This window comes from Streptomyces sp. NPDC057307 (assembly GCF_042667665.1).
Classification (GTDB): domain Bacteria; phylum Actinomycetota; class Actinomycetes; order Streptomycetales; family Streptomycetaceae; genus Streptomyces.
In genome coordinates, this window is record NZ_JBHUZM010000025.1 from 1 (window position 1) to 57,352 (window position 57,352).

The window sequence follows — 57,352 nt, forward strand, 5'->3', positions numbered from 1 at the left end:
CCTTGGTACGGACGGCCGGGGCAGCGCCGTGGCGTGCGATGGATCAGTTCTGGGAGGTGTCGGTCTCACCGCGGGGGAAGGAGATCTCCACGCGACGGTTCTTCTTACGGCCCTCTTCGTTGCTGTTCTCCGCGATCGGGTACTGCTCGCCGTAGCCCCGGATCTCGAATGTGATGTCGGTGGCTGTCAGTTCCTTCTCCAGCACGCCGTGCACAGCGTCGGCGCGCTGCTTGGAGAGCACGTCTCCGTGCGCGGAGGAGCCGAGGTTGTCGGTGAAGCCGAAAACCCGGACCTTCTTGGCGCCGTGCTTCTCGATCTCCGCCGCCACAGCGGCGATACGGGAGGTCGCGGCGCTGGACAACTTCGCGCTGTCCTTGCCGAAGAGGACCTCGGCCTGAAGCGCGAACTTCAGGGTTTCGCTCGTCTCCTCGCGACGCTCTTCTCCGCCCTCCGACTCGACGACCGAGATGATGGGCAGCACCTTCGCGGGGGCGAGCGTGGCACCGTCGCGGATCTTGAGGCCGGAGGCGTTGCCGTCCACCTCCGGTGGCGGTGCTGTCGACTCCGTGCCCGGTGGCGTGCTGGGGGCCTCGTCCGCGGACGCGTTCCCCGACATGGTGAACTGCACGCTGGTGAACAGGACGGCCGCGGCGATCGCCGTCGCCGCCGGCCGTGCGGCGGGCCCGCGCGTGCGCGACATGAATCCACGCATCAGGAGATCTCAATCGTCGCGGTGGGCATCAGCGGAATCTGGAAGTCGACCTGGGAAGTGCCGTCCGGCGGAGCCGGGAACTGGGCGAAGAAGTTCTCGGTGGCGCCGTCGTCCATACCGCTGATTCCCATGGTGGTCAGCGGATTGCCTTCCGTGTCACGCAACACGTAGTAGCGCTTCTTCTCCGCCTTGTCCACGAGCGTGACCCCGGCCAACGACTTACCGGTTCGCCTGACCTGACTCTCCCGACCGCTCCAGGCACTCGGGGTCGACTGCCTGTCCCCACTGGTGTTCTTGATAGTGCCGGTCACCGTCAGAAAACCGCCCTCGTCACGGGCGGCGGTGTGGATGGTGAACTGGAATCCGTTGCTGCCGTTGATCGTCGCCAGCGTCTGGCTGGTGTCCGGCACCGTGTTCCCGCCGTCGTCCTTCGCCCCGTCCTTGGCCGGGGTGGAGGACGAGGCGTTGTCGGCGTCGTCCTTCCCGCCGTCGTCACTGCCGCCACAGGCCGTCAAGGACACGGTCAGCGCCACGGCCGCGAGGACGCACCCCGCTGCCCTACGGGCTTTCGTTCCATGCCGCATATTCATCAGTGTTGATCCTTTGCGTTCACTCGCGGTCAGTCCTCGGCCAGTCGGACGGAGAACAGGACAGACATGTCCGGCAGCACCAGATTCTTCGGGTTCAGATCCAGACCCCTGCCATTGCAGACGAGTTCACCGGGCAGGGAAGGCTCTTCCTCGCCCTCTTCCTCGTCCCCGTCGCCGGGCTCGGGATCCTCTTCGGGGTTCTCGTCTTCCTCCGCCGGCTTGAACTCACAACGAGGGACGATGACCGCCGTGGCCGTGGCCTCGGCCTTCTTGTCCTCAGTGCCGGGCAGGATGTTGTCGCCCATGGGCTTCTGGGTTCTGACATCGACCTTGACACCCCAGGCGCCGTTGGCCGGGGTGGTGCACCCATTCGGCTTCACATCGACGCCGTTCTTGTCGGCGAGGTCATCAGCCGCCGCACAACCGAAGAAGGGGCCGACCGAATTGCCGTTGAAGACGCCGCCCAGATAGCCGGGGGTGAAGAAATTCGCCAGGAGCTCCTCCGCGAAACGGTCGCGGGATTCCTGTGCCGCCGCCAGAGCCGCGGCGTCGGCCCCGGACTGGGCACCGTTACGTGTGGCGCCCGCCTGGCCCACCGCGAAGAACGCGAGCGCGAGAAAGAGCAGGCCCGCCACCATCGTGATGTAGATGGGAGCGGCCTGCCCCGTCTCGCGGGAGTCGGCTACTCGCCGCCACCACCGCCGAGGATCTCGCCGACCGTGCTGGTGAGACCGTCGGCGATCGTGTCGTCCACGTCCGAGCCCACGATCGCCGCGATGATCAGCGCCACCAGCACGATCACACCCACATACTCGACCGCGCCCTGACCCTTGTCGCTCCGACGCCTCATCGCCGCGACAGCCGTGTTCACCCAGGTCCCGACGGAGAGTCTGGCGTTGGTGGCGGCTCTCAGCGTGACGTTCGACATGAGCTTCCCCTTTGATGTCGGCCGACCGGCAACCGGCCGACTCGTACAAGTCTCGGACACCACCCGCGCTTCCGGCTTCCTCCTGGCCGGTCCCGCTGGCGACATGAGAAATATACGACGGCACGACACCCTCTGGTATGGGCTTCAAGACCCAACGCCCGGTCCGGCCAACAGACCGGTCCCTCCCGGCGAATTCACGGGCCGTCCGGCCCTCGGCGCGCTCAGTCACGACCGGCCGACCCCCCTCGTGCGACACCGTGCCAGAAGGCGATCGCCTCGCCGCGGCTACCGGCATTCAGTTTGGCAAAGATGCGGTTGATGTGGTTCTTCACGGTCTTCTGGCTGATGAAGCAGGCGGCGGCGATCTGCTGATTGGTCATCCCTGACGCGATCAGGTCCATGATCTCCACCTCCCGCTGGCTCAGCTCGGAGTAGAGCCCCTCCGAGGTTCCCGACGCCCGAGGCATCCCCGGGGCTGTCTGCCCATGGGGTGAGTGTGCCATATTCGATTGCGAAAGCGAAGATGGCTGTGCAAAACGTTGCGGGTTCAACTCACGTTCACCTGGTGTCGCTTGACGACCAGCAGGTGGGACGTACGGAGGATGCCCATGACCGGCATGTGCGTTTGCAGACGAATGGCTCGGCTGGGCCGGCTGGTAGCCGGGACCGGTGAACGCCGTACCCAGCCCCTCGGGGAGCGCTCCGGCGCCCGGATCCGCCCCGCCGCCGCCCCGCACGCTCGCCAGCAGCGCGCTGGAGGCGGAGTGGGTGAAGTGGGCCCTGCCCTGCTTGATGTCCCGCACGGCGGCCACCAGTTGGTCGGCCGTGAACTCACCGTGGACGAGATAGCCGCCCGCGCCCAGCCGCAACGCCTCATGGACGATCTCGCTCTCGCGGCTGTACGTCATCATCAGGACCGGGGCGAGCCGCACCAGGTGCGGCAGGGCGGAGATCCCGTCGACTCCCGGCATCCGGACGTCCAACAGGACGACGTCCGGGTGGTGTTGCACGGTCTGTTCGTACGCCTGGCGGCCGTCGGCGGCCTCCGCGGCGACCTCGATGTCGTCACGGCCGGACAGCAGGACGGTCAGTCCCGCCCGTACGACCGGATTGTCGTCGGCGATCACGACGCGCAGCGCCGGCGCCGCGGGCATCGGCCCAGGCAGGTCGGGGAATCCTCCGGATGCCGCGGGCGGTGCTGACGTGGGGACTCCGGCGGTGTGCTCCGAGCTGAGCGGTGTGGCGTGCGAGGACGAGTGCTGCGATACGTGCGACTGCTGCGTCCAGTGCTGCCCGGAACTCCGGGAGATGTCGTCCGGCATGGCTGCGGCCTCCTCTCATGGGTGGGGACGGTGGGCGGGTTGCTGTTCCGGGACGGACGTTCTGGGACGGAGGTTCTGGGGTGGAGCTTCTGGGGTGGAGCTTCTGGGGTCGGGTTCAGTTCAGAAGTGGTGCCGGGTGCTGTTGCGGAGGACGGCCCTGGGGCAGTCCCAGGGCCGTGAGTGAGAGTTCCAGCCGTACCTCTGTGCCCTTCGCCGCCCGGCCTCTGCCGATACGGATACGGGCCCCGATCGACGCCGCGCGCTCCACCATGCCGACGAGACCGAAGTGGCCCGCCCGCCTGAGGTCTTCGAGCGAGGTGCCCTCCGGCAGGCCCCGGCCGTCGTCGTACACGCTGATGCGCAGCACGTCGCGGACCACGCCCGCCGATACATCGACGTACGTCGGGTGTGCGTGCCGTTTCGCGTTCTCCATGGCCTCGGTGGCGATGGTCAGGGCGTGCCTGGCGACAGCGTGCGGTATGGGCGGCATCGCCGTCTCGCCGAGCTGCCGGAAGGCCGCCTGGACACCGTGGCGCCGGGTGAAGTCCTCCGTGCGTGAGCGGAGTTCGGCGACGACGTCGACCCCGCCGTCGAGGCCGGACTCCCGGCGCAGGTCGGAGAGGAGTTCGCGGGACTCTGCGGCGGCGCGGCGGGCCGAGCGCGCGACGAGTTCCGCCTGATGCTTGACGGTGAGCGGGTCCATGCGGTCGGCCGTGCTGGCGAGTCCGTCGGCGGCCATCGCCAGACCGTGCAGGGTCTTGGCCACCGAGTCGTGCATCTCTCGGGCGAGCCGGGCCCGTTCCTCCTCGACCGCGCCGGTGACGGCGAGCCGGGCGCGGGCCTCGGTGAGCGCCTGGCTGGCGGTGCCGAAGCCGAGGATGAGGTTGCGCAGGGTGCTGCCGACGGCGCCGGCGATGACGCACAGACCGGGAAGCAGCAGGGCCGAGAACGCCGCGTCGACCTCGGAGTTCACCACGTACGCCGCGCCGATGATCAGCGATTGGAGCACCGCGAAGAACGTGGCTCCACGCCAGCCGTAGACGAGTCCCGCCAGCAGCGGCGTGCAGATGGTGACGTAGGCGAGCGTGGAGTCCGGGGAGGCCGTGACCAGGAGGAGCGACCCGAACAGGGTGTCCGCGGCGAGGAGTACGGGGTGCCGCAGCAGCACGGGCCCGAAGCGCTCCCAGTCACGGAACAGCAGGTACGACACCATGAACGTGACGATGACCGCGGAGGCGACGAGCCAGGTGGCGAGGCCGGCCGCGGTGCGTTCCAGTGCGAAGGGAGACGCGAGCGCGATCATCGCCAGCCGGAAACCGAAGACCTGCCGGCACAGCGCCTGGAGAGCGTTGACCTGAATCGGCAGTGACGGCACATGATCAGGCGCGGTGGTGGTTGAACCGGGTGGTTCGCTGCTGATACCGCCCGTGAGTACTGCGAATCTCGGGGTCATGGGGACTCACCTCCCGCTCGGATGTCGTTGGGCTGCTGCGCTTCGGCCGGCCATCGTCCGATCAGCCGAGAATGTTTCCGAAGTCGACTCCGGAACCGTAGTAGAAGCTGAGGACAATGAGAATCATGGTCGCCGGGAGCATGACCATCGTGACCACGAGAGTCGTCTTGGGCACGGCCTTCGCCGCGTTGCGACGCGCGTTCTGCGAGTCGGTCCGCCGCATGTCGTTGGCGATCTGGATCAGCGTGTCGACGATGGGCGCGCCCAGTTCCTCACCTTGCTGAAGGGCGGTGACGAACATCGAGACCTGGTCGGAGTCGTTGCGCTTGCGCAGATGCTCGAACGCGTCCCGACGGCTCACACCCATGTCCATCTGGCGCAGTGTGATGCGCAGTTCGTCGGACCAGGGTCCCTTGTACTTCTCCGCGACACGGTCCAGGGCCTGCCGGAACCCGAGGCCGGCCGAGACGACGACAGCCAGGACGTCCAGGAAGTCCGGCAGCGTACGTTCGATGTCGTCACGGCGCTTGCGTATGGCGGCGCGGATGATGACGTCGGTCCAGAAGAAGCCGTAGACCAGGGCGAAGATCCCGAGGGGCACCTGACCACGGATCACCAGGGCGAAGCAGGCGAAGCCGCCGAGGAATCCGTAGACCGCGCGCCGGGCCGCGTACCGGTCGACGGTCATACCGCCGGGGTTGCCCGCCATGTCGAGGCGGCGGCGCAGCGCGTCGACGCGCTTGGGTCCCATCATCCGCAGCACGGACGGGGCGTAGCGGATGCCCAGCCGGTCGATGCCGGAGCCCACGGCGGTGGTACGGCTGGCGCCGATCTCCAGGGCCACGGCCAGGTCGCCGGGGAGCTTGGCGTCGGCGCGGTACAGCCGAACGCCTTGGAAGGCGCCGTACACGGCGAGGCCGATGACGGCGGCGAGTAGAAGTCCCATGTCTCGTCTCCCCCTCTCAGACCTGGATCCGGGACATTCGCCGGATGGCGAGATATCCGACCGCGTACAGAGCGAACGCGACGATCGTGCCGACCTGGCCGATCGTGGCCCCGGTCATCTTGTCCAGCGCTCCGGGAGTCATGTTGTTGATGAGCAGCAGGAAGCCGAGACCGATCATGGGCACCGCGAGCGCGGTGACCTGAATCTGCGAGAGCACGGTCTTCACCTCTCGCCGTGTCTCCTTGCGCTCCTCCAGCGTCTCGGTGAGATTTCGCAACGAGGTCACGACCTGTCCACCGGCCCGGCTCGAAAGCACCAGCGTGGTCACGAGCACGACCAGTTCGCGGGAGGGCAGACGGTCCGCGAGTTCGCCGAGCGCGTCGTCCAGTGTGTGGCCGACCGCCAGTTGGTCGGCGACCCTGCGCAGTTCCTCACCCGCGGGGTCGTCCAGTTCCTCGGACGCCATCACCAGGGCGGTACGCATGGCGAGCCCGGCCTGTGTGGCGTTGGCGAGCACACGCGTCAGCTCGGGCAGCTGGTTGATGAAGGCTTCGGTCCGCTTGACCCGCTGCCAGTTCAGGAACGCGTTGCCGCCCCACAGGCCGGCCAGTGCCGCCAGCACCCCGAAGAACGAGGCGAAGATGGCCCCGATGATGAAGTAGAGGCCGAGCAGACCGGCCACCACGTACACGAAGTACTCGCCCGGTGTGAGATCGAGGCCGGTCACCGCGATCTTGCGCTCGATCCGTTTGCCGATGCCGGTCTGGCGCAGGCGACGGTCGAGCCCTCTGAACCGGCGGTTTCGACCGACTGTCGTTATCTGTCCCGTGTGGGACATTCGCTCGACGAGCGCCTCGCGTTGGGCCTTGCCCGACGAGTAGACGTGCACGCCGATGACGGCGAGCACACACGTCAGCAGTGTGATGCCAACCGTCAGGAGCGGAAGATTATCCATGTCGTGCGGGGACCTTCTGGGTGGGCGGCGGGCAGGGACGGGCGTCGGGGGCGGACATCAGGCCGCTGTCTTACGGAGGGCGAGTTCTTCCTCGGACTGTGCGACGCCGAAGGCCGGGGGAATGGGTTCGCTCTTCATGTAGAGCCGCTCGGCGATCCGGCGGGGAATCGGGTAGTACTCGAAGTGGCCCGGGATCCGGCCGTCGGCGGCCATGGGCTGGGCGAGATAGCGGCAGACCGACACGATCCGGTACTCCTCGCGGCCGTGCGAGTCGACGATGGCGATCTCGGTGACGCGTCGGGAGCCGTCGGCGTGCCTGGTCAGCTGGACGATCACATCGACGGCGCTGTTGATCTGGTCCTTGATCGCCACGAAGGGGATCTCGACCTCCGACATGGAGGCCAGGGTCTGCAGTCGCATCAGCGCGTCCTCGGCGCTGTTGGCGTGGACGGTCGCGAGCGAGCCGTCGTGACCGGTGGACATCGCCTGGAGCATGTCGAGCGTCTCACCGCCACGGACCTCACCGACGATGATGCGGTCGGGGCGCATACGCAGGGAGTTGCGGACGAGGTCACGAATGGTGACCTGGCCCTTGCCCTCCACGTTCGAGGGGCGGGTCTCCAGCGTGATCACATGCTTCTGCTGGAGCTGGAGTTCGGCGGAGTCCTCGATGGTGACGATGCGCTCGCCGTCCGGGATCAGCCCGGACAGGGCGTTCAGGAGTGTGGTCTTGCCGGTACCGGTGGCGCCGGAGACGATCACATTGAACTTCGCCCTGACCAGACCGGACAGGAGCATCATCATCTGCTCGTCGAGCGAGCCCAGTCCGATCATCTCCGGCAGGGTGAACGCGCGCGGGAAGCGACGGATGGTGAGGATGGGGCCGCTCAGGGAGAGCGGCGGGATGATGACGTTGACACGCTCGCCGGACGGGAGTCGCGCGTCCACCATCGGATTCGCCTCGTCCACGCGGCGGTTGACGGTGGAGACGATGCGCTCGATGGTCTGCATCAGCTGCTCGTTGGAGGCGAACCGCATCGGCAGCATCTCCAGCCGGCCGCCTCGTTCCACGAAGACCTGCTCGTGGCCGTTCACCATGATTTCGCTGATGGAGGCGTCTTCGAGCAGGGGTTCCAGGATGCCGAGGCCGAGGGCTTCGTCCACGACGCGGCGGATGAGCTGGGAGCGTTCGCCGGAGGAGAGCACGGGGCCCTCGCGGCTGATGATGTGGCCCAGCACCCGTTCGAGCCGTGCCCGGCGCTCGGCGGCGGCGAGGGCGGACATCTCCGCGAGGTCGATCTCTTCGAGGAGCTTGGCCCGGTAGACGCCGACGAGCAGGCTCTCTTCGCTGCGTCCGTTGGTCGGCTCGGGGCTGCTGATGCGCGCCCTCAGGCTCATGTCCTCAACTCCCAGGTGCTGCTGGTGTGGTGCTTGGGTGGTGCGTGCTGTCTCCGCTGTCTCCGCGGATCCGGGTAAGGGACCGGCCGGTCGTGCGTCAGTCCATGGGCATGGTGGTGTCCCTCTTGGCGGTGCCGAGGTCGAACAGTGCCGGGAAGATCGACGGGATCTGCACCTCGGCGGTGACCTTGACGTCGTCGAAGCCCGGGTCACGGTCGAACGTCGTGTCGTTGGCCAGCCAGTCGCTCATCGAGGACTCTCCGACCTGCTCCCAGCCCCCGTCGTACTGCGAGGCCGCGCGGGCCGCCGCACGGGACGCCGTACCTGCCTGCTGGACCGAGTAGGCGGCCAGGCCCAGTTGTATCGCCGCCAGGCCGGCGATGAGCAGGAGGAAGAGGACACCTGCGAACTCGATCGAGGCTTGGCCCTTGTCACGGCTGTCACCGTGCCCGTCGCCAAGCCGTTCGCTGTGCCCGCCGCCAAGCCGTTCGCCCTGCTTGTCGCCAAGCCGTTCGCCAAGCCGTTCGCCGTGCCTGTCGCCGGGTGCGGAGCGCCTGTCACGGAGCATTAGGTTCACCATGTTTCAGCTCTCCCTCACCGCGACGGCGTCACCGGTGACTTCGACGTCGACGTTGAAGCCCGGGAAGAGGACCGGAATCTCGAGCTGGACCTCTGCCTTGACCACGTCGTCGTCCGCCCAGCAGTGGATCTCCCCTATGTCCCACGCCTCCGGAAGGTCCTCGTTCACGGCGGCCGTGCACTCGGCCAGTCGGGTGCCGGGAAGCGCCACGGTCGCCGCGCGTACCGCCTCGTCCGCCGCGTTGCCCGCGAGGGAGAAGGTGTAGCCGACGAGCGCGGCCTGCCAGAGCAGGATCGCCGTGGCCAGGATGATCGGGACCAGGCCGGTGAACTCGACGGCGGTCTGGCCGCGGTCGTCGCGCATCCCTGTCCGGCGCGGGCTCTCGCGGTGCCGCGACACGTCACCGTATGTCCCGGTCACCGCTCCGCCCTCGCTCAGTGCGTCTGTTGCTGGATTGCTCATGGTTCAACGCGCCCCCTGGTCTCGTTGGCCCTGCCGTCCTGCGGTCATCACTTCGATCGTCCGCGTCGCACTCCGACCGAGCCCCGGTCTCCCTTGAACTTCCCCTGTTTCTCCGCGCCTTCGGGAGTTTTCACCAGTCCCAGCTCGCCGGCGAGCCCCCAGAGCGCCTGTTTCACCGTCGACTTGGAGTCCAGGTCCTGCATCCGGCCCGCGTCGACCACCGCGTGCAGCTCCTTGAAGTTCGCCGGGATGACGATCCGCGACACCTTGGTGCTGGTGATCTTCTCGATGAGGGGCGGCTGGATCTCGGTGTTCCGCATGTAGCGGTTCACCACGATCGTCGTCTCCTCGGCCTTGCGGATCTGCAGCCGGTCCCAGAGCTTGACCATGCGCTTGGCCGCCCGCACCGCCACCACGTCGGGCGTGGTCAGCAGCAGGGTGGTGTCGGCCATCTCGATCGCCGCCGCGTTCGCGCTCGTCGTCTGTGTGCCGCAGTCGACGATCACGACCTCGTAGCGGTTGCGCAGGGCGCTGACGATCTGGCGTACGGACCGGTCGTTTATCTCCTCGCCCCGCTCCCCGTCCCCCGGCGCGAGCAGCAGCCCGATGCCGGTGTGGTGGGTGAACACCGCGTCCTGGAGCACGCGGGGCGAGATGTCCTGGATGGTCGCGAGGTCCACGATCGAGCGGCGGAACTGCACGTCCAGGTAGGAGGCGACGTCGCCGGCCTGGAGGTCCAGGTCGGCGAGCGCCACCGTCATGCCCGACGCCTTGGCGGCGAGGGCGAGCTGGACGGCGGCCACCGTCGTACCGACACCGCCCTTCGCCCCGCTCACCGTGACGACGGTGCCGCCGGGGCCGGTGAACACGTCGCCGCCGTGGCCGAGGTGGCGCCGTACGCCCACGGACCAGCCGGCCGCGGCCTGGACGCGCTGGGCGAGTTCCTCGTACGAGAGGGGAAGACCGACCAGTCCACGCGCGCCCGAGTCCATGGCGGCCGAGAAGAGGCCGGGGCTCGCGTCGGCGGTGACCAGAATGACCCCGACCGCGGGGAAGCGGAGGGCTACCTCCCGGATCAGCTCGAGAGCTGGGACGGGACCGATCCGCTCATGGACCAGAACGACTTCCGGCAGTTCGTCGATCGACTCCGCGGCCAGCCTGGCCAGGGTGTCGATCAGCGAGGTCGAGTCACCGACCGGCCCGGCCGGCTCCGCGTCCGGGAGCTGGCTGAGCAGGGTGGTGATGGATCTTGCGGCGTCGGCATCGCCGACGACCGGAAGGATTCTGGTCGTCATTCGTCCCTCACTTGTCCCCTTCGAGGGTGTAGGTGCTCTCCCCGGGGCGCAGCGTGGTGGGGCTGTCGTCGGGAAGCAGGGCGAGGCGTACGTGCTGTGCGAAGGACTCGGCGTAGGCGACCCGCTGGGCGTCCTTGGTCTTCAGGGCGAAGGTGATCGGCACGGCCGAACGGGGACCGGTGCTGCTGCCCCGGTCGTCCTCCTTGGGCTCCAGCGGCGTCAGCGAACCGACGTCGATGACCTTGGCGTTGGGCACGATGATCCGGGACTGTGCGTTGTCGCCCTCGCTCTCGGCGGAGAAGGTGGCGAAGATGTTGACGAGGTCACCCGCGTTGATCTTGCCCGCGACGCCGGTCGCGGCATCGATCATGATCGCGATCTCCTGCTCGTCGTTGGCGAGGGCGGGCCGCTTGACGATCATGTCGTCCTGGAGCAGCGACCCCTTCTTGAGCTGGGTGACCGCGATCTTGCCGTTGACGACGGCGAGGTCGGTGACCGCGTTGTCGGACAGCCAGCGCTTGGGCATCTCTATCTTCTCGAACTGCCCCTCTTCGAGCGCCGTGTACGGAGCGACGTCCGCCTTCAGCCGGTACGCGGGCACCTCGGGTCCGACCTTCGAATTCACGTCGCTGATCACCGAGAGCACGCCGGCGAAGGCGCCGAAGGCGCAGAGGACGGAGAGGAGAAGGAGAATGATGCCGCGGCGTTGCCGTGAATTCATGAGCGGGACAACCTCGTTCGAAGACGTGGGACGAAGACGTGGGACGGGGGCGTAGGACGGGGAGTGACGGGGTGGCTACGGAGACGGGGAGAGCGGTTGTCGTACGGCGGCGCCCGCCGCCCCCGGCCCGTACGAACCGCCTGGCAGGCGGGTTACGACCCGTGGCGGGTGGCCGTTCCCTGGTTCAGGACACCTGAACCGTGCGTTTGGTTCTCGGTCGGGGAGAGCGGTGCGGAACAGAATCCGCAACGATCACCGATGAGTTCGAGACCGCACCAGGAACACACCTCTCGCCGTACGGATGAAACCAGCTGGTAAAGAACGGAGATATCCGGCAGGAACGCGGCGAATTCGATCATCTTGGACGTTCCCCACCAGCGTGGAGAATCCGCGAGGAGTCCCATCTCCTGCACCCCCTGCACCTTCCAGGCCGGCGCCAGTGTCGCGGTCACCCAGTCCGACTGCAACTGCCCCTTGCCGACGAGCAGTTGCGTGCCGAACTCGGGGCCGGTCAGCTCGCCGTTGCCGATCTTGATCAACTGGGGATCGGGGTTGGCGAGGACACCGAACTGCGAGCCCGGCACCCAGGACTTGGCGTGCGACTTGAGGCTGACCGGGACACGGTCGAGTTTGGTGACCGAGTTGAGGAGGGCGCCCGCGTGGATGTAGTGGGAGAGCAGCCGGGCGGCCGACGCGACGACGCCGGCGCTGAAGTCACAGATGGACAACTGCCGTAGCTGCCGGACGAGTACGGCGAGCCCGAGCGGCGGGAGGTCCAGCTTGAGAAGGGCGATACGGTCGCTCTCCAGGACAGACCGGACAGTGTGCAGCCGCTGTTCGTGCGCCACCGGGATGGAGGCGGGGTAGACAGCGACGACATAACCCTGCTGCTCCACCAGGACCTGCATGTCCGCGAGCGCAGCCTCCAGAGGCTGGGCATCGGGCGCCTGCAGCAGGGCCGCCGTGGGCGTCTGCTGGTCGGTGGGAGGCAGCACCAGGTCGTGACTTGTGACTGCTATGGCGGTTGACACCTGGATCCCCGTTCAGCTCGGCCGCCGGAGTTCCGACGGCCGCCGTTCTCTCTCCTGCTGGGTCCTGTCGCTCGGTGTTCGACAGTCGTGGTTGGCGGTCCTGCTCAGCAGTCGTTGTCGAAGTCCTTCGACTACTGCTCAGCACTTTATCCACGACTTAGGGCACAGAGAACACCTCACCGATGTCAGTGGTACTGCGCTCACTTCGTAGGCACCACCAAAATCGGGCGAAGCAGTCAGGCGTTAACCCATGTTTCATTTGAAGTCGAAAGTAGCCGACGCCGGATGCTCCCACCAGTAACTGGTGGGCTTTGGGTCCGGGTTGGGTCCACGGACCCACGCCACCGGGTCCGGCCCGTCCGTACGCTCCGATTCGATTCCGTATACGCGAAAAGTTGCGGTCACCGAGGGGGACGGTCGGATGAGACGGGAACTGGTACGAGGACGACCACAGGGCCGACCACAGGACGGGCCGTACGGCAGGCCGCGGAACCGCCGTCCAGGGGGCGACCGCGGAACCTCCGCCACCGAGTACGTGGGCGTGATCGTGGTCGTCGCGGCCATCGCGGGAGCGATGGTCGGCACCGGTGTGGACGGGACCATCGCCGACCAGTTGAAGTGCCTGGTCACGTTCGGACCGTGCGACCCCGGCGGCGGCAAGCCGAACCAGTCCGCCCCCAAGACCGACGCCGACTACGAGCCGCCGCTCTGCCAGATCTCCTCGATCAGCGACAAGGCGGGCGCCAAGGGCAAGTTGCTGTTCATCGAGTGGGGCGAGGAGTACGGCTTCCAGCAGCAGACCTTCCAGTCCAAGAACGACGTCAACAAGGACGGCAAGGTCGACGACAAGGACCAGCAGGTGATGATGACCTTCACCGACGCCGCGTCCGTCGCCGCCAAGAAGGACTGGAAGCCGGGCGCCAAGGTCGGGAAGTTCGGCTCGGACAAGGTCGAACTCGGTGCCGGGATCAAGGTGACCAACGGGGACACCTGGGTCTTCGACAGCGAGGAGGACGCGGCCAAGTTCCGCGACGACATCGAGGACCTGAAGACGTACGAGCTGGCCAACCGGCACGCCAACTCGCGTGGTGGCGGGCTCGGCAACAGCATCGCCTACTTCTTCAACAGCGGTCCGATGTACGAGGAGGAGCAGCTCCGCAAGCGCATCGACGAGAAGCTCGGCAACCGGCACATCAGCTACGGCAAGGTGGGCCTGGAGGCCAGCGCCGCCGGCGGTATGAAGCTGTCGGCGGGCGACGAGAAGAAGCTCAGCGCGACGCTCGGCGGCAGCTTCAAGTTCTCGCCCGAGGTGACGTGGACCGACAACAACTACCGGAATCTCAAGTCGTACACGTACAGCGCCGCCATCGAGTACACGGGCAAGGTCGGCTACGAGGCCGGGCCCATCAGCGGCGAGTCGAGTGCGACCACGACGCAGACCGGCACCATCACCGTCAGCCACGACAAGACGACCGGTGAGCTGCTGCGCATCGACATGACACGCACCGTCGAGAAGGGCGCCACGAAGGACGGTGTCTCGGTCGGCGGCGACAACGGCAAGAAGGACGACGACAAGCGGGGCGGCAGCGGCAGCGCCAAGGGCACGGACAACGAGACCGGTATCGAGGTCGTCACCAACTCCGTCGTCCTCAAGCCCGGCGCCGAGGGTGCCGAGCAGCGCGCGATCGCCCAGAAATGGCTCGACGGCAGCGGTGACAACGGAGCACCGTTCGCCTACATGTTTGACGACCACGCGCCGACGAAGCGGCCGGGCAACGACGACCCGTTCGGTCAGCTCCTCTTCGACGAGGGCCTCTCCAGCAAGAACACGTACACCGGCCAGACCGAGGCGGCGGAGTACGGGTTCGAGCTGAACCTGGGGCTGAGCTTCGGCTTCTCGGTCTCCACCGAGAAGAAGGAGGAGAACCTCAACGACGCGCAGTTCCTGGGTGCGCCGAAGGGGGAGAACCGCAGTTATGTCCCGTACAGCTACTGTGCGAACTGATCCCGGGGACAGGAGCACACACGCCATGAGCAGCAGGAAGAAGACGAGAGGGACGACGATGGCCAGGCGGACCGGACGGGCGACTGATCCGACCTCGACGGCGTCGGCGACCTCGACCGCGTCCGTATCTGCGCCCGTATCGGCGCCCGTATCGGCGCCCGTATCGGCTCCGCTCGCGGGGCTCGCGGCGCTCCTGCTCCTGCTCCTGGCCGGGTGCGGCTCGGAGGCGGAGAGCGGCGCGGTGCCGGAGGGCTGGGGCACGCTCAAGACCCCGGCGGTCACGGTGGCGCACCCGGCGGCGTTCGAGGCGCAGAGCGCGGGTGAGCGCAGCAAGTACAACGCGGCCGCCGCGACGCTCTCCGACGAGAGCGGGACCATCGGCATGATCACCGTGCAGGTCGACTTCACGGACGCCGACTCGGTGGAGGAGGCGGCGATCGGCGCCGAGGCCGGGGTCGCGCTCGGCTCGACGCTCGGGAGGCAGGAGGAGATCCAGGTCGCCGGCCCGGACGGCGACGAAGAGGCCCGGCGGGTCAACTTCCAATTCACCCAGAAGGATTCAGGCACCGACTCCGGGGCGGGGACCCCGGGAGGGGCACTGGACCCGAAGGCCGGCACGCGGGTCGACGGCGTGATCATCGCGGGCCTCGACGCCGGCGACAAGACGTACGCCGTACGGATCGACGCGGTCAAGGGAAAACTCAGCAAGGGCGACCTGCAGAAAATCATCGACTCGATCACGGTCAATTAGGCGGTCCACAATGGATGTTCCGGGCGGCGATTACCTTTTCTTCGGCGGCATGATTCTGCTTTTCGGCTGGTTGGCAACGCACTACGCGCGTCGCCTTTCGGGCGTGAATCGGGCACTGCGAGCGGGCATTCGGGCAGAGGGCACTTGCGTACGTATCGAGCAGGAGCCGTACAACCGCTCGGACGCACGGCAGCACTTCTTCGCGTTCCGTACGCCGGACGGCCGCCAGATCGAGTTCGAGGATCTGTCGAGCCGGTCGATGCGGGTCGGCGACGTGGTGACGGTGACGTACGACCCGGCGGCTCCGGAGCGCACGGCGACGGTGGCCGGCCGCGGCAACTGGTCGCCGGTGGTGCAGTACGGGTTGCTGGTGGCCGGCTGCGGGCTGGCGGCGGTCGGCTTCGCGGCGGTTCTTCTTTTCACGGTGATCTGAACCGTGGTTCGAACGGTGGTCCGAGAGGGCGGGATTCAGGTTCCCGCCCCCGGACCGACACGCACAAGCACTGATGGAGGCGGTTGGCGATGACGAGGTACGGCTACCCGGGGGCGTCCGTCCAGCGGGAGGAGGGGCGCGGAGCGGCGGTGTTCGCACTCGCGCGCGCCTGGGCGGCCGGCATCGTCGTCCTGCTCCTGACGGAGTACCTGCAGACCACGTTGGTCAACGATCACCTGGCCACCACGGAGAACCTGGAGACCTTCAACGGCAGACTGATGCTGATCCACCTCCCCAACGCGGTGTGCATAGCCCTGGCCACGTGGGCGGCGGGCCGGTTCCACCGCGAGCCGTTCCGCGACTCGACGCTCCAGCACGCGCTGGCGGTCTTCACGGTCGGGGTGGCCGCGCAGGCGCTGAACATGGTGATGCAGTGGCAGGACCTGGAGGCCGAGGGCATCCTGATGTCCAACGCGGTGCTGGTGGTGGGCGTGGTGGCGGGGTACGCGGGGGAACGCCTGCAGGACGAATGAGACGGGTTACGGGTTACGGTTCCCGGTCCATGGCTCGCAGGACGCGGCGAGCCCTTCGATCAGGGACCGCCCGGCCCGTACGGCATCGTGCGCCGCCGTCTCCCAACCAACCTGCTCTGTCAGGTGACGGGGAGGCCCGCGAGGAGCAGTTCGAGGACGTCGGCCTTGCGGGCCGGATGCCGAGGGTCCGGACTGCCGGCGAGGTCAAGCAGGAAGGGCACGCTGTACGCCGTGGCTTCGCACACGACGAACCCCAACTCGCAGACCCGCTCCCCCGATCTTCTCCAGGGCCGCCCGCGCGGTCTCCGCGTCCGTGATGCGCTCGCGGTCGGCGGCCCCGCTCAGTCGAGGGCGTCGATCCAGGCGTCGCCGGGTGGGGGTACGAAGAAGTAGCCGCCGCCGGTGGTGAGAACGTACTTCGCCAGCGCCTCGCCCTCCAAGCGCTTCTGGACGGCCTCGAACCCTTTGGCCAGGTCCCGCTGGAAGCAGCTGAAGATGATGCCGGTGTCGCCGTCGCCGCGGTCGTAGCTGTAGCTGCGACGCACGAGCGTGGGTGGGTTGCGGCGGTCGGGGGCGGCGAGCCGTACGTGCGAGTCGAGCGGCGTCCGCCGGCCCTTCGGATCGGCGGCGAAGTTCGGCTCCTCGGCGGTGGGCGTCCCGTCCAGCCACTTCCCGTCGCGCCGGCGCCCCATGATCCGCTCCTGCTCGGGCACGGAGTCCTTGTCCCACAACTCGGTGGCGAACCGGATGACGCGCACGACGTGATAACTCCCACCGACGGCCCACTCCGGCTCCCCCTGTCCCTCCCGGACGAGGGCCCGGTCGGCGACCTCCCGCTCGGTCTCCGGGTTCCCGAACCCCTCGGTGAAGTGAAAAGGGTTACGGGCAAGCGCCCGACCACCCTCGACCCGACTCTCCGCCCGAAACCCGTCGATGACCCAACGAACGCCCCAACCGGCCTTGACGGCACGAGACTTGACGTTCTCCACGGCTTTCCGCACGGCGTCGGCGTTCTCCCCCGCGACCCGCACGAGGAGGCCGCCGTGCGACTGCGCGGGATCGAGCAGATCACCGGCGAAGGACGGCATCGCTTTCAACTGCCGGGGCGACCGACCCTCTACACCCTCGAACAACGACGCCCCCAACCCAAACCCCACGACAGTGTCGCCTCCACCGGCCGACCGCGCCTGCCCAACGAACGCCCCTACCGCACGCCCCGCTTCCCCACTGGGTCGCTCCCGATCAAGGACAACGAACCCCACCCGACCTTCTGGTTGTTGCGCTCCCAGTGCGAACACCGCACCACTGGCTTCGCTTGAACCGGATGTCCCGCCCTCCTCCGATGCCTGGCCTCCTGGACAGCCAGAGACCACACTCACGCCCAAAACAGCCAGACCCACCGCAGACCCCGAAACCACCAACGACCTGCGCCGCACAACATGCTCCTCATTCAATGAACCTCACCGAGACTGTCAATGCCCCCAGAAACCAAATTAAAGCGCACCTGTGCGAAATCCTTCCACATCAGACCACTCCCACACCGCAACACCTTCCAATTCTCGAACCACCTCCCATACCCGATCCACGGATCCACCCAAGGGGATATCGATCGCCACATGGCGATCTCCGCTCCATTCCATCTTAAGGCCAACATCGCGAACAGCAGAAATCACGCTCTCTTTCGCCGCAAGGAATCTACCAGGAGGAGCTGACGGGGGAAAGAAAATTCGAAATATGCGATTCCCAGAGGCTTGAACAACTTCACTAATTACTTTGGCCTCCACGTCCAGTGAAACAATGTCCCCCATCGCTAGCCCGTAAACCCTGAACGGCAGGCAGCAAACTTCATACCGCCCATCACCCAGAGGGCGCAGCCAAATTTGCTCCATCTGATCGCGAAACCCGAAAGGGCTCAGATCGACCATCGCAATATAGGCCGGATCGGGCCTGACGGCCGGTTCATCATGAACGATGAAGCTGACTTGCGAGCTCATTGGCTACCTCTCCGGGGCGAATGCCAACCCACCCGGCACCACGAGCCGGATGGGTTGGCATACAGAGATTGCGATTACCTCTTGATGTGGGGCGGCCAATGCGGTGGCGGCCACGGCCCAGTGTAGCTCGCCGGCGGAGTCAAGGGAGCCCCGTAGTCACTCTTTGAACTATTGCAGCGTTTGCACGCGGGGGTCGTATTCGCGTCGGTCAGATCACCTCCACGAATACGCGGCTGGACATGATCCACTGCTTGAGCTGGGTTTGTTCTGCAGTAGGAACACAACGGCGTAGGTAGACTTGGATTTCTGTTAACTCCGATGTTGTAGTCAGCGAGCATATTCCTGGGAATTCTTTTACTCGCCCCTGCCCCTCCACTCGACCCAACCGGTATATCGTAAATCGGCTCACCATTCAGACCGCAGCCGGTCGGCCTATTTATATTGTGTACCAGGACCGGGGTCCTGCCCGCCACCACATAGTAGGTGTGGATGTCGTCAACGGTGAGGTTGTAGACCGTCGTTGACTTGGTGTGGTGGGTAACGGCGGTGATTTGGACCCAGGTGCCGGTGCTGGTCTGGAGCCATTGGCCGGTGGTGAGTTCGTCGGCTTCGATCCAGCGGCCGAGAGCGGGGACCCAGAAGGGGTGGCCGTCAGTGGCGGTGAGGGTGCTGGTCTTGCCGTCCGCCAGGGTGATGTCGACCAATTGTTTGTCGCCCGCGCCCTTGATCAGAGCCGTTACCGGACGCGGGCCTGATTCGCCCGTTTCTGGGTCGGTGGCCTGGACCTCGTCGCCGATCTGGATGTCCTTGATCGGTTTGCGGGTGCCGTCCGCGAGAAGGACCGGGGTGTCGGCCGTGAAGCTGTTCTTGGGGATAGTCAGACAGGAACCCCCGCGGGACAACCACTTGCCGCCGAGCATTCCTTCTGCGCATCCCAGCGCCGCCGACGTCCCGACCTGCCCCCAGTTGACCTTCCGGCCCGAGAGGCGTTGGCCCAGCCAGTCCAGGCCCGCTTCTCCCAGGCCGCCGATCACGCAGCCGGCCAGCATCGGGCTGTTGCCCGACGGGTCCGTGTATGTCGTCGGGGAGCTGAGCGCGTACTGGTAGAGGTTCGTGCCGCCCGCGTAGCCGATCGGGTCCTGGGAGATGAAACGGCCGGACTCGGGGTCGTAGTAGCGGTTGCGGTAGTACAGCAGGCCCGTGCCGTCCGACTCGCGGCCCGTGAAGGTGTACGGGTTCGTCGATGCCGAACCGGACGTCGTCGGCTGGCCGTACGGGTCGTACGTGTAGCTCGTCGCGACCGTGCCGTCCGCGTTCGCCAGGCCCACCACCGTGCCCAGCGCGTCCGTCAGGTAGACCTGCGTCGCACCGTTCTCCGTACGCGTCAGGTATTCGTCCAGGCCCGACGTGGCCACCGTTGCCGAGGTCGTGCCCGAACCGGTCTGTTCCACCAGCGGGTTCGAGCCGTCGGTCAGGTACTTCTGGGTGGTGTCGCCCAGCTTCTTCGAGCTGCGGATGCCCAGCGGGTCGTAGGTGAACTGGCCGGCCGGACCGTCCGTGGCCGACTGCACGCCCGACAGCTGGCCCCGCGCGTTCCAGTCGTACGTACGCTTCCCGTCCGACTTCAGCTGTCCGTCCGCGTCGTACGTGAACGAACGGCCTCCCAAGGACGTGACCCGGTTGTCCTTGCCGAACACCGCGTCCGTCTCCGCCGCCGGGAGCGCGACGGAGGCCAGGCTGCCGGTCAGGCCCGTCTGGAGGCCCCGGGTGTCGCGGGTGTAGGTGAGGTCGCCGACAGCGGTGGTCCCGCGGGCGTAGTCGATCGCCGAGACCACGCCCGTCTTGTCCAGCGTCGTCGTACGGGTGATGCCGCCCGGCAGGGTCGCCGTCTTCTCCCGGCCCACCGCGTCGAGGCCGAACGTCACCGCCTGCTGGCCCGAGGTGACCGACGTGAGGACGCTGGAGGTGTCGTAGCCGTAGGCCGTCGTGGTCCCGGCCGCCGTCATCTCCTTGCGGCGGTCCGCAGCGTCGTAGTCGTAACCCACCGTCCCCGTCGGGCCGGTCACCGTCTTCAGCCGGTCGTACACGTCGTAGCCGAATGTCTCCGTGCCGGCCTGGGTATCGGTGATCGTCTTCGGGAGGTCCACGGCGTCGTACGCGTACGTGGCCGTCGACTCGGCCACACCCGCCGCGTTCACCCCGTACTTGGTGTTCTTCGACCGGCCCAGCAGGTCGTACTCGGCGGTCGCGACCTGGCCCGAGCGGCTCGTCGCCTTAGTCAGCCGGCCCGCCGCGTCGTAGCCGAACAGCGCCTGCGCGCCCAGCGGGTCCGTCACCGACTCCGTGCGGTCCGCGTCGTCGTACGCCCAGCTCGTGCTGTTCTGCCGGGCGTCCGTCAGCGTTGTGAGGTTGCCGTTCTCGTCGTAGTCCAGGGCGGTCGACCGGCCCAGCGGGTCGGTGATCTTCCGCGTCTGGTTCAGCGCGTCGTACGTCAGCGCCGTACGCGAACCCGCCTCGTCCGTCACCACCGTCGGGCGGCCCGCCGCGTCCAGGAACTGGCCGCCGGTACGGCCCTCCGCGTCCTTCGCGGAGACCAACTCGCCGTGGCGGTAGGTGTACTCCGTCACCGCGTCCGACGCGTCCGTGACCGTCTTGATCTGACCGTCCGGTGTATAGGTGACGTCGGTCTGCCGGTCCTCCGGGTCTGTGACCGTACGCAGGTCGCCCGACTCGTCGTACCCGAGGACGGTGGTGTTGCCCAACGCGTCGGTGACGGAGGTGGGTTGGTCGTACGGGCCGTTGTAGACGGCCGTGCCGGACTGGCGTGCCTGTGCCGTTCCCGCCAGCTCCGTCGTGCGGGTGACGTAGCCGTTCGCGTCGTACGTCAACTCCGTACGCCGGCCGTACGGGTCGGTCACCGCGTCGATCCGGTGCTTCGGGCCTCGCTGGTACTGGGTCTCGCGGGCGAGCGCGTTTCCGTATGCCTCGGTGTCCTTGACGCCGTATCCGGCCGCGTCGAACTCGACCCGTCGCACCGAGCCACCCGGCTGCGTCACGCTCGCCGTCGTGATCTTCCCGGTCGTCGGCGTGTACGCGAACGTGTACTTCGCGCCCTCGGTGAGGGTCTGCTCCTTCACCCGCCCGTCCGCGTAGAACGTGTTCGTCATGTACGTGATGCCGCGGGCGTCGATCGCCTTGCTGATCCGGTTCGACGTGCCGTCGTACTCGTACCGGCTGATCTTGCCCGCCGGGTCCGTCACCGTCTCCAGCCGGCCCGCGGTGTCATAGGCGTACGAGGTGGTGCGGCCGGTGTTGTCCTTCGCCGTACTGACGCGGTGCTGGGTGTCGTAGGCCAGCGAGATCCACCGGCCGCCGGACGTGGTGATGCGGGTGATCTCGCCGTTCCTGCCGTCCCGACGAGTCAGCTTGACGGTGTTCCCGTGCCGGTCGCGAATCTCCTTGAGCGCCGCGTACTGCGGGAACACCCATACCGTGCCGTCGCGGAAGGTGAGGTCCCAACCGCCGTTGAAACCCTTCCAGGTGATCTTCGAGCCCTGGAAGTCGGACGAGGTGTCGAGCGGTTCGAACTCCGCGTTGGTCCAGTCGTTCCCGGACGAGGTGCGGGTGAAGTGGGTCTTGCTGCCGCCCGGCAGATACAGATCGACTTCGTCCCACTGCTTCTCGGAGTGCAGGAAGGCGTTGTACGAGAGGTCGCGGCCGATGCCGAACGCCCGCTTCTCCTTGTCGCCCTGCCAGTAGGTGCGCGTGACGTCGGCCGACGCGGTCGAACCGGCGACCGCCAGGTCCGTACGGGAGTCGGTGAGCAGGCCGGTCGACAGCTCGACCGGGTCGCCGGACAGCCAGTCGATGACGTCTTCGATCCAGGTGTCCTCCCACGGGATGAGGTCGGCGATGTTGAACATCGCGCCGTGGAAGGCCCACACCCGGGTCTTCTCGTCGGGCACGACCTGGCGGCCGTCCGCGGACACCTTGCCGTGGCCGTAGACGTACCAGCCCTTCTTCTTCGGGTCGTAGTCCTGGAACTTGACCCGGGTCCCGGGGGCCTCACGCGTGTAGTTCGGGTAGATGATCTGCGCGCCCTCGGGGAAGACGTACGTGCCACCCGGCTGGACGGTGAAGTACACCGGGACGATGCCGCTCGAAGGCAGCGGGAACGGCGGCCGGTCGATCGGGATCGCCGTGATGCCCAGCTCCGTGACCGGCTTCCCCTTCTCGTCGCGGACCACCGAGCCCTTCGGGATACGGACTTCGAGCCCGGGGATCTTCGGCGTCTTCAGGACGACGTCGGCCTTCGCCGGAGCCGCGAACCTCACCGTGTTCTTCGTGTCCAGCGGCGTCATCCACACCGGGAAGCCGAGATCGACCGTCCGGCCCGTCTTCGGCGTGATCTTGATGTCGTAACGCCCGTACTGACGCTTGGAGTTGTTCGCGCTCGCGCCGTCGACCACCAGCGTCGTCGCGGTGTCGGCGATGCCGCTCAGCAGGAACCTGCCGCGCGCGTCCGTCCTCGCCGACTTCTTGCCGACGGACACCGCGACCTTCGCCAGCGGCTTGCCGTCGAGCTTGAGGACGCGGCCGGTCAGGGCGGTGGTCTTGGGCGGGGCACGGAGCGCGACCGCGCCCTTGGGGGCGTCGCCGCGCCGGGTCAGCCAGTCGTAGCCGGCGAGGTTGCCCTTGTCCGGCTGCCAGGCGTCCGGACCGCTCGGCGTGACGCGGGCGGCGGAGGGCGTGGAGTCGGTCTTCGGTTCGTCCGCCGACCGGTCGGAGGCGTCCGCGCCGGCGACGGCCGCGGCCGCGGCCGCGGTCAGTCCGAGGGTGTACGTGCCTGTCTTCAGGGTGTTGGGGTCGACCGTGAGCGTGTAGGCGCCGGTGGCGGTGAGCGTTGGCAGGGCGTACGTGACGGCGGTCGCGCTCATCGAGCGCGCGTCGACCAGCCACTTATGCCAGGACTCGCCTCACAGTGCCCTCCCCAGAGCAACACACCGAGCCCACAAGGGACTCACAATGCCCACACTCCCCATGCGGACGGTCACAAGTTACACACAACTGGTCACCGCCGCGCGGGAATTGATCACGTGAATTGATCAGGTCCCCGTCGATGGCCGGAAACCGACCCGGCCGGACAGACTCCGCCGGTGCCGGAATCTCGCGCCAGAGGTATTGACAACTGGAATGGTCTGGACCATTTTTACGGCCAGGCGGTGGCCACCGTTCCCAACTCGCACCTCCATCCCCAGACCCCCAGCGGAGGCATCAAGTGGAACGCGTATCCGACGGCAGACGCAGACCCGGACGCAGACCCGGACTCAGCGCCCGATCCGGAGTCCGAGCCGGAGCACGGCACCCTCTCGGAGGGCGCGCGCGGAGCTGGCTGGGCGGGGTGGTGGCCGTCATGGCCGCCGGGGCCCTGAGTGTGGGCGGGATGGGCGGTGTCGCGCAGGCCGCCGACATCAATGTCGCCAAGAACGCCGGCTTCGAGTCCGGGCTCGCCAACTGGAGCTGTACCGGCGGGAGCGGGGCCGTCGTGGGGTCTCCCGTACGGAGCGGGGCAGGCGCGCTGAAGGGGACGCCCGCCGGGCAGGACAACGCGAAGTGCTCGCAGTCCGTCGCCGTGCAGCCCAACTCGACCTACACGCTGAGCGCGTGGGTGCAGGGCGGGTACGCGTATCTCGGGGCCAGTGGCACCGGGACGACCGACGTGTCGACCTGGACGCCCGGCGAGAGCGGCTGGAAGCAGCTCACCACGACCTTCAGGACCGGCGCGTCGACGCGTGCGGTGACCGTGTACACGCACGGCTGGTACGGGCAGAGCGCGTACGTGGTCGACGACCTGTCCGTCTTCGGGCCGGACGGCGGCGGGGGCAGCGACCCGGATCCCGACCCGCAGGCCCCGGGGACTCCCGCCGGGCTCGGGGTCGGTGCCGTGACCGCGTCGTCGGTGGCGCTGAGCTGGAACGCGGTGACCGGCGCGACCGGGTACAACATCTACCGGGACGGCACGAAGGTCCAGACGGCGAGCGGGACTTCGGCGACCGTGACGGGGCTGGCGGCGGCCACCTCGTACCAGTTCCAGGTGTCGGCGACCAACGCCGTCGGCGAGTCCGCGAAGTCGGCGGCCGTCAGCGGGCGGACCTCACCGGGCGGCGGTGACCCGGGCGGGCCCGGCGTACCGAAGCACGCGCTGACCGGGTACTGGCAGAACTTCAACAACGGCGCGACCGTCCAGAAACTCCGGGACGTACAGGCCCAGTTCGACATCATCGCCGTGTCGTTCGCCGACTCGACCACCACGCCCGGCCAGATCGTCTTCAACCTCGACCCGGCCGTCGGCTACTCGGGAGTCGCCGAGTTCAAGTCTGACGTCGCCGCGAAGAAGGCCGCCGGCAAGTCCGTGATCATCTCGGTGGGCGGCGAGAAGGGCAACGTCACGATCAACAGTGACGCCTCGGCGACGGCGTTCGCCAACAGCACCTACGCCCTGATGCAGGAGTACGGCTTCAACGGGGTCGACATCGACCTCGAACACGGCATCAACTCCACCTATCTGACCAAGGCGTTGCGGCAGCTGTCGGCGAAGGCCGGGTCCGGGCTCGTCATCACCATGGCGCCGCAGACCATTGACATGCAGTCGACCGGCAGTGAGTACTTCAAGACGGCGCTCGCCGTGAAGGACATCCTCACCGTCGTCAACATGCAGTACTACAACAGCGGTTCCATGCTCGGCTGCGATGGTCAGGTCTACTCACAGGGCTCCGTCGACTTCCTCACCGCCCTCGCCTGCATCCAGCTCGAAGGCGGCCTCGACCCCTCCCAGGTCGGCATCGGCGTCCCCGCCTCCACCCGTGGCGCGGGCAGCGGCTACGTCTCGCCGACCATCGTCAACAACGCCCTCAACTGCCTCACGCGCGGCACCAATTGCGGCAACTTCAAGCCGTCGAAGACCTACCCGGGTCTGCGCGGCGCGATGACCTGGTCCACCAACTGGGACGCGACGGCCGGCAACGCCTGGTCCAACGCGGTCGGCCCGCACGTCCACGCCCTGCCGTAACAACAGCCCGTAAGGCAAAGGCCCGGAACCCCCACTCACAGACCAGCAGCGCCGCCGCTCCCCCGGCGGCGCTGCTGCGAGCCCGGCCACCGCGCGCCACCGGCCGCCCCACCCGGCCGAAAACGGCCCATCCTGTCCAGGCCCTTGACAAGGCCAATGGTCTGGACCAGTTTGTACGTTCAAACGGTGGCCACCGTTAAGCACCTCCCCCACATCTCCCCCCACGGAGGCCATGCAGTGCACACGCTCAAGTTCCTCGCCGTGGCAGGCGTTCTCGCCGCCGGGCTGGCCGTGCCCGCGGCCAACGCCGCCCCCGCTCCCGCCCCGGCCGCCGCACCCGCCGCCGTACCGGCCCACGCCGTCACCGGCTACTGGCAGAACTTCAACAACGGCGCGACCGTCCAGACGCTGGCCGAGGTCCAGGACGAGTACGACATCATCGCCGTCGCGTTCGCGGACGCCACCGCCACACCCGGACAGGTCGACTTCACCCTCGACTCGGCCGGTCTCGGCGGTTACACCGACGACCAGTTCAAGGCCGACGTCGCCGCCAAGCAGGCCGCGGGCAAGTCCGTCGTCATCTCCATCGGCGGCGAGAAGGGCACCGTCGCGATCAACGACGACGCCTCCGCGAACGCCTTCGCCGACTCCGTGTCCGGGCTGATCGACGAGTACGGCTTCGACGGCGTCGACATCGACCTGGAGAACGGCCTCAACTCCACCTATATGACACAGGCGTTGAAGTCGATCGCCGGTCAGGCGGGCGACGGCTTCGTCCTGACGATGGCGCCGCAGACCATCGACATGCAGTCGACGTCCAACGAGTACTTCAAGACGGCGCTCGCCGTGAAGGACATCCTCACCGTCGTCAACATGCAGTACTACAACAGCGGTTCGATGCTCGGCTGCGACGGACAGGTCTACTCACAGGGCTCCGTCGACTTCCTCACCGCCCTCGCCTGCATCCAGCTCGAAGGCGGCCTCGACCCCTCCCAGGTCGGCATCGGCGTCCCCGCCTCGCCGAGCGGCGCGGGCAGCGGCTACGTCGAGCCCGGCATCGTCAACAACGCGCTGGACTGTCTGACCAAGGGCACCAACTGCGGTTCGTTCAAGCCGTCGAAGACCTACCCGGGTCTGCGCGGCGCGATGACCTGGTCCACCAACTGGGACGCGACGGCCGGCGACGCCTGGTCGAACGCGGTCGGCCCGCACGTCCACGCCCTGCCGTAGCAACAGCGTCTCACCACCGGAACCACCCCCCACAGACCGGTGGCGCCGTCGGACTCCGACGGCGCCACCGTGTGTTCCCGAGCCTCTACCAGGGCAGATCCCGCACCTGCTGCACGCACAGGATGACGAACAGCAGCCCGCCCGCCGCCAGCATCACGTTGCTCACGATGCCGTTACGCCATTCCGCGGGCGTACGCGAGGAGTTGAGCAGCCACAGCAGCGTGAGCGCCAGGAACGGCATGAAGAAGGCACCCAGCACGCCGTAGACCACGACCAGCCCGAACGGCTGGTCCAGGAAGAGCAGTCCGATCGGCGGGAAGGTCAGCCAGAGCAGATACGCCCGGAACGGCACCGACCGCTCGCGCGCACCCGAGGCGACCTCCTCGACCGTCCCCTCGCCGACCGCGGCGCCTGTCCTGCGCTCGCGCTGGAAGCGCTCCACGAAGTCCGCGAACATCAGGCTCACGCCGTGCCACACACCCACCAGCGCGCCGAAGGACGTGGCGAAGAAGCCGATCAGGAAGAGCTTCGCCGTCACCACCCCGAAGCGGTCCTCCAGGATCGCACCGAGGTCGATGAGGCCCCGGTCGCCGGTGGTGAGCGCGATCTGCGAGGAGTGCAGCAGCTCGGCACCGATGATCAGCATGGCGACGACGAAGACGCCGGTGGTGAGGTAGGCGACGCGGTTGTCGATCCGCATCACCTTCATCCAGTTGGTGTTGGTCCAGCCCTTGGCGTTGACCCAGTAGCCGTACGCGGCCATGGTGATCGTGCCGCCGACCCCGCCGATCAGGCCGAGGGTGTAGAGCAGCGAGCCGTCCGGCAGTACGGGGGCGAGCCCCGCGAAGGCCGCCCCGAGGTCGGGCGCGACGCGTATCGCGACGTACACGACGATCAGGAACTTCATGCCGATGACGACCGTCATGAACTTCTCGAAGACCAGATACCTGTTGAACCAGACGAACAGCAGCCCCAGCAGACCGAAGACGATCGCCCAGGTCTTGAGGCCGGGGCCGTCGGGGAAGAGCGCGACGATCGGCAGGGCGCTCGACGACATGGCGGTCGCGCCGTAGACGAAGCCCCAGATCACGACGTAGACCGCGAAGTAGACGGTGGTCCACTGGCCGAGGCTGCGCCAGCCCTCGAACAGGGTGCGGCCGGTGGCGAGATGCCAGCGGCCGGCCGCCTCGGCGAGCGAGATCTTGACGACGCAGCCGATGACGGCGGCCCAGAGCAGCGTGTATCCGAACTTGCTGCCCGCGATGAGGGTGGCGACCAGGTCGCCGGCGCCCACACCGGTCGCGGCCACGACGATGCCGGGACCGATGTACCTCCAACTCGACTTGCGCGGACCGGACTTGCTCGCCGCCGTACCGCTTTCGGTGATATCTGCCATGCGTCGACCTCCACACTCGTCCCCATAAGTGACTTGGGTCACCAAAGCGGGACGACGAAGATCGCGCAAGAGGGCCGGCGGTCTCGGTTCCGTTTCCGTCGGGCGGGCGGGCGGGCGATACGGCCTCCGGGGGCGGTACGGCCGCTAGGAGGTCCAGGGGGCCGTACCGTAGGCCGGATTGTCCCGGCGGCCGAGATAGACCTGGAGGACATGACCGAGATCGCGGAACCAGTGGTTCAGCGTCTCGCGGTTACGGGCCTTCACCCCGCACTCGTAGAACTTCCCGCCGGGCAGGACGACGGCCACCATCAGCCGGTGGCCGCCGACGCCCGGTTTGGAGTGGATGCTCTGGATGTCGGCCCACGGGAACTCGGCGCTCTGCCCCTCGAAGTCGAAGGTCACACCGGTCTCGTCGATGACGATGCCGCTGCGGCTGTCGGCGGCGAGGAACTCCGGGTTCACATGCGAAGGCGGCTGCGGCGGCTGCGGATTCGCGTACGGGTTCGCGTACGGGTTCGCCGGCGGAGTCGCGTACGGGTTCGGCTCGGGGTACATGGAGTCGTACCGTACCTAAATCACCAGGCTGAGCAGCGCCGCGACCACGAATCCGGCCACCGACAGGACCGTCTCCAGCACCGTCCACGACTTCAGGGTGTCGCGCTCGGAGATGCCGAAGTACTTGGCCACCATCCAGAAGCCGCCGTCGTTGACGTGCGAGGCGAAGATCGAGCCCGCCGAGATCGCCATGATGATCAGCGCGAGATGGGCCTGCGACATGTCCTGGCCCTCGACCAGCGGTACGACGATGCCCGCCGTGGTGACGATCGCGACCGTCGCCGACCCCTGGGCGACGCGCAGCACGACCGAGATCAGCCACGCCAGCACGATGACCGGCAGACCGACGTCGTTGAAGGTGTCGGCGAGCGCGTCGGCGATGCCGCTGCCCTTGAGTACGGCTCCGAAGACACCGCCCGCGCCGACCACCAGCAGGATGTTGCCGACCGGCTTGAGGGAGGCCGTGGAAACGGTCTCCAGGGACTTGCGGGACCAGCCGCGCCGGATGCCGAGCAGGTAGTACGCGAGCACCAGCGCGATCGTCAGCGCCACGAAGGGGTGGCCGAAGAACTCGACGACCGACCGGAGCGTGCTCGGGTCCAGGGCGATGGAGGAGAACGTCGCCAGCAGGATGAGGATCAGCGGGGTGCCGATGATCGCGAGCACCGTGCCGAGGGCGACCGGCTTCTCGGGCGGGGTGACGCCCGAAGCCTCCTGCTCGGCGGCGACGGCGTTCTTGGCCTCGGCCGCGGCCTCGACCATGTCCTGCGGTACGTCGACGAAGAGGCGCTTTCCGATCCACGCCGCGTAGACCCAGGCGGCGAGCACGGCCGGGACGCCGACGACGACGCCCATCAGGATGACCCAGCCGAGGTCGACGTTGAACAGACCGGCGGCGGCGACGGGACCCGGGTGCGGGGGCAGGAACGCGTGGGTCATGGACAGGCCGGCGAGCAGTGGCATCGCGTACAGCAGGATCGACTTGCCGGAGCGCTTGGCCGCCGCGTACACGATCGGCGCGAGGACGAAGATGCCGACGTCGAAGAAGACCGGGATACCGAAGACGACACCGGTGACGCCCATGGCGAGCGGGGCGCGCTTCTCACCGAAGAGGTTGAGCAGGCGGGTGCTCAACACCTCGGCGCCGCCCGACACTTCGAGGATCGCGCCGAGCATCGTGCCGAGTCCGATGATGATCGCGACATGGCCGAGGATGCCGCCCATGCCGGACTCGATCATCGAGACGGCGGCCGACTTCTGGACCGTACCGAAGAGTTCGGTCACGGACAGTCCGGCGGCGAGGCCGACGGCTATGGAGACGCCGAGGAGGGCGACGAAGGGCTGGAGCCTGACCTTGATGATCAGGACGAGGAGGAGAACGATTCCGAGGACGGCGACGGTCAGCAGACCGGCCGTCCCGTCTATGAGAAGGAGCAGTCCACCGGTGTGGGGCGGAGCCTCGGGGGTGGGGGGAGCTTCGGCGGCGAGCAGCATGAGGGGGGACCTCTGGTTCCGTGCATCAGTGCGTGTGGAGCGGGTTTCGGAGCAGGGGGAATCGCGGCAGGGCGCCCGTGGGGTAAGGGGGAAGAGGCGCCGTGCCGGAGACGTGGAGCGATGAACGGTGGGTTCAGCCGAGTACGGCCAGCGCGTCGATCTCGATGAGCAGCCCGGCGGGCAGGCCGACGTACACGGTCGTACGGGCGGCCGGCGGGTCCTGGAGGTTCTGCTCCTCGAAGTACGTGTTATAGATCTCGTTCATCTCGGCGAAGTGCGCCACGTCCGTGAGGTAGACGCGCAGCATCATCACGTCGTCCCAGCTCGCGCCGCCCGCCTCCAGCACCGACTTGACGTTGGCGAGGGTCTGGAGCGTCTGCTCGCGCAGCGTCGGTCCCGCGACGGTCGGGGCCTCGCCCGGGACGGCCGGGAGGAAGCCGACCTGCCCGGCGACCTGAAGAATGTTGCCCTTGCGGACGCCGTGGGAGAACTTGGCCGGCGGCGCGGCGTGCGTGGCGGGGACGACTGCGGTCTTCGCGCTCTGGTCGCTCATGAGATCTCTTTCTGAAGAACAGAAGGTACGGGTGCCGGTTGGTGCGCGTTGCCCGAGTACTCGCGGCTGATCGCGTCGGCGGTGCGGCGCAACAGCGGGAGCAGGGCGAGGAGTTCGTCGGCGGTGACGACGACATTCGGTGCGGACACCGACATGGCGGCGACGACCCGGCCGTCCGCACCGCGGATCGGGGCCCCGATGCAGTTGATGGACTCCTCGTGACCACCGAGGTCGGTGGCCCACCCCTGTTCGCGTACGGTCGCCAGCTCCTTGAGGAAGGCGGCGGCGTTCGGGATCGAACGGGGGGTGTACATGGGGAAGTCGAGCCGCTCGGCGAGTGCGCGGCGCTCGGCTTCGGACAGGTCGGCGATGAGCAGCTTGGCGACGGCCGCGACGGTGACGGCGACCGGCTTGCCGATCCGGGAGTACATCCGCACCGGATAGCGGCTCTCGACCTTGTCGATGTAGAGGACCTCGCTGTCCTCTATGACGGCGAGATGGACGGTGTGGCCGCACTGTTCGCCCAGCGCCAGGAGGTGCGGGTGCGCGATCTCGCGTACGTCCAGGCTCTCGACGGCCTCCTGGGCGAGCGCGAAGAGGCGGGCGCCGAGGCGGTAGCGCTGGTCCTGCTGGCGGTAGACGAGCCCGTGTTCGTGCAGTGTGCGGAGCAGCCGCAGCGCCGTGGACTTGTGTACGTCGAGCCGCGCGGCGACCTGTCCGAGGTCGGCCGGGCCCTGGGCGAGGAGCGGCAGGATGCTCAGCGCGCGGTCGACGGTCTGGCTCATGAGGTGGGTACCGCTGCTTCCTGTGCCGCTTCCGGAAGTGTCGCGTCGGCCTGCACCGCTCCCGGACGGGTCGCGTCGGCCGCGGCCGTGCCGGAGGCGCCGGTCTCGGACGTCCATCCCGCGCCGAGTCGCAGCGAGCCCCACGCCCGGTCGTCCAGCGCGGCGAGCCGGTCCGCGTGGGCGCGGGCGGCCGGGACGCAGACGTCGCCCGCGTCGGTGAGTACGGCGGCGGCCATCAGGTGCCCGTGGCGGAGCCGGGCCTCGGTCGGCAGGTCCCGGAGGGTCGCGGACAGGAAGCCGGCGGCGAACGCGTCGCCCGCGCCGACGGCCGCGACGACGTCGACGCCGAGGGCGGGCACGGACGTGACGGTGTCCGCCCCGCTGTCGGTGTCCCGTACGAACGCGGTGGCGCCGTCCGCCCCCGCCTTCACCACCAGCACCGCCGGCTCGGGCAGTGCCTCGCGGATCGCCGCCGGGCTGTGCAGGTCCCAGAGCTGCGCTGCCTCGTCGTCGCCGACGAAGACCAGGTCGGCGCCGCGCGCGATCTCCCGCAGCACGTCCGGACCGGAGCCGTCGCGCCAGAGCGCGGGCCGGTGGTTGACGTCGAAGGAGAGCAGCGGGCGGTCCACCCGGCGCCCGGCCAGCTCGCGGATCAGGGCGAGGCAGTCGTCCGAGAGCGCGGCGGTGATGCCGGACAGGTGCAGGACGCGACCGGACCACAGGTCGGCGCGGTCCATCGTCTCCGGGGACATCGCGGAGGCGGCCGAGCCCGCGCGGTAGTAGGCGACCTCGTGGGCGGTGGTGGAGCGGTCGGTGGCCGTACGGAAGTAGATGCCGGTCGGGCGGCCGGCCGCGTCGCGGCGTACGGCGGAGGTGTCGACGCCGTACGCGCCGATGGCCTCCACGAGGTGGTCGCCGAAGCCGTCCGAGCCGACGCGGCTGATCCACTTCACCGTGTGCCCGGCGGCGGCGAGCGCGCAGGCGACGTTGGACTCGGCGCCGCCGATGGTGCGTGTGAAGGCGGGGACGTCGGCGAGGCGGCCGGGGCGCGAGGGCAGGAAGGTGACCATCGACTCGCCGAGGCAGACGACCTCGGCGGCCTCGGGCGGCCCGCCGGGGCTTGTCGGGTCCGCTGCTACCGGTGCGGGCACTCGGGGCTCCTCGTTCGTCAGGTCCGGTGGCCTTCACCGTCCGGGGGCGCCGGGGGCTCATCATTGACCCGGCGACGGCTCGGATGTTAGACAGCGTCAAGCGTTATACGCAATGGGCGTTGCACATGTTGCAACGAGATGGACGCACGACAGAAGCCTGTACGACAGATGGAGGAGACCTTATGACGGTCGGCTACCGGCTCGGCGAAGAGCACCTGAGGAACGAGCGTCTCGACCACCGTTTCAAGGGTCTGCCCCCGGACGCCGACGGGCTCACGGTCGCCGAGCTGGCCGCCGAGCACCGCTCCCTCTTCACCGGCGGTTTCACCACCCCGGTGCTGGCCCTCTCCGCCGAGTCCCTCACCCACAACCTCGCGCTCCTGGAGACGTACTCCGAGCGCCACGGCCTCGCGTTCGCCCCGCACGGCAAGACGTCCATGTCCCCGCAGCTCTTCGCGCGCCAACTCGACTACGGCGCCTGGGGGATCACCGCGGCGCTCCCCCACCAGGTGCGTGTCTACCGGGCGTTCGGCATCCAGCGGATCTTCCTCGCCAACGAGGTCGTGGACGCGGTCGCGCTGCGCTGGCTCTCCGCCGAGCTGGACAGTGACCCGGGCTTCCGCTTCATCTGTTACGTCGACTCCGTGCGCGGCGTCGAGTTGATGGACGAGGCGCTGCGCGCCGCCGGCGCCTCGCGCCCCGTGGACGTCGTCGTGGAGCTGGGCGCGGGCGAGGGGGCGCGGACCGGCGTCCGTAAGGAGGCCGAGTGCGCGCTGGTCGCCGACGCCGTGGCCGCCACCGGCACGCTGCGGCTGGTCGGTGTCGCCGGTTACGAGGGCGAGGTGCCGCACGCCGACAACGAGACGGTACGCGCCTGGCTGCGCCGGCTGACCGCGCTGGCGGCCGAGTTCGACGCGGCGGGCCGGTTCTCCGGGACCGTGGACGAGATCGTGGTGAGCGCGGGCGGCAGCGCGTGGTTCGACGCGGTCGCGGAGGTCTTCGCCGACATCCCGGTGCTGTCCCGCCCCGTACTGAAGCTGTTGCGCTCCGGGGCGTACGTCTCCCACGACGACGGCCACTACAAGCGGCTGACCCCCTTCAACCGGGTCCCGGCCGAGGGCGCGCTCCAGCCGGCCTTCCGGCTCTGGGCGCAGGTGATCTCGCGCCCGTCGCCCGAGCAGGCTTTCGTCAACGCGGGCAAGCGGGACGCGGCGTACGACCTCGACCTGCCGGAGGCGCAGGTGGTGCGGGACGCGCGCACCGGCGAGATCCGTCCGGCGCGCGGCATCACGGTCACCGGCCTGTCGGACCAGCACGGCAAGTTGCACACGTCGCCCGACGCGGTGATCGAGGTCGGCGACTGGGTGGGCTTCGGTCTGTCGCATCCGTGCACGTCGTTCGACAAGTGGCAGCTGATCCCGCTGGCCGACGCGGACGGCACGGTCACCGACTTCGTCCGTACATTCTTCTAGGAGCTTGGGAGCTGCTGGGCCATGGATCTCGTCATACGGGACGTGCGTGTCGTCGACGGCACGGGTCAGGACTCCTACCGGGCGGACGTCGGCGTCACCGACGGCCGTATCGCCGAGATCCGGCGGCACGGGCCGGGCGCGGGCGCGCCCCTGTCCGCCGCCCGTGTCCTGGACGCCGGGGGCCTCGCCCTCGCCCCCGGCTTCATCGACATGCACGCGCACAGCGACCTCGCGCTGCTGCGCGACCCCGACCACTCGGCGAAGGCCGCGCAGGGCGTGACCCTAGAGGTGATCGGCCAGGACGGGCTGTCGTACGCCCCTGTCGACGACGCCACGCTCGCCGAGGTCCGCAGGGCGATCACCGGCTGGAACGGCGGCGGGCCGGGTGACACCTCGGTCGACTTCGACTGGCGGACGGTCGGTGAGTATCTGGACCGGCTCGACCACGGCTTCGACGGCCGGGGCATCGCCGTCAACGCGGCCTATCTCGTCCCGCAGGGCACGGTCCGGATGTACGCGGTCGGCCAGGACGACCGCCCGGCGACCGCCGCCGAGCTGGACCGGATGCGGCGGTTGGTCGCCCAGTCGCTGGAGGAGGGCGCCGTCGGGATGTCGTCCGGGCTGACGTACACCCCGGGCATGTACGCGGACGACGCCGAACTCACCGAGCTGTGCCGGGTGGTGGCCCGTTACGACGGCTACTACTGCCCGCACCACCGCAGTTACGGCGCGGGCGCCCTGCGCGCGTACGAGGAGATGGTCGACCTCACCCGTACGGCCGGCTGCGCGCTCCATCTCGCCCACGCCACCATGAACTTCGGCGTGAACAAGGGCAAGGCACCTGATCTGACCGCCCTGTTGGACAAGGCGCTGGACGGTGGGGCCGACATCTCGCTCGACACCTATCCGTACACCCCGGGCTGCACCACACTCGTGGCGATGCTGCCCAGTTGGGCGAGCGCGGGCGGCCAGGACGCGATCCTGGAGCGGCTGCGGGACGCGGCGACGGCGGAGAAGATCCGGCATCACATGGAGGAGATCGGCGCGGACGGCTGCCACGGTGTGCCCATGGAGTGGGACACCATCGAGATCTCCGGCGTCTCGGACCCGGCGCTCATGGCGCATGTCGGCCGGACGATCGCGGAGACGGCGCGGCGGCGCGGCGAGAGCGGCTGGCTGACCGCCCGGAAGCTGCTGATCGACGACCGGCTGGGCTCGACGATCCTCCAGCACGTGGGGCACGAGGAGAACGTGCGGGAGATCATGCGCCACCGCGTGCACACGGGCGGCAGCGACGGCATCCTCCAGGGCGCGAAGCCGCACCCGCGCGCGTACGGCACGTTCCCGCAGTATCTCGGCCGGTACGTGAGGGAGTTGGGCGTCCTGTCACTGGAGGAGTGCGTGGCCCATCTGACCTCCCGCCCGGCGTCCCGCCTCCGCCTCACGGACCGCGGCCTGATCCGCGAGGGCTACCGCGCGGACCTGGTGCTCTTCGACCCGGAGACGGTGGCCGCGGGCTCGACCTTCGCGTCCCCGCGCACCCTGCCGGTGGGGATCCCGCATGTGCTGATCGACGGCCGGTTCGTGATCGAGGACGGGCGGCGCACGGACGTGCTGGCGGGGCGGTCGGTACGCCGTACGCCGTGATGTCCGGGAGTACTCAGGCGGTCGCGATCCGCAGGATCAGCGCGGCGGCGGCCAGGACGAGGAAGACCACCGCCGGCGCGATCGCGTAGTCCTTCGCCCTGACGTGGTAGTACACGCCGCCGGCGAAGTACAGGAAGACGCCGATCGCCGCCGCCGCGCCGAGGAACGGCACCCACAGCCCGACCAGCAGCCCCAGCGCGCCCGCGGCCTTGAGTGAGGCGAGCCGCGGCAGCCAGGAGTCCGGCACGGCGAGCTTCGTCATGTTGGTGGTGATCGCCTCGTGGCGGGTGGCCATGGCGAACGCCGAGGCGCTGAGCGCGGCGGCGAGCAGGATGCCGATGACGGCATAGGCGATGAACACGGGGACCTCTCGGAAGACGTACACGGGGAGTGACCGGACGGTTCCGGTCGTCCCCCACCGTGTACGCACCGGCCGCCCGGAGGAAGGCCGGGCCCAGGCTGGTACCACGAGGGCTACGATCCGCCTCGCGCGCGGGCGTACATTGCGTGGTGTGAGTGACAGCGAGCTTGGCCGGTTCCTCCGGACGCGACGCGAGAGCGTCACCCCCGCCGATGTGGGGCTCCCGGCGGGCAGCCGTCGGCGTACGCCCGGGCTGCGCAGGTCCGAGCTGGCCACGCTCGCCGGGATCAGCGTCGAATACCTCGCCCGGCTGGAGCAGGGTCGGGACCGTCACCCGTCCCCGCAGATCCTGGCCGCGCTCGCCGACGCGCTGCGGCTGTCCGTCGAGGCGCGCGGCGAGCTGATGCATGCCTTCAAGGTGACGAACGGCTCGATCAAGCTCTGCCTCGGCGCCACCCGGCCGCCGGACCGGGAGGTGCGGCCCACGCTGCACGCCCTGCTCGGCCAACTGGAGCCCGCGCCGGCCGTGTTGCTGAACCGGCTGGGCGAGGTGGTCGCCCGCACCGGCGGTTACGAACGCCTCTTCGGCCCCCTCGGTCTGCTCGACGCGCCCGTGCCGAGCCTGCCGCGTTTCCTGTTCACCGATCCCCGGGCCCGCGCCGCGTACCCGGAGTGGGAGCGCGCCGCCGACGAACAGATCGCCCACGTCAGGAACGACTCGCTGCCCGACGACCCGCATCTGGTCGCGCTCGTGGAGGAGCTGACCCTGCTGGCGGGCCCCGAGTTCACCGAGCGCTGGGGGCTGCCCCTGCGCGCGCCCGAGCGCACCGGGGTGCATCGGCTGACGCACCCCGGTGCGGGCGAGCTACGGCTGGCGGACGAGACGCTGGAGCTGCCCGACGGGCAGGGTTTCCGCCTCGTCGTGCACCTGCCGGCCGACGATGCCACGGCCACGGCGCTCGACACGCTCGCGGGCCGCAGGCCGGGCGCGCTGCGAGCCGTCGCCGGGTGATCCCTTACGCCTTGCCGACCCGGTAGACCGACGTCGTACCGCTCACCTCGTTGCCGACCACCAGCAGCGCCTCACCGGTCGGGCTGTCCTTCGCGGCGACGAACAGCACGCCCTCCGGACCCAGGTCCCCCGCCGTACCGGCCTCCGGATCGCCGTCGAAATCACGGGAGTTGACGTATCCGGCGGCCTTCGGGCGGCGCGGGTCGCTCAGGTCGTACGCCGCGATGCCGCCGGGCCGCTCCAGGCCGACGAAGGCGTACGTCGTACCGCGCACCGATCCGGTGGTGATGCCCTCCGGCTCGGGACCCTTGCTGTCGCTGCGGCTGTCGGGGTCGTTCTCGGCGTTGTCGGTGTTGAAGTTCTCCGGGAACGCCTTCGCCGTCAGCTGCTCCAGGTCGTCCCCGGAGTCCCAGACGAGCCGGCCGCGCTCGTCGCGTACGGAGATGGAGCGACCGCCGAGCGAGTTCAGCTCGGTGACCCGGCCCTGGCTGTCGACCGGTGAGGTGCTGGTGATGTTGAGGCGGCCGAGCGCGTCGTCCTTCTGGAGCGCGGCGGCGTCCGGGAACGCCTTCGGGTTCAGCTCGACGTCCTTGACCCGCACCTCCTCGGCGAAGCAGTCCCAGTCGCGGGCGTCGCCCTCGTTGGCGCTGACGGTGTACTCGCCGCGCGAGGAGCCGGAGCGCGCGGTGAAGGCGTGGATCCCGTCGGGCTTGTACAGGCCCTTGACCTGCCAGGTCCGGATGTTCACGCCGTCCTTGTCGGAGGCGTCCAGGCCATTGCCGGGCCTGGAGTGGTCCTTCTCGCCGAGCGGGACGATCTTCTGGACCTCGGCGCGGCGCAGGTCGACGAGCGCGAGCGCGTTGTTCTCCTGGAGGGTGACCCAGGCGGTGCGGCCGTCCTCGGACACGGCCACGTACTCGGGCTCGATGTCCTGGCTGACGGAGGCGTTCGGACCGTAGATCAGTACGCCGTCCCGGGTCAGGTCCTTCTTCTTGCGGTCCCACTTCTCGAAGCCGGCGGTGCGCGCGGTGGCGCGGCGCAGGTCGCCGCCGCGGCCCCGGTCGAGATCGATGACGCTGATCGAGCCGACGGGGTCGGTGCCGGCGGGCTCCTCGCCGCCGGGCGGGCAGTACGAGTCGGGCTCGCCCTCGTTCGCGACGACGACGCGGTCACCCTCCGGGGTGAACGTCACCATGTCGGGCAGGGCGCCGACGCGTACCTCTTTCAGCTTGCGGCCGTCGGAGGCGCGGAAGAACGAGACGGTGCCCCGGTCGGTCTTGGCCCCGGCCTGCTGGGCGACGGCGACCAGGCCGTCGTGGACGCTGACGCTGTTGGCGCCGGGCGTGGCCAACTGGCCGGTCCTGCGGGGCTCGGCGGGGTTCCGGATGTCGAGGATGTCGACGGTGCCGGCCTGCGCGTTGATCGTGAAGACCCGGCGGGTCCGGGCGTCGTACGCGGTGATCTCCGCGCCGCCCTCGTCGTACTTGCCGCTCTCGTAGCGGCCGAGGAGAGTGAGGTCGAGCGTGCCGCCGTGGCTGTCGCCGTGGCCGGGCTTTCCGTGCGAGCCGTGCGAGCCGGTGGCCTGCGCCGACGGCAGCAGTGCGGTGGTGGCGGCCATGACCGTGACGGTGGCCAGGGCGAGGAGTGTGCTGCGCTTCTTCATGAGCGCCCAGCGTTGTGCGCACCCCCGCTGCCCGGGTGAACTGACCGGGCCTCCCAGGTGAACACTGCCTCAACAAAATACGGGCCCGCCGGGCGTCCCGCCGGGCGTCCGTCCGCCCTCCCCGTCTCACACTCCGGACCGACGTGGTCAAAAACACCAGGCGCCTCGCGAAACCCGGTCGTAAGCTCGCCGTCATGCAGGTCATCCAGTCAACCAAGCTCGCCAATGTCTGTTACGAGATCCGGGGTCCCGTCCTCGACGAGGCGATGCGGCTGGAGGCAGCAGGCCACCGCATCCTCAAGCTCAACACCGGGAACCCGGCGGCCTTCGGCTTCGAATGCCCGCCGGAGATCCTGGAGGACGTCCTCCGCAACCTCGGCGACGCGCACGGCTACGGCGACGCGAAGGGTCTGCTGTCCGCGCGGCGCGCGGTGATGCAGCACTACCAGACCAAGGACATCGAGCTGGACGTCGAGGACATCTACCTCGGCAACGGCGTGTCCGAACTGATCCAGATGTCGATGCAGGCGCTGCTCGACGACGGCGACGAGGTCCTCGTACCGGCGCCGGACTATCCGCTGTGGACCGCGTCCGTCTCCCTGGCCGGCGGCACCGCCGTGCACTACCGCTGCGACGAGCAGGCGGAGTGGATGCCGGACCTGGCCGATGTCGAGCGCAGGATCACCGACCGCACCAAGGCGATCGTGATCATCAACCCGAACAACCCGACCGGCGCCGTCTACAGCGACGAGATGCTGCGCGGCCTCACGGAGATCGCGCGCAGGCACAGCCTGATCGTCTGCTCGGACGAGATCTACGACCGGATCCTGTACGACGGCGCGACCCACACCCCGACCGCCGCCATCGCACCCGATCTGCTGACCCTCACCTTCAACGGCCTGTCGAAGAACTACCGCGTCGCCGGTTTCCGCTCCGGCTGGCTGGCGGTCTGCGGCCCGAAGAAGCACGCGACGTCCTACATCGAGGGCCTGACGATCCTGGCCAACATGCGGCTGTGCGCCAACATGCCCTCGCAGCACGCGGTGGCGACGGCGCTGGGCGGCCGGCAGTCGATCGACGACCTCGTCCTGCCGGGCGGACGCATCCTGGAGCAGCGGAACACGGCGTACGACCTGCTGACGCGGATCCCGGGCGTCACCTGCGTGAAGCCGAAGGGCGCGCTCTATCTCTTCCCGCGGCTCGATCCGAAGGTCTACAAGATCAAGGACGACCGGCAGATGGTCCTCGACCTGCTGCAGCGCGAGAAGATCATGGTCGTGCACGGTACGGGCTTCAACTGGCCGGAGCCCGACCACTTCCGGATCGTGACGCTCCCGGCGGCACGGGAGCTGGCGGACGCGGTGACCCGGATCGGGAACTTCCTGGACGGCTACTCGCAGCCGTAGAGCCACCGCCTCGACTGGACTCAACTTTAGACTGATTCCAATGTAGGATGGTCTCCTGACGACGCCGGGAGACCATCCTCATGTACGAGCCGATCCGCACCAAGTCGGTCCACTCGCCGGCCGACGCCGACTTCCCCCACCGCACGCGCGAGGAGGAGCTGGACATCCAGCTCGCCGGCCATCTCGCGGCACTGCTGGCCGTCACCGACGACCTCGGCCTCGACGGTGCGGCGACCCTGATCGCCCACCAGATCACCCGCCTGCGCGGCACCCCACCACCCCGCGGCTCCACCCCGTCCCCCGACTCCCCCGCGCCCCTGCACCACCGCGCGCTGGCCCTGGCGGGCCGAGCACTGGTGGTGGCGGCCTCCCGCGCGGACACGGCGGCGGCCATCCTCGCGGCGGAACGCATGGACGCCCACACGGCGGCGCTCCGAACCCTGGAGAACCACCCGTCCGAGCCGCTGGCGGCGGCCACCCGCTGAGTCGCTGCCTCGGGGGCGGGGTCGTGTGTGCGTCAGATCGGCAGGTTCCAGCCGGGCCCGTCCTCGGCGCCGAGCCACACACGCTGACCGGCGGCCGAAACCGTGATGCCGAATCCCTCCTGGTGGGGTTCGTCGGCGGCCTGCCAGGTCCGCACCGCCCGCTCGACCCGATCCCACAGGTGTACGGGCCCGCGCTGCACGACGGTCCACCCGCCGTTGGGGTCGGGGGTCGTCCGGGCCTGCGAACCGCTGGACACGTCCCAGAGGATCTGCTCCGCCCCCGTTCCCATGCGTTCGGCCGAGGGCGCCGCGAGCGAGCGCCGCCGGACGTCTCGGTAATGCGGGTGCGGCACATGTCGAGGGCGGGGACGAGCGTCGGCTGGACCCGGTCCAGGGCGCTCACTGGGTGGGTGCCTCGGCGAGCGAGAGGCTGTTCCCGTCGGGATCCAGCACGACGACGTGGCGTACGCCGTTGCTGTAGATCTCGACCGGTTCGTGGTCGATCCCGTGTGCGGCGAGTCGGGCCAGGATGTCGTCGAGGTCGTGCACGCCGAGCGTGATCATCGCTCCGCCCACCCGCTCGGCGCGCACGTCCCGGTCGTCAACGACGACCCACGCGTTCTCACCGACCCGCCACAGGTACTCCTCGCCGATGATCTCGTCCGCTGGGCGCCCGAAGAACACCTCGAACCACTCCAGTGCCTTGATCCGGTCACTCACGCACATGACGCTGTACAGGTCCATTCAGTCGCTCCTCAGAGTCGTTTCGGAAGTTGGACCACTCCCGTGACCGAAACTCATCGGGCCCGGCGAGGTGGCGCTTCGAGTCGCTGCCTCGGGGGCAGCCTCGCCACCCGGGCTCGGGCTTTCATGGCGTGGGCTGTCGGACATGAAACCGCCAGTCGGACTACTCACTCATATGAGTGGTGAAGCTTTGGGGCCGGCATCCGGGAAGGGAAACGCTGTCACCCTGAGGTACGAGTCGTTGCTCGTGGACCGGGTCGCGGGGTGGTAGGCACATCGCCCTCCGCACAAGGGAATTCGAGGTCTTCGCATGCCGGAAAGATCCATCATCCACAGCAAGGCCGAGCACTACTACAACGTGTTCCATCACGAGCGCGACGGATGGGTCGGCGAGACCGATGTGTACGCGTGGGTGGGCCGGACCACGCGGGAGTTCGGGCTCGCGCCGGGGACCGTCCCGGCCGACGCGCTGCAGCGATCCCTTCTGGAGTACTGGAAGAGGCTGTTCGTCCCTATGGACACGGACGGGGACGGCGTCGTCTCACGCGACGAATTCCTGGCCGGATTCGTCAGTCTGGAGAACAGGCCGGACGACTACGCGCGGATCGTCACACCGTCCGCCAAGGTCTTCGTGGCCACCGCCGACGTCGACGGAGACGGCGAGCTGGACAAGTCCGAGTTCAAGCGCCTGTTCCAGTCGTCCTTCGCGTTGAGCGACGAGGACATCGACGTGTCGTTCGCCGACATCGACACCGACGGCTCCGGCTCCATCTCGACCGACGAGTTGAGAGCGGCCATTCGCGTGTTCCACAGCAGTGTCGATCCGGACGACCGAGGTCACCGCCTCCTGGGGGCCTTGCGGTCTTGAGCCAGCAGCACCGGGGGGCTCCACCCGTCCCGCATCGAGCCGTGCTCAGGAACGACACCAGGAGCAGGACCGTGACCACTCATCCGCGGACGACCGAGGCCCCGCTGGTGACAGCGCGGGCCAGGCACATCGTGGCCGAGACCGGTGTCCTGGACAATCCGTACTTCCGAACGCTGGTGGACGGAAGCATGTCGCTGGCGGGCTTCCGTACAAGCCAGGAGCAACTCGGTTTCGCCGTAACCTACTTCGCCCGTCCGATGGCCGCGCTGGTGTCCCGCGTCGAGAACCCCGCGGACCGCGTCGGCATCCTGGGCAATGTCGTGGAAGAACACGGCGGATTCCGTCCTCAGGAATTCCATCACGAGACCTTCCGCCGATTTCTGGCCAGCATCGGCAGCGACCCCGTACGGCTGAACGACCTGACGATGATTCCTGCCGTCCACGCGTACAACAGCGTTCTCAGTGCGGTGTGTACGTTGGAGGACCCGCAGGTGGGAATCGCCTGTATGGGGGCGATCGAGTACGCGTTCGCCTCGGTGTCCGCCATCACGGGCGACGCGGCCGTGAACCGCGGTTGGGTCGCTCAGGCCGACCTGACGCACTACGGCGTCCACTCCGAGATCGACGAGCAGCACGCGGAGGACTTCTTCCTGCTGCTGGAACCCCACCACGGGAACCCGGCCGCACGACGCCGAATCGACCAGGGCCTCGGCCTGGGCGCCTACGTGCTGAACCGCCTCTACAGCGATCTCTCCGAACTGGCTCGTTCACAGTAAGGCGGGAGGCCGCATCAGGTTCATCACGCCGGTCGGCGCGGGATCCTGACGACACACCGAGGCCCCCGGAGCCGTGAGGGATGGGCTCCGGGGGCTGTTCTCGGAGGGTGGTCAGGGGTGCCCGAAGGGCGGTGGTCAGGACAGGCGGGCCACCAACGCCTCGTACTCCGCCCACAGTTCCGGCGGCGTGTGCGTGCCGAAGGTGTTCAGGTGGGCCGGGACCAGGGACGCCTCCTCGCGCCAGACCTCCTTGTCGACCGTGAGCAGGAAGTCCAGGTCCGCGTCCGAGAGGTCGAGGCCGGCCGTGTCCAGGGCGCCCTTCGCCGGGAGGATGCCGATCGGGGAATCGACGCCCTCGCCCTCGCCCTCCAGGCGCTCCACGATCCACTTCAGTACGCGGCCGTTCTCGCCGAAGCCGGGCCAGACGAACTTGCCCGCCTCGTTCTTGCGGAACCAGTTGACGTAGTAGATCTTCGGGAGCTTGGACTCCTCACCACGGGCCGCCGCCGTGGCGCCGATCTTGACCCAGTGGGCCATGTAGTCGCCCATGTTGTAGCCGCAGAACGGCAGCATCGCGAAGGGGTCGCGGCGCAGCTCGCCCACCTTGCCCTCGGCGGCGGCGGTCTTCTCGGAGGCGACGTTCGCGCCGAGGAAGACGCCGTGCTGCCAGTTGAACGACTCCGTCACCAGCGGTACGGCGGAGGCGCGCCGTCCGCCGAAGAGGATCGCCGAGATCGGGACGCCCTTGGGGTCCTCCCACTCGGGCGCGATGATCGGGCACTGGCCGGCCGGCACGGTGAAGCGGGCGTTGGGGTGGGCGGCCGGGGTCCCGGACTCCGGGGTCCAGTCGTTGCCCTTCCAGTCCGTGAGGTGCGCGGGCGGCTCCTCGGTCATGCCCTCCCACCACACGTCGCCGTCGTCGGTGAGCGCGACGTTCGTGAAGACGGAGTTGCCCCACATCGTCTTCATGGCATTGGCGTTGGTGTGCTCACCGGTGCCGGGCGCGACGCCGAAGAAGCCCGCCTCCGGGTTGATCGCGTAGAGCCTGCCGTCCTCGCCGAACCGCATCCACGCGATGTCGTCGCCGATCGTCTCGACGGTCCAGCCGGAGATGGTGGGCTCCAGCATGGCGAGGTTGGTCTTGCCGCAGGCCGAAGGGAAGGCGGCGGCCACGTACTTGGACTCCCCGCGCGGCGGCGTGAGCTTGAGGATCAGCATGTGCTCGGCGAGCCAGCCCTCGTCGCGTGCCATGACGGAGGCGATGCGCAGCGCGTAACACTTCTTGCCCAGCAGCGCGTTGCCGCCGTATCCGGAGCCGTACGACCAGATCTCGCGGTCCTCGGGGAAGTGCGAGATGTACTTGGTGGTGTTGCAAGGCCACGGCACGTCGGTCTCGCCGGGGGCGAGCGGCGCACCCAGCGTGTGGACGGCCTTGACGAAGAAGCCGTCGTCGCCGAGTTCGTCCAGGACGTGCTGTCCCATGCGGGTCATGGTGCGCATGGAGGCCGCGACATACGCGGAGTCGGTGATCTCGACGCCGATCGCGGAGAGCGGCGAGCCGACCGGGCCCATGCAGAACGGGACGACGTACATGGTCCGGCCGCGCATCGAGCCGCGGAAGACGCCCTGCTCGCCGGTGAAGATGTCGCGCATCTCCGCCGGGGCCTTCCACTTGTTGGTGGGGCCCGCGTCCTCCTCCTTCTCGGAGCAGATGAACGTGCGGTCCTCGACACGCGCCACGTCGGTGGGGTCGGAGGCCGCGTAGTACGAGTTGGGGCGCTTGATCGGGTCGAGCTTCGTGAACGTGCCCTTCGCCACGAGCTCCCCGCACAGGCGCTCGTACTCGGCCTCCGAGCCGTCGCACCAGATCACCCGGTCCGGCAGGGTGAGAGCCGCGATCTCGTCGACCCAGGTCACCAGCTCCTGGTGACGGGTCGGGGCGGTGGGAGCCACGGGATTGAGGGGGTCTCCGCTGGAAACCTCTGCGTCGCGCGCCACGGTTACTCCTTGATGAGGGTTTGTAGGTGTATGCCCCGTGGGGGCTGCGACCCGGACGCTTCGTTATCGCTCATCCGGTGCCGACCGCACTCATTTGATCATCCGACCCCCGCGCCCATCTGTCCAGAGGGCCGCACACGTGAGCATCGCCACTCCCACCCGTCCCCTGCCGGTGCGCGGGCCGCCTGAAGCAGCCATACCTATCCGGAACCTACGGTCCCGTAGGTAGCATGAGCGCATGACTTCTCCCGCGTCCGACTCGCTCGCGAACCCTCGACAACCCGAAGGGGGACCGACCGAGATCCAGCTGCCGACCCCGGCCAAGCCGATGATGCGCGGCTGGCTGCACATGGGGATGTTCCCGGCCGTCGTGATCGCGGGAGTCGCGCTGATCGCGCTGGCCGAGTCCACCGAGGCGCGGATCGCCTGCGCGATCTTCGTCGCCACGGCCTGTCTGCTCTTCGGCGTCAGCGGCGTTTACCACCGCGGCAATTGGGGCCCGCGGGGCGAAGCCGTACTGCGCCGGCTCGATCACGCCAATATCTTCCTGATCATCGCGGGCACCTACACGCCGCTGACGGTGCTGCTGCTGCCCGACTCGACCGGCCGGACGCTGCTGTGGGCGGTCTGGATCGCGGCGGCGGGAGGTATCGCGTTCCGGGTCTTCTGGGTCGGCGCCCCGCGCTGGCTCTACACCCCCTGCTACATCGCGATGGGCTGGGCCGCCGTCTTCTTCCTGCCGGACTTCCTGCGTACGGGCGGGATCGTCGTCCTCGTCCTGATCGTCGTGGGCGGGCTGCTCTACAGCGCGGGCGGTGTGATCTACGGACTCAAGCGCCCCAATCCGTCACCGCAGTGGTTCGGCTTCCACGAGGTGTTCCACTCGCTCACGCTCGCCGCGTTCGTCGTGCACTACGTCGGGATCTCGCTGGTGGCGTACAGGCAGACCTGACGCCGGCACCGGGCACGGCACTGCTGGGCACCCTGCCGGCCGCCGTGTACACGGACCGGCTCGACGCCTCGGGCTGTGTACACGGACCGGCTCGACGCCCCGGGCCCGCCCGCGTGGACCCGGCCTCCGAGGAGCCCGACGACGTGGTGGGCGCGCCGGAGAATGCCCGACAATAAGCGGCATGACCGCCTCCGCACCCCCCTCCCCCGACGGCGACGCGCGACAGCCCCGACCGGGTCTGCGTGAACGCAAGAAGCTCAAGACCCGCGTCGCGATCCGCGAAGCGATGTACCGGCTCATCGACGAGCAGGGCTACGAGGCGACCACGATCGAACAGATCGCGGCGGCGGCCGAGGTCTCCCCTTCCACCGTCTTCCGCTACTTCCCGACGAAGGAAGACATCGTCCTCACCGACGAGTTCGACCCCGTCATGGAGACGGCGATCCGCGCCCGCCCGGCCGACGAGCCGCCGCTGGAGTCGGTGCGTGTCGTGCTGCGGCACGCCGTCGAGACGATCCTCGTCGACCGGTCCGAGGAGTTCGTCCAGCGCAGCAAGCTGATGCTGGGGATCCCCGCCGTACGGGCCCGGATGACCGAGACCATGGCGGAGACCTCGCTCCCGCTGTCCCGCGCGGTCGCGGACCGCGCGGGGCGTGCGGAGGGCGATCTGGAGGTCCGGGTCTTCACCGCCTCGGTGATGGCGGCGCTGCGGGAGGTGACGATCCACTGGGCCGAGCACGGCCAGAAGGACGATCTGGCCGTGCTCATCGACCGCGGGCTCGACACGCTCAAGGGCGGTCTCACGCTGTAGGACCGGGGGGGGCGGGCCTGCCGGGTCTGCCAACGCGCCTCAGGCGCACGCCCTCCCGTCCCGGTCCGGGTCCAGCCGCAGCGGATCGTCCTTGCCGTTGACCTTCAGCGCGCCGTAGCCGTTGGCGGCGAGCCAGTCGCAGCGCGCCACGGTCACCGTCTCGCGCTTCGTCGCCTTCACCGTCTCCGGGAAGACCGTCGGCACGCACACGTTCGCCGATCCGTAGTGCCGGTCGCAGCCCGAGATCTGTGGACTCACCGGCGCCGAACTCCGCTTCTTCACGGGCTTCTTGGCCGGCTTCGCCAACTCGCCCGCGAAATCGTGGGCATGGGCGGTCGCCGACCTGTCGGCCAGCGCCGCCGGTCCGCTCAGCTTCACCCACTCGGCCACCGACGGCACCCCGTTGGCGTCGACCGCGAAGAGCATGTACCACCCCGGCGGCGCGATGTTCGGATTGCTCGTCACATTCAGATCGACGGTGTTCCCGTCGACCGTCAACGGCAGGTCCACGAAACGCTGGTTGGGATCCGACGAGTGCGTCACCGCCGCCGGCCGGATCAACTCGGCCTTGGCGATGGGCCGGTCGACCGTGATCCGTTGCGTGTCGCCGTAGTTCCACTCCGGGTCGATCAGCGAAGTGATCTCCGGCCGGGGCCCCTTGAAGAGATACGGCGGTGTGTAGAGCGACACCTGGTGGTTCCAGGAGCCGTTGCCCGGGTTGTCGCCCGTCGTCATGACCCGCCCGTCGGGGAGCAGGAACGCCGACGAGTGGTAGCCGCGCGCCTCCGGGTCGGTGGCCACCTTGTCGTACGTCTCCGTCACCGGGTCGAAGACCGACGTGGAGAAGACCGGGTCGGCCCGGTTGTGCAGCCCGCCGCCGGTCTCCAGCACCTTGCCGTCCGGCAGCAGCACCGCGGAGCCGTACATCTTGCCCTGGTCGCCGGTCTGCGGCTGCGGCCCGCCGGGAGCGCCCAGGTCCACGGTGCCCTGCGGCAGCGGCGGTCCGGCCCGGTACTGAGGGTTCGGCTCCTTGAGGTCGATGATGTCGGTGAGCCGGTTCGCGTCCGGGTTGGAGTTGATGTTCCCGCCGCCGATGGTCAGCACCTTCTGGTCCTGGGCCGGGGGCAGGAGGACGCTGGCGGACTGGTCGCGCTCGTCCTTGTTCCGCAGGCCGGGCACGTCCGTGATCGTGTTGGCGTCGTAGTCGTAGACCGAGGCGCCGGTGCCGGGTGTGCCGTTGCCGAAGGTGTGGCTGCCGGTGTAGAAGAGACGGCCGTCCTGCATCAGCACCATCGCCGGGTACAGGCCCCAGTACGACCAGGTCTGGTTGACCTCTCCGGGCGGCAGCCACTTCTCCTCGGCGGCCGACCACCGGTCGGCGGTCACCGAGCCCGACGAGTCCTCGCGCAGCCCGCCGAAGGACAGCACGTCGCCGTTGCCCATGATCGTGGCGGACGGGTACCAGTGCCCGTCGTTCATGTCGTTGGTCCTGCTGTACGTCTCGGTGGCCGGGTCGAAGATGTACGAGTCCTTGTAACCCTGGTAGCCGACGGTGCCGTCCGCCGACGGATAGCCCTTGTTGCCGCTCATCACCAGCACACGGCCGTCGGACAGTTGGACGTGTCCCGAGCAGAACATGTCGTCGGGCGTGGGGATCGTCTCGTACGTCCCGTCCTCGGGGTCGTACACCGCCGAGGTGAAGGTGCCCGCCTCGAACCGCTCCGGGTCGTTGCCGGACCCGGCGATCAGCAGCACCTTGCCGTTGTTGAGGACCACCGAGTGCATGGAACGCACCGGATTCTCCGTCTCCAGCACCTCCCAGCGGCCGTCGCCGCAGTCGGCGGCGGTGCCCGTGCACTCCGGGTCGGGCGGCGGGACGGCGACCTCCTCCATGCCGTAGTCGTCCGTGGTGGCGCTGCCGGTGCCGAAGACGGAGACGCCCCAGCTGATCCGGTCGGTGCCGGGCGGTACGACGGGGGTACGGACCTCCGCGCGCTGGTAACCGGCGCTCAGATCAAGGGTTTTGAGGTCGGTCCAGTACTGCCAGCCGGCCGTGGTGTCGTGCCGGAAGAGCGTGATCGCCGCGTCCGGGGTCGTGGACTTGTACCAGAGGGAGAGGTCGTACTGCTTCGCCGGCTGTACGGCGGGGGCGCACGCGGCCGACTCGGTGACCAGCGCCTTGCGGTCGCCGTCGACCCGCCGGGTCAGCTCGACCTTGAGCGCCTTGGTGCCGCCGTGCGCGTCGGCGACGGTGGTGAAGGTGAAGTCGTTGTCGCCCCAGCCGGACTGCGACCAGCAGTCCGGCATCGCGGCGCCGCCCCCGGCGCCGGGGGTCTCGAAGCCGGGGTTCTTGACGAGGTTGGGGCCGGCGGTGGCGGGCTGCTGGACGCCGACGCTGAGCAGCAGCCCGGCGGTCAGCGACGTGACGGCGAGCAGCGCGGTACGACGGCTGGTACGGCGGCTGCTACGGCGGCCGCTCCGGGCCGGTGGTCTGCGGAACGGGGTCACCGGCTCGTCCTCCCGCTCCGTGCCGGAGAGGTCGCCGCGGAGACCGCGGCTTCGGCGGCGCGGCCACGTGCCCGCCGCCCCCACCGCCCCTTCGGCAGATACACCAGCGTCTCGGTCCCCGCGAACCGCAGCACGAACGTCGCCAGCATCGCCAGCACCGTCGCGGGCATGACCTCCATCCCCAACTCCCTTACGAACAGCGCGATCAGCGGTATCCGCAGCAGCAGATCGGCGTTGGCGAGCACCGCGAAGCGCCCCACCCGGTCCGCCCAGTGCCGGTGGGCCCGCCTGCCGCGGAACAGCAGCAGCTCGATGAGGACGAAGTTCCACGCCACCCCGAACTGGTTGGCGACGATCTCGGCCGGCAGATAGTGCATCCCGGCGCCCGTCAGGCCGTACAGCGCCAGCAGGTTCGGTACGAAGCCGGTGAGCCCGATCAGTCCGAAGGCCACCATCCGGGCCAGGGGCGACGCCGTACGCAGCTCGACGAGGTGCCGCAGGAACCGCATCCCTTCCCTGGCCGTCGACTTGGACTCGCCCGCGAACCGGTCGCGGAAGACGAACGGCACCTCCGCGACCTGCTGCGGCCGGCACCGTACGGCCAGCTCCAGCAGGATCTTGTAGCCCAGCGGGCGCAGCGCGTCCGCCGTGACCGCGCTGCGCCGGATGGCGAAGAAGCCGCTCATCGGGTCGCTGATGCCGCGCAGCGCGCGCGGGAACAGGCCCTTGGTCAGCCAGGTGGCGGCGCGGGAGACGGCGACGCGGTAGCCGCCGGCGAGTCCGGCCCTGCTGCCGCCGTCGACGTACCGGCTGGCGACCACGAGATCGGCGGTCGACCGCTCACCGGCGGCGACCAACTCCGGTACCAGGGACGGCGGATGCTGGAGGTCGGCGTCCATGACGACGATCCATTCGGACCCGGCGGCGCGCAGTCCTTCGACGACCGCGCCGCCGAGGCCGCCGACCGGTTCGTCCCGGTGGATGACGGCGACGGGGAACGGGCAGTCCTGCGCCGCCTCGGCGATCGCCTCCGGGGTGCCGTCCGTGGAGTCGTCCACGAAGAGGACCTCGCACGGCAGCCGGGACGGTACGGACTCCGTCAGCTGCCGCAGCAACTCCCGTACGTTCGCGGCCTCGTTGAAGGTCGGGATGATGACGGTGACGGCGCCGGGCTCGGCGACGGCCGTCGACTCCAGCTCCGCGTCGCCGAGTTCACCGGTCCCTCGGGGAGGGACAGGAAGAATGCTCATCGTTCGCCTCCCGTGGTTTCCGTGGTTTCCGTGGTTTCCGTCGTCTCCGTGGCGCCCGCAGTGTCCACGGTGTCCGCGCCTCCCGCGGTGTCCACGATCCGCCGGATCTCGATCCGGTCCTCGCCGTCCCCGAAGACGGCCACGGCCTTGGAATGGTTGAGCGCGTCGCGGACTCTCGGCAGGTCGGCGGCGTCGCGCCGGACGGTCGGGGACGCCACGACGTAGTCGATGTCGCGCCAGCCGCCGGGCAGCGTCTTCGTCACGGCGGGGTCGAGGTCGACCTTGTAGAACCAGATGGCACCGAGCCCCGGCTGATATCCGGCGTGCACCAGGTCGAGCCACATCGCGTCGTCCACGAGGACGCGGGCGCCGGCCGGGTCGGGCACCTCGGTCTTCATCCATGAAGTGGCGGCCCGGTAAGGGGCGTTGGCGTCGGCGGTCAGGGCGGTGCGGTTGCCGTCGTACCAGCGGGGTGCGACGTACGCGGCGGAGGCCGCCACCAGCACGGCCACCGCCGTCCACCGCACGGCGGTCAGCCCCCGGCGCTCGTCCGGGCGGCGCCCTCGGCGCAGCAGCGCGTGCGTGACACTGGCCGCGCCGCCCGCCAGCATCAGGGCCAGGAACGGCAGCCCCTGGATGACGTACATCGCCGGGAGGTAGCCGGAGGGCCGCAGCGCCATGGCGATCAGGATCGCGACGGCCAGTGCGGGCCCGGCGAGTGCCCGCGCGGTGACGGACCAGCGGATGGTCAGGAGCAGCCAGAGCGCGCCGGCCATGCCGCCGAACAGCAGGACCTTGTCGTAGTAGAGCCAGGACCGGAGCACACCGTGCGAGCCGGTCCCGGCGTCGAGTATGAAGCCGGAGCCGGGCCTGCTCATCTGGTACATGACGCCGTCCCACAGCGACACATGCCCGCCGCCGGGCAGCAACTCGCCCTTGAGCAGGGCGAAGAGGGGGTACGAGAGGCCGATGACCGCGCAGGCGGTGATGGCTCCGGTGACCGCGAACTTACGGGTGTCGGGGTGCCCGTTGCGCCACATCGTCACCAGTACGGCGGGCAGCACGATGAGCATCGTCTCTTTGGTCAGCACCCCGACGGCGGCGGCGAGTCCGGCGGCGAAGTGGTGCCACAGGTGCCGGTTGGGCGACGCCGCGAGGCAGAAGGCGAGGAGCATCCACATCACGGCGATGTTGTCGAGGAAGATCTCCCGTTGCAGCACGACGGAGAGCGGGGAGAGCCCGAACAGCCCCATCGCGAGTCCGGCGGCCCAGCGCGGCAGCCACAGTCGTCGGGCGAGCACGTAGAGCAGTACGGCGCTGGCCGCGCTGACCAGCAGCATCGCGAAGCGCATCGCGCCGACGGTCATCGACTCGGGCGCGATCAGCGACGGCAGCCAGGTGAGCGCGGCTATCTGTATCCAGCCGAGCGGCGGGTGGTCGTACCAGTAGGTGTAGTGGGCGAGTCCGTCGCCCTGCTGGACGGCCCACGCCTGGGCGAGGTAGGTGCCCTCGTCGTCGCTGAGGGTCGGGTAGTGCTGGATGTTCCAGCCCTGGACGGCCATGATCACCAGAAGCAGGGCCGCACAGAGGAGCAGATCGGCGCGTGAGGTACGGAAGCGGACGACGGGCCGTATGAGCAACTGCCGTTTGTCGAGCCGCCGTTGGGCGTCACCGGCGACCGGCCTCGCGGAACTCGGGGAACTCGGGGACGCCGGCGGGCCCGGTGGGCTCGGGGCAGGACTGAGCTGCGCGGGGGCGATGTCGGTGGTCCGGCCGGTGGCCGTCTCCGTCGCCTCCACGGGGAGGGTCGAGGTCACGCGTGGATGTCCTCTCGGGTTTCTCGGGTCTCGTGGGCCCCGCGGGCCTCGTGGCTCTCTCCGGTGAGATGCGCGCCGACATGACTGGTCAGCTCCCAGTCACGGCGGCCACGCTGCTCGCGCCACACGGCACGGACGGCCGCGCCGGCGAGGAGCACCTGGTAGAAGGGGCCGCCGACGACGAGCTTGAGGTAGTGCGTGAAGCGGACCTTGAGTCCGTACTGCCTGCCGAAGTCATGGAGCCCGACCAGCTCGAACACGAAGGTGACCAGCGCGGTGACGGCCGGCAGGAAGGTGATGAAGGCGATCCCGACGGGCACGTCGAGAAAGAGCGCGATGGCCACGTTGAGCGGGATGACGACGCCGGTGATGGCCTGGAAGAAGGGGGTCATCAGGGTGTAGCGGGCGAGCAACCGCTGCCCGCGCGTGGCCAGTTGGCGCCAGTCGTTCTTCCGGTAGACCTGGAGGAAGCCCTGGTTCCAGCGGGTGCGCTGCTTCAGCAGCGACACCAGCGAGCCGGGCGTCTCCTCGCGGGTGACCATGTCGGAGTCGTACGCGACGACGACCTTCTTGCCGATGCTGGAGAGCCGTACGCCCAGGTCGCAGTCCTCGGCGAGGCAGTCCGGGTCCCAGCCGCCCGCGTCGCGCAGCACGTCGGTCCGTACGAAGACGGTGTTGCCGCCCAGCGGGATGAAGCCCTTCTGCGCGTGCAGGTGCAGCCGGCTGCGGAACCAGAAGAAGTACTCCAGGCAGTTGCGCAGGCTGTACCAGCTGGAGTGGAAGTTGATCAGCTGGACGCCGCCCTGCACGACGTCGGCGCCGGTGGAGCGGAAGGCGTGGTCGACATGGGTGAGCAGTTCCGGGTGGACCTGGTCCTCGGCGTCGAAGACCCCGACCACCTCGCCGGTGCAGTAGGGCAGCGCCGTGTTCAGCGCCTTCGGCTTGTTCTTCGAGAGGTGGGTGTCGACGACGACACGGACCCGGGCGGGATCGCGGGCGGCGGCCCGCTCGGCGACCTCCGCGGTCTCGGGGTCGTCGTGCCCGACGATGACGATGATCTCGAAACGGGTGTGGCTGGACTGCAGCAGCCGTTCGATCGTGTGCTCAAGAACCGCCTGTTCATGACGGGCGGGCAGGAGCAGCGAGAACGACCGCGCCGGCCCCCCGTCGGGCCGGTCGAATCGTGTCGCCGCCAGCGTCTCCGGCGTACGCCAGGCGTGCATCTGCCACCACAACGTGAACGCTGCCATCCAGAACAGCGCCAGCGAAACGGCAGCGATGAATACGGACGTGACCACATGGCCCCCCTCGGCCAAGGGTGAACCGCGGCAAGGCCCCCCTGGCCGCCGGTCCCCCCGGTTTCACCCTGTACGCATGCCCCCCATGCGCACTTGTTGCGTGTCCTTCGTGATGAAGATAGGGGGGAAGTGTGACGACAGAGGGCCCAATTCGATGAACTCTCTATTTAAGTCCGGTTTTGCATGCTTCACAGCGGGCCCGAACTGTGCTTGCGGGGCGGTGGTTGCTACGTACGTACGGTGCTACGTACGTACGGTCAACTGCCGCCCAAGTACGTCGGCCTCGGTCGTGGGGGCGGAGCAGACGAAGGCACGGCAGACGTACGCGGCGGGCCGGCCTTCGACCAGCGGGCGCCCGGCGAGCAGGGGGAACTCGGCCTCGTCGTCCGCGTGTTGGCCTTCGCCCACCGCGACGACGGCTCCGGGCGCGGTCCCCAGCAGCGCCGTACGGTGCAGCTCGGCCGTCGCCGCGTCGCCGCGCGGCCCCACCACGGCGACCTCGCGCGGCCCGTCGAGCAGCGCCTCGGCGACGGCGAGGCCCCAGCCGATGAAGCGCGGCGCCCGCGGTCCGAGCGCCTTGACGACGCCGAGAGCGCCCTCGGCCGCGGTGCGGTGGGCCTCCGAGCCGGTGTGGGCGGCGTAACTCAGGAGCGCGCCGGCCGCCGAGGTCCAGCCGGAGGGTGTGGCGTTGTCGGTCGGGTCCTGGGGCCTGCGGATCAGCGGCTCGGCGTCGTGCGCGGTGTCGTACAGCGCCCCGCCCTCGCCGACGAACTGAGCCAGGACGGTGTCGAGCAGGAAGCCGGCGAAGTCCAGCCACACACCCTCGCCGGTCACCGAGGCCAGCGCGAGGAAGCCCTCGGCGACATCGCCGTAGTCCTCCAGCACACCGGCGTTGGCGCCGACGCGGCCGTCCTTGGAGGTACGGGCCAGACGCGCCGTCTCATCCATGTGCACCCGCACCAGCAGGTCCGCGGCCTCGGTCGCGCGTTCGACGAGATCCGGCCGTTCGAAGTAGGCGCCCGTCTCGGCGAGCGCGGCGATCGCGAGGCCGTTCCAGGCGGCGACGACCTTGTCGTCCCGCTCCGGGCGCGGCCGGGTGTCCCGGGCCGCGAACAGCCGCTGCCGCACGGACTCGACCCGGGCGGCGTCCACCACCCCTTCGCCCTGCGGAAGTTGGAGGACGGACGCGCCCTTCTCGAAGGTGCCTTCCTCTGTCACGCCGTAGTAGCGGGCGGCGAACTCCGCGTCGTCCGCGCCGAGTACGTCGGTGAGCTGCTCGGGCGTCCACGCGTAGTACGCGCCCTCGACATGCCTGCCCGACCCGTCGTCACTGTCGGCGTCCAGCGCGGACGCGAACCCGCCCTCGGCGGTGCGCAGCTCACGCACCATGAAGTCGGCGGTCTCCAGCGCCACGCGGCGCGCCAGGTCGGACCCGGTGGCGCGCCACAGCCGCGCGTACGTACGGCACAGCAGCGCGTTGTCGTAGAGCATCTTCTCGAAGTGCGGGACCACCCACTCGCGGTCCACCGAGTACCGGGCGAACCCGCCGCCGAGCTGGTCGTAGATCCCGCCGCGCGCCATCGCCTCACAGGTGTCGGACGCCATCTGAAGCGCGCCCTCGGCCCCCGTACGGGCGTGGTGGCGGAGCAGGAACTCCACGACCATGCTGGCAGGGAATTTGGGCGCGCCGCCGAACCCGCCGTACTTCTCGTCGTAGTCCCGCGTCAGCCCGAGCAGCGCCTGGGCCAGCTCCTCCTCACCGGGAGGGCCCTCGCCCCCGTGCGCGAGCGACCGCCCCGCCAACTCCGCCACGATCCGCCCGGCGACCTCAGCGACCTCGTCCCGCCGCTCGGTCCAGGCGGAGTTGACGCCTTCGAGCACCTGCCGGAAGGACGGCATGCCGTTACGGGGCGCGGGCGGGAAGTACGTACCGAAGTAGAACGGCTCCCCGTCGGCATTCAGAAAGACGGTCATCGGCCACCCGCCCTGCCCCGTCGCCGCCTGCACGGCCTCCATGTAGACGGCATCGACGTCCGGCCGCTCCTCACGGTCGACCTTGACGCTGACGAAGTGTTCGTTGAGGTACGCCGCGGTCGCCTCGTTCTCGAAGGACTCGTGGGCCATGACATGGCACCAGTGGCACGCCGAGTAGCCGACCGACAACAGAACCGGCACATCGCGCCGCCGCGCCTCCGCGAAGGCTTCCGGGCCCCATGGCCACCAGTCGACCGGATTGTCAGCGTGCTGAAGCAGATACGGCGAGGTCACACCAGCCAACCGGTTCATACGCGCCAGCCTCTCACAGCGCCCGGACCGACCGGCAAAACCCTCACAGGCCCGGCTCGCTTGGCCGAATTGCCTTGTGAGCCATCACGTGGTGGGCGGCTTCTTCCCTTCCGAGTCGGGCAGCCCGGCACCTCGAAACAGTAGGCTTGGCGCAGCAGCGCCGGAACTGCCGAGGCCTCTCGAAGGAGGTACACCATGACCGCCGAGATGGTGGCGCCCGCGTGGATGCATACGCAGATCAGCGCGGAACAGTACGACTCCTGGTCCAAGGAGCAGTGCGCCGGCATCGAGATCGTGGACGGGATGGTCGTCGTGAGCCCGAGCGCCTCCAAGCGCCACAACCGGCTGGCCCGCATCCTGGCCAACGCCTTGGACGCCGCCGCGGGCCCGGACTGGAACGCGGACACGGACTTCGACGTCCGCCTGCAGGACGTTCCGCTCACAAACCGCCGTCCTGACGTCATCGTCTACCGGGCGGAGACCATCGACCTCACGCCTACCCGCCCCGAGCACGTACTCCTGGTCGTCGAGGTGGTGTCACCCGGTTCGGAGACCACGGACCGGATCGTGAAGGTGGACCAGTACGCCAAGGCCGGCATCGCCTTCTACTGGCGCGTTGAACAGGCCGCCACCGGTGTCCCGATTGTGTACACCTACGTCCTCGACCCCGCCACCAAGGCGTACAGGGACGGCGAAATGTTCACCGGCGCGATCCAGACTGCTGCGCCCTTCTCCGTCACTGTCGACCTGGGAGCCGTCTGATCGAAGAAGGCACACCACGACCGCCGGAATGGCGGCACCCGCATGGACGAACACCCGGATCCGCGCGGCACAGTAGGGGTGCGGACCGGCGAGAACTGGGGTTCAGCCGGGCGGCGGCCGCTGCTAGGGTCACCGTCAATTGCATCTGCACGTAACGGAGTTGACCACTCCGGAGCATGCCGGCACCGCTCGACCGACCTGTGTTCCAGGTGCCCGCGACCTTGCGCGGTGCGATTCTCGTGCGTGAAATGCGTGGATCTTGGGGGAGATCGAATTGAATCTTGAAGACGTCGCCCTGCAGGGCAAAGAGTACGAACGAGTCATGGCGGGCGACGGCGAGGGATTTCGCTGGCTTCCGTATCTGATGTTCCATTCCAACGCGAGTTTCGACTCACCCGTCGTCCACACCGACGCCGGCGGATTCCGGATCTCCCACGGCCCGAGCGGTCCCCGCTCCTTGATGGGTGATCTGCCCGAGGGGCCGGTGAGCGTGCTGCTCGGCGGCTCCCCGGCGTTCGGCCTCGGTGCGAGCTGTGACGAGGAGACCGTGGCCTCCCATCTCGCGGCTGGCCCCGACTCGGTGCCCTGGCTCAATCTGGCGTGCAGTGGCTTCAACTCCACCCAGGAATTGATCACGTTCCTGTTGCACCGCCATCAACTGCCCGTCATCAAGGACATCGTCGTGATGTCCGGGCTCAACAACCTGGTCCTGGCGGGACTGCCGAAGGCTGACAACGACTACGGACAGTTCTTCTACTCGGGCGAGTTCGCCCGGCGGCTGGGCCTGCCCGAGCTGGAGCAGCCCGAGTCCCTGCTGGACAAACTGGCTAAAACCGCCCGGCGGGTCACCGGGAACCCCGGCGAGCCGGAGGTGAACCGGGTTCCCGAACCCGC

The 57,352-nt window shown here is 68.8% G+C and carries 50 protein-coding genes and 1 pseudogene (1 of these 51 cut by a window edge); 17 read left to right on the forward strand and 34 right to left on the reverse strand.

Annotated elements, in window-relative coordinates:
* Positions 1 to 43: 43 nt before the first annotated feature.
* From ACFUN8_RS12430 to ACFUN8_RS12495, 14 genes and pseudogenes are all read right to left on the reverse strand, one after another.
* Entirely contained in the window at positions 44 to 700 is a 657-nt protein-coding gene (locus ACFUN8_RS12430; protein WP_383634982.1) for an OmpA family protein, read from the reverse strand.
* An 11-nt stretch (positions 701 to 711) separates the two neighbouring features.
* Positions 712 to 1,302 carry a hypothetical protein gene (locus ACFUN8_RS12435; protein ID WP_383634984.1) on the reverse strand — a complete coding sequence of 197 codons (591 nt, stop codon included), beginning with the start codon at positions 1,300 to 1,302 and terminating at the stop codon, positions 712 to 714.
* Positions 1,303 to 1,331: 29 nt separating this feature from the next.
* Positions 1,332 to 1,955, reverse strand: a pseudogene (locus tag ACFUN8_RS12440) (pilus assembly protein TadG-related protein); the annotation flags it as partial.
* Between the two features lie 29 nt (positions 1,956 to 1,984).
* Entirely contained in the window at positions 1,985 to 2,230 is a 246-nt protein-coding gene (locus ACFUN8_RS12445) for a hypothetical protein (RefSeq protein ID WP_383635096.1), read from the reverse strand.
* A gap of 221 nt (positions 2,231 to 2,451) precedes the next feature.
* Positions 2,452 to 3,552 (reverse strand): response regulator, encoded by a 1,101-nt coding sequence (locus tag ACFUN8_RS12450; RefSeq protein ID WP_383634986.1) that lies wholly within the window; start codon positions 3,550 to 3,552, stop codon positions 2,452 to 2,454.
* Between the two features lie 115 nt (positions 3,553 to 3,667).
* Positions 3,668 to 5,005, reverse strand: coding sequence for a sensor histidine kinase (locus tag ACFUN8_RS12455; RefSeq protein WP_383634988.1), 1,338 nt, complete (start codon positions 5,003 to 5,005; stop codon positions 3,668 to 3,670).
* 61 nt (positions 5,006 to 5,066) lie between these two features.
* Complete coding sequence (locus tag ACFUN8_RS12460; protein WP_383634990.1) at positions 5,067 to 5,951, reverse strand: DUF5936 domain-containing protein; 885 nt, start codon at positions 5,949 to 5,951, stop codon at positions 5,067 to 5,069.
* Between the two features lie 16 nt (positions 5,952 to 5,967).
* Positions 5,968 to 6,906, reverse strand: coding sequence for a type II secretion system F family protein (locus tag ACFUN8_RS12465; RefSeq protein WP_383634992.1), 939 nt, complete (start codon positions 6,904 to 6,906; stop codon positions 5,968 to 5,970).
* Positions 6,907 to 6,963: 57 nt separating this feature from the next.
* A complete protein-coding gene (locus ACFUN8_RS12470) occupies positions 6,964 to 8,304 on the reverse strand; it encodes a CpaF family protein (RefSeq protein WP_383634994.1) in 1,341 nt (446 codons plus the stop codon).
* A 97-nt stretch (positions 8,305 to 8,401) separates the two neighbouring features.
* Positions 8,402 to 8,884 (reverse strand): TadE family protein, encoded by a 483-nt coding sequence (locus ACFUN8_RS12475; protein WP_383634996.1) that lies wholly within the window; start codon positions 8,882 to 8,884, stop codon positions 8,402 to 8,404.
* A gap of 3 nt (positions 8,885 to 8,887) precedes the next feature.
* A complete protein-coding gene (locus ACFUN8_RS12480; protein WP_383634998.1) occupies positions 8,888 to 9,346 on the reverse strand; it encodes a TadE family protein in 459 nt (152 codons plus the stop codon).
* Positions 9,347 to 9,393: 47 nt separating this feature from the next.
* A complete protein-coding gene (locus ACFUN8_RS12485) occupies positions 9,394 to 10,641 on the reverse strand; it encodes a CpaE family protein (RefSeq protein WP_383635000.1) in 1,248 nt (415 codons plus the stop codon).
* A gap of 7 nt (positions 10,642 to 10,648) precedes the next feature.
* Positions 10,649 to 11,362, reverse strand: a complete 714-nt coding sequence (cpaB, locus tag ACFUN8_RS12490; RefSeq protein WP_383635002.1) for a Flp pilus assembly protein CpaB — start codon at positions 11,360 to 11,362, stop codon at positions 10,649 to 10,651.
* A gap of 152 nt (positions 11,363 to 11,514) precedes the next feature.
* A complete protein-coding gene (locus ACFUN8_RS12495) occupies positions 11,515 to 12,393 on the reverse strand; it encodes a hypothetical protein (protein ID WP_383635004.1) in 879 nt (292 codons plus the stop codon).
* Positions 12,394 to 12,934: 541 nt separating this feature from the next.
* On the opposite strand from ACFUN8_RS12495, the gene ACFUN8_RS12500 reads away from it, so the two are divergent.
* The 4 genes from ACFUN8_RS12500 (at position 12,935) to ACFUN8_RS12515 (ending at position 16,115) form a co-directional block, all read left to right on the forward strand.
* Positions 12,935 to 14,398, forward strand: coding sequence for a hypothetical protein (locus tag ACFUN8_RS12500; protein ID WP_383635006.1), 1,464 nt, complete (start codon positions 12,935 to 12,937; stop codon positions 14,396 to 14,398).
* A 25-nt stretch (positions 14,399 to 14,423) separates the two neighbouring features.
* On the forward strand, positions 14,424 to 15,149 hold the full coding sequence (locus ACFUN8_RS12505; protein ID WP_383635008.1) for a hypothetical protein: 726 nt from the start codon (positions 14,424 to 14,426) through the stop codon (positions 15,147 to 15,149).
* 10 nt (positions 15,150 to 15,159) lie between these two features.
* Positions 15,160 to 15,582 (forward strand): DUF3592 domain-containing protein, encoded by a 423-nt coding sequence (locus tag ACFUN8_RS12510; protein ID WP_383635010.1) that lies wholly within the window; start codon positions 15,160 to 15,162, stop codon positions 15,580 to 15,582.
* Between the two features lie 89 nt (positions 15,583 to 15,671).
* Positions 15,672 to 16,115 carry a hypothetical protein gene (locus tag ACFUN8_RS12515; RefSeq protein ID WP_383635011.1) on the forward strand — a complete coding sequence of 148 codons (444 nt, stop codon included), beginning with the start codon at positions 15,672 to 15,674 and terminating at the stop codon, positions 16,113 to 16,115.
* A gap of 119 nt (positions 16,116 to 16,234) precedes the next feature.
* On the opposite strand, the gene ACFUN8_RS12520 is transcribed toward ACFUN8_RS12515, so the two are convergent.
* The 4 genes from ACFUN8_RS12520 to ACFUN8_RS12535 all read right to left on the reverse strand — a co-directional run bounded on the left by ACFUN8_RS12520 (position 16,235) and on the right by ACFUN8_RS12535 (position 23,046).
* Complete coding sequence (locus ACFUN8_RS12520) at positions 16,235 to 16,360, reverse strand: hypothetical protein (RefSeq protein WP_383635013.1); 126 nt, start codon at positions 16,358 to 16,360, stop codon at positions 16,235 to 16,237.
* 96 nt (positions 16,361 to 16,456) lie between these two features.
* On the reverse strand, positions 16,457 to 17,413 hold the full coding sequence (locus tag ACFUN8_RS12525; RefSeq protein ID WP_383635099.1) for a Dyp-type peroxidase: 957 nt from the start codon (positions 17,411 to 17,413) through the stop codon (positions 16,457 to 16,459).
* Positions 17,414 to 17,608: 195 nt separating this feature from the next.
* Positions 17,609 to 18,109: a DUF4265 domain-containing protein gene (locus tag ACFUN8_RS12530; protein ID WP_383635015.1), complete on the reverse strand. Its 501-nt coding sequence runs from the start codon at positions 18,107 to 18,109 to the stop codon at positions 17,609 to 17,611.
* 74 nt (positions 18,110 to 18,183) lie between these two features.
* On the reverse strand, positions 18,184 to 23,046 hold the full coding sequence (locus tag ACFUN8_RS12535; RefSeq protein WP_383635017.1) for an RHS repeat-associated core domain-containing protein: 4,863 nt from the start codon (positions 23,044 to 23,046) through the stop codon (positions 18,184 to 18,186).
* A gap of 476 nt (positions 23,047 to 23,522) precedes the next feature.
* On the opposite strand from ACFUN8_RS12535, the gene ACFUN8_RS12540 reads away from it, so the two are divergent.
* Both ACFUN8_RS12540 and ACFUN8_RS12545 read left to right on the forward strand, forming a co-directional pair.
* Positions 23,523 to 25,178 carry a chitinase gene (locus tag ACFUN8_RS12540; RefSeq protein WP_383635019.1) on the forward strand — a complete coding sequence of 552 codons (1,656 nt, stop codon included), beginning with the start codon at positions 23,523 to 23,525 and terminating at the stop codon, positions 25,176 to 25,178.
* A gap of 186 nt (positions 25,179 to 25,364) precedes the next feature.
* Positions 25,365 to 26,408 carry a chitinase gene (locus tag ACFUN8_RS12545; RefSeq protein WP_383635021.1) on the forward strand — a complete coding sequence of 348 codons (1,044 nt, stop codon included), beginning with the start codon at positions 25,365 to 25,367 and terminating at the stop codon, positions 26,406 to 26,408.
* Between the two features lie 85 nt (positions 26,409 to 26,493).
* Here the strand turns inward: ACFUN8_RS12545 and ACFUN8_RS12550 are convergent, their stop codons facing one another.
* The 6 genes from ACFUN8_RS12550 to ACFUN8_RS12575 form a co-directional block, all read right to left on the reverse strand.
* Complete coding sequence (locus ACFUN8_RS12550) at positions 26,494 to 27,804, reverse strand: Nramp family divalent metal transporter (RefSeq protein WP_383635023.1); 1,311 nt, start codon at positions 27,802 to 27,804, stop codon at positions 26,494 to 26,496.
* A 144-nt stretch (positions 27,805 to 27,948) separates the two neighbouring features.
* Positions 27,949 to 28,359 carry a hypothetical protein gene (locus ACFUN8_RS12555; protein WP_383635025.1) on the reverse strand — a complete coding sequence of 137 codons (411 nt, stop codon included), beginning with the start codon at positions 28,357 to 28,359 and terminating at the stop codon, positions 27,949 to 27,951.
* A 15-nt stretch (positions 28,360 to 28,374) separates the two neighbouring features.
* On the reverse strand, positions 28,375 to 29,853 hold the full coding sequence (locus tag ACFUN8_RS12560) for a GntP family permease (protein ID WP_382565887.1): 1,479 nt from the start codon (positions 29,851 to 29,853) through the stop codon (positions 28,375 to 28,377).
* Positions 29,854 to 29,986: 133 nt separating this feature from the next.
* Complete coding sequence (locus ACFUN8_RS12565; RefSeq protein ID WP_383635027.1) at positions 29,987 to 30,406, reverse strand: RidA family protein; 420 nt, start codon at positions 30,404 to 30,406, stop codon at positions 29,987 to 29,989.
* Positions 30,403 to 31,191: an IclR family transcriptional regulator gene (locus tag ACFUN8_RS12570; protein WP_382565883.1), complete on the reverse strand. Its 789-nt coding sequence runs from the start codon at positions 31,189 to 31,191 to the stop codon at positions 30,403 to 30,405. The genes ACFUN8_RS12565 and ACFUN8_RS12570 overlap by 4 nt, the downstream gene beginning before the upstream one ends.
* Positions 31,188 to 32,342, reverse strand: a complete 1,155-nt coding sequence (locus ACFUN8_RS12575) for a sugar kinase (protein WP_383635029.1) — start codon at positions 32,340 to 32,342, stop codon at positions 31,188 to 31,190. Before ACFUN8_RS12575 ends, ACFUN8_RS12570 begins: the two co-directional genes overlap by 4 nt.
* Before the next feature lie 182 nt (positions 32,343 to 32,524).
* On the opposite strand from ACFUN8_RS12575, the gene ACFUN8_RS12580 reads away from it, so the two are divergent.
* Positions 32,525 to 33,814 (forward strand): amino acid deaminase, encoded by a 1,290-nt coding sequence (locus ACFUN8_RS12580; protein ID WP_383635031.1) that lies wholly within the window; start codon positions 32,525 to 32,527, stop codon positions 33,812 to 33,814.
* 21 nt (positions 33,815 to 33,835) lie between these two features.
* The gene (locus ACFUN8_RS12585; protein WP_383635033.1) at positions 33,836 to 35,461 is read left to right on the forward strand and encodes an amidohydrolase family protein; all 1,626 of its coding nucleotides are present in this window, start codon (positions 33,836 to 33,838) and stop codon (positions 35,459 to 35,461) included.
* A 13-nt stretch (positions 35,462 to 35,474) separates the two neighbouring features.
* Here ACFUN8_RS12585 and ACFUN8_RS12590 read toward each other — a convergent pair whose 3' ends face one another.
* A complete protein-coding gene (locus ACFUN8_RS12590; RefSeq protein ID WP_383635035.1) occupies positions 35,475 to 35,822 on the reverse strand; it encodes a DoxX family protein in 348 nt (115 codons plus the stop codon).
* Positions 35,823 to 35,973: 151 nt separating this feature from the next.
* Here ACFUN8_RS12590 and ACFUN8_RS12595 point away from each other — a divergent pair, with 151 nt between their 5' ends.
* Positions 35,974 to 36,834 (forward strand): helix-turn-helix domain-containing protein, encoded by an 861-nt coding sequence (locus tag ACFUN8_RS12595; protein ID WP_383635036.1) that lies wholly within the window; start codon positions 35,974 to 35,976, stop codon positions 36,832 to 36,834.
* A 4-nt stretch (positions 36,835 to 36,838) separates the two neighbouring features.
* Here the strand turns inward: ACFUN8_RS12595 and ACFUN8_RS12600 are convergent, their stop codons facing one another.
* A complete protein-coding gene (locus ACFUN8_RS12600) occupies positions 36,839 to 38,497 on the reverse strand; it encodes a choice-of-anchor I family protein (protein ID WP_383635038.1) in 1,659 nt (552 codons plus the stop codon).
* Positions 38,498 to 38,691: 194 nt separating this feature from the next.
* On the opposite strand from ACFUN8_RS12600, the gene ACFUN8_RS12605 reads away from it, so the two are divergent.
* On the forward strand, positions 38,692 to 39,903 hold the full coding sequence (locus ACFUN8_RS12605) for a pyridoxal phosphate-dependent aminotransferase (RefSeq protein ID WP_383635040.1): 1,212 nt from the start codon (positions 38,692 to 38,694) through the stop codon (positions 39,901 to 39,903).
* An 80-nt stretch (positions 39,904 to 39,983) separates the two neighbouring features.
* On the forward strand, positions 39,984 to 40,388 hold the full coding sequence (locus tag ACFUN8_RS12610; protein ID WP_383635042.1) for a hypothetical protein: 405 nt from the start codon (positions 39,984 to 39,986) through the stop codon (positions 40,386 to 40,388).
* A 32-nt stretch (positions 40,389 to 40,420) separates the two neighbouring features.
* Here ACFUN8_RS12610 and ACFUN8_RS12615 read toward each other — a convergent pair whose 3' ends face one another.
* Positions 40,421 to 40,645 (reverse strand): hypothetical protein, encoded by a 225-nt coding sequence (locus ACFUN8_RS12615; protein ID WP_383635044.1) that lies wholly within the window; start codon positions 40,643 to 40,645, stop codon positions 40,421 to 40,423.
* Between the two features lie 142 nt (positions 40,646 to 40,787).
* Entirely contained in the window at positions 40,788 to 41,132 is a 345-nt protein-coding gene (locus tag ACFUN8_RS12620; RefSeq protein WP_383635046.1) for a VOC family protein, read from the reverse strand.
* 310 nt (positions 41,133 to 41,442) lie between these two features.
* On the opposite strand from ACFUN8_RS12620, the gene ACFUN8_RS12625 reads away from it, so the two are divergent.
* Together ACFUN8_RS12625 and ACFUN8_RS12630 are read left to right on the forward strand one after the other, a co-directional pair.
* Entirely contained in the window at positions 41,443 to 42,000 is a 558-nt protein-coding gene (locus ACFUN8_RS12625; protein WP_383635048.1) for an EF-hand domain-containing protein, read from the forward strand.
* Positions 42,001 to 42,071: 71 nt separating this feature from the next.
* Entirely contained in the window at positions 42,072 to 42,776 is a 705-nt protein-coding gene (locus ACFUN8_RS12630) for a TenA family transcriptional regulator (protein ID WP_383635050.1), read from the forward strand.
* A gap of 135 nt (positions 42,777 to 42,911) precedes the next feature.
* Here ACFUN8_RS12630 and ACFUN8_RS12635 read toward each other — a convergent pair whose 3' ends face one another.
* Positions 42,912 to 44,729: a phosphoenolpyruvate carboxykinase (GTP) gene (locus tag ACFUN8_RS12635; protein ID WP_383635102.1), complete on the reverse strand. Its 1,818-nt coding sequence runs from the start codon at positions 44,727 to 44,729 to the stop codon at positions 42,912 to 42,914.
* Between the two features lie 373 nt (positions 44,730 to 45,102).
* On the opposite strand from ACFUN8_RS12635, the gene ACFUN8_RS12640 reads away from it, so the two are divergent.
* Together ACFUN8_RS12640 and ACFUN8_RS12645 are read left to right on the forward strand one after the other, a co-directional pair.
* Positions 45,103 to 45,726 (forward strand): hemolysin III family protein, encoded by a 624-nt coding sequence (locus ACFUN8_RS12640; protein WP_383635104.1) that lies wholly within the window; start codon positions 45,103 to 45,105, stop codon positions 45,724 to 45,726.
* A gap of 181 nt (positions 45,727 to 45,907) precedes the next feature.
* Positions 45,908 to 46,537, forward strand: a complete 630-nt coding sequence (locus ACFUN8_RS12645) for a TetR/AcrR family transcriptional regulator (protein WP_383635052.1) — start codon at positions 45,908 to 45,910, stop codon at positions 46,535 to 46,537.
* 39 nt (positions 46,538 to 46,576) lie between these two features.
* On the opposite strand, the gene ACFUN8_RS12650 is transcribed toward ACFUN8_RS12645, so the two are convergent.
* The 5 genes from ACFUN8_RS12650 to ACFUN8_RS12670 all read right to left on the reverse strand — a co-directional run bounded on the left by ACFUN8_RS12650 (position 46,577) and on the right by ACFUN8_RS12670 (position 55,696).
* Positions 46,577 to 48,955, reverse strand: coding sequence for a galactose oxidase-like domain-containing protein (locus ACFUN8_RS12650; RefSeq protein WP_383635107.1), 2,379 nt, complete (start codon positions 48,953 to 48,955; stop codon positions 46,577 to 46,579).
* 86 nt (positions 48,956 to 49,041) lie between these two features.
* Complete coding sequence (locus ACFUN8_RS12655; protein WP_383635054.1) at positions 49,042 to 50,295, reverse strand: glycosyltransferase; 1,254 nt, start codon at positions 50,293 to 50,295, stop codon at positions 49,042 to 49,044.
* Entirely contained in the window at positions 50,292 to 52,112 is a 1,821-nt protein-coding gene (locus ACFUN8_RS12660; RefSeq protein WP_383635056.1) for an ArnT family glycosyltransferase, read from the reverse strand. Before ACFUN8_RS12660 ends, ACFUN8_RS12655 begins: the two co-directional genes overlap by 4 nt.
* Positions 52,109 to 53,410 (reverse strand): glycosyltransferase, encoded by a 1,302-nt coding sequence (locus ACFUN8_RS12665; protein ID WP_383635058.1) that lies wholly within the window; start codon positions 53,408 to 53,410, stop codon positions 52,109 to 52,111. Before ACFUN8_RS12665 ends, ACFUN8_RS12660 begins: the two co-directional genes overlap by 4 nt.
* Positions 53,411 to 53,653: 243 nt before the next feature.
* On the reverse strand, positions 53,654 to 55,696 hold the full coding sequence (locus ACFUN8_RS12670; protein WP_383635060.1) for a thioredoxin domain-containing protein: 2,043 nt from the start codon (positions 55,694 to 55,696) through the stop codon (positions 53,654 to 53,656).
* A gap of 195 nt (positions 55,697 to 55,891) precedes the next feature.
* On the opposite strand from ACFUN8_RS12670, the gene ACFUN8_RS12675 reads away from it, so the two are divergent.
* Together ACFUN8_RS12675 and ACFUN8_RS12680 are read left to right on the forward strand one after the other, a co-directional pair.
* Positions 55,892 to 56,458, forward strand: a complete 567-nt coding sequence (locus tag ACFUN8_RS12675) for a Uma2 family endonuclease (RefSeq protein WP_383635062.1) — start codon at positions 55,892 to 55,894, stop codon at positions 56,456 to 56,458.
* A gap of 274 nt (positions 56,459 to 56,732) precedes the next feature.
* Positions 56,733 to 57,352 carry the 5' portion of an SGNH/GDSL hydrolase family protein gene (locus ACFUN8_RS12680; RefSeq protein WP_383635064.1) on the forward strand. Its footprint extends 418 nt past the window's final position, so 620 of the gene's 1,038 nt are visible here — the first part of the coding sequence; it begins with the start codon at positions 56,733 to 56,735; its stop codon lies off the right edge, out of view.

Bases quoted from the DNA above. Each gene is read 5' to 3' on its own strand.
- ACFUN8_RS12430 (WP_383634982.1), bottom strand. From the start codon at position 700: ATGTCGCGCACGCGCGGGCCCGCCGCACGGCCGGCGGCGACGGCGATC.
- ACFUN8_RS12435 (WP_383634984.1), bottom strand. From the start codon at position 1,302: ATGAATATGCGGCATGGAACGAAAGCCCGTAGGGCAGCGGGGTGCGTC.
- ACFUN8_RS12445 (WP_383635096.1), bottom strand. From the start codon at position 2,230: ATGTCGAACGTCACGCTGAGAGCCGCCACCAACGCCAGACTCTCCGTC.
- ACFUN8_RS12450 (WP_383634986.1), bottom strand. From the start codon at position 3,552: ATGCCGGACGACATCTCCCGGAGTTCCGGGCAGCACTGGACGCAGCAG.
- ACFUN8_RS12455 (WP_383634988.1), bottom strand. From the start codon at position 5,005: ATGACCCCGAGATTCGCAGTACTCACGGGCGGTATCAGCAGCGAACCA.
- ACFUN8_RS12460 (WP_383634990.1), bottom strand. From the start codon at position 5,951: ATGGGACTTCTACTCGCCGCCGTCATCGGCCTCGCCGTGTACGGCGCC.
- ACFUN8_RS12465 (WP_383634992.1), bottom strand. From the start codon at position 6,906: ATGGATAATCTTCCGCTCCTGACGGTTGGCATCACACTGCTGACGTGT.
- ACFUN8_RS12470 (WP_383634994.1), bottom strand. From the start codon at position 8,304: ATGAGCCTGAGGGCGCGCATCAGCAGCCCCGAGCCGACCAACGGACGC.
- ACFUN8_RS12475 (WP_383634996.1), bottom strand. From the start codon at position 8,884: ATGGTGAACCTAATGCTCCGTGACAGGCGCTCCGCACCCGGCGACAGG.
- ACFUN8_RS12480 (WP_383634998.1), bottom strand. From the start codon at position 9,346: ATGAGCAATCCAGCAACAGACGCACTGAGCGAGGGCGGAGCGGTGACC.
- ACFUN8_RS12485 (WP_383635000.1), bottom strand. From the start codon at position 10,641: ATGACGACCAGAATCCTTCCGGTCGTCGGCGATGCCGACGCCGCAAGA.
- cpaB (WP_383635002.1), bottom strand. From the start codon at position 11,362: ATGAATTCACGGCAACGCCGCGGCATCATTCTCCTTCTCCTCTCCGTC.
- ACFUN8_RS12505 (WP_383635008.1), top strand. From the start codon at position 14,424: ATGAGCAGCAGGAAGAAGACGAGAGGGACGACGATGGCCAGGCGGACC.
- ACFUN8_RS12510 (WP_383635010.1), top strand. From the start codon at position 15,160: ATGGATGTTCCGGGCGGCGATTACCTTTTCTTCGGCGGCATGATTCTG.
- ACFUN8_RS12515 (WP_383635011.1), top strand. From the start codon at position 15,672: ATGACGAGGTACGGCTACCCGGGGGCGTCCGTCCAGCGGGAGGAGGGG.
- ACFUN8_RS12530 (WP_383635015.1), bottom strand. From the start codon at position 18,109: ATGAGCTCGCAAGTCAGCTTCATCGTTCATGATGAACCGGCCGTCAGG.
- ACFUN8_RS12535 (WP_383635017.1), bottom strand. From the start codon at position 23,046: ATGAGCGCGACCGCCGTCACGTACGCCCTGCCAACGCTCACCGCCACC.
- ACFUN8_RS12540 (WP_383635019.1), top strand. From the start codon at position 23,523: ATGGCCGCCGGGGCCCTGAGTGTGGGCGGGATGGGCGGTGTCGCGCAG.
- ACFUN8_RS12550 (WP_383635023.1), bottom strand. From the start codon at position 27,804: ATGGCAGATATCACCGAAAGCGGTACGGCGGCGAGCAAGTCCGGTCCG.
- ACFUN8_RS12555 (WP_383635025.1), bottom strand. From the start codon at position 28,359: ATGTACCCCGAGCCGAACCCGTACGCGACTCCGCCGGCGAACCCGTAC.
- ACFUN8_RS12560 (WP_382565887.1), bottom strand. From the start codon at position 29,853: ATGCTGCTCGCCGCCGAAGCTCCCCCCACCCCCGAGGCTCCGCCCCAC.
- ACFUN8_RS12565 (WP_383635027.1), bottom strand. From the start codon at position 30,406: ATGAGCGACCAGAGCGCGAAGACCGCAGTCGTCCCCGCCACGCACGCC.
- ACFUN8_RS12570 (WP_382565883.1), bottom strand. From the start codon at position 31,191: ATGAGCCAGACCGTCGACCGCGCGCTGAGCATCCTGCCGCTCCTCGCC.
- ACFUN8_RS12580 (WP_383635031.1), top strand. From the start codon at position 32,525: ATGACGGTCGGCTACCGGCTCGGCGAAGAGCACCTGAGGAACGAGCGT.
- ACFUN8_RS12585 (WP_383635033.1), top strand. From the start codon at position 33,836: ATGGATCTCGTCATACGGGACGTGCGTGTCGTCGACGGCACGGGTCAG.
- ACFUN8_RS12600 (WP_383635038.1), bottom strand. From the start codon at position 38,497: ATGAAGAAGCGCAGCACACTCCTCGCCCTGGCCACCGTCACGGTCATG.
- ACFUN8_RS12605 (WP_383635040.1), top strand. From the start codon at position 38,692: ATGCAGGTCATCCAGTCAACCAAGCTCGCCAATGTCTGTTACGAGATC.
- ACFUN8_RS12610 (WP_383635042.1), top strand. From the start codon at position 39,984: ATGTACGAGCCGATCCGCACCAAGTCGGTCCACTCGCCGGCCGACGCC.
- ACFUN8_RS12620 (WP_383635046.1), bottom strand. From the start codon at position 41,132: ATGGACCTGTACAGCGTCATGTGCGTGAGTGACCGGATCAAGGCACTG.
- ACFUN8_RS12625 (WP_383635048.1), top strand. From the start codon at position 41,443: ATGCCGGAAAGATCCATCATCCACAGCAAGGCCGAGCACTACTACAAC.
- ACFUN8_RS12640 (WP_383635104.1), top strand. From the start codon at position 45,103: ATGATGCGCGGCTGGCTGCACATGGGGATGTTCCCGGCCGTCGTGATC.
- ACFUN8_RS12645 (WP_383635052.1), top strand. From the start codon at position 45,908: ATGACCGCCTCCGCACCCCCCTCCCCCGACGGCGACGCGCGACAGCCC.
- ACFUN8_RS12655 (WP_383635054.1), bottom strand. From the start codon at position 50,295: ATGAGCATTCTTCCTGTCCCTCCCCGAGGGACCGGTGAACTCGGCGAC.
- ACFUN8_RS12670 (WP_383635060.1), bottom strand. From the start codon at position 55,696: ATGAACCGGTTGGCTGGTGTGACCTCGCCGTATCTGCTTCAGCACGCT.
- ACFUN8_RS12675 (WP_383635062.1), top strand. From the start codon at position 55,892: ATGACCGCCGAGATGGTGGCGCCCGCGTGGATGCATACGCAGATCAGC.